Origin of the sequence: Gordonia effusa NBRC 100432 (assembly GCF_000241305.1) — a bacterium.
Classification (GTDB): Bacteria; Actinomycetota; Actinomycetes; order Mycobacteriales; family Mycobacteriaceae; genus Gordonia; species Gordonia effusa.
This window is the reverse complement of record NZ_BAEH01000120.1, coordinates 1-57,671: the sequence shown is the minus strand read 5'-3', so window position 1 is coordinate 57,671 and position 57,671 is coordinate 1. Positions and strand designations below refer to the sequence as shown.

The 57,671-nt window shown below is 62.5% G+C and carries 53 protein-coding genes and 1 tRNA gene (1 of these 54 running past the window's edge); 31 read left to right on the top strand and 23 right to left on the bottom strand.

Annotated features, from left to right (window positions below; genetic code table 11):
• The 4 genes from GOEFS_RS20775 to GOEFS_RS20760 all read left to right on the top strand — a co-directional run.
• Nucleotides 1-761, top strand: partial view of a tryptophan 7-halogenase gene (locus GOEFS_RS20775; RefSeq protein ID WP_007319928.1) — the 3' portion only. 751 nt of this gene lie to the left of the window's left edge; the window shows 761 of its 1,512 coding nt (coding positions 752-1,512); its start codon lies off the left edge, out of view; the stop codon is at nt 759-761.
• 34 nt (nt 762-795) lie between these two features.
• The gene (locus tag GOEFS_RS20770) at nt 796-2,025 is read left to right on the top strand and encodes a cation:proton antiporter (RefSeq protein WP_007319927.1); all 1,230 of its coding nucleotides are present in this window, start codon (nt 796-798) and stop codon (nt 2,023-2,025) included.
• 110 nt (nt 2,026-2,135) lie between these two features.
• Nucleotides 2,136-3,419: a lysine N(6)-hydroxylase/L-ornithine N(5)-oxygenase family protein gene (locus GOEFS_RS20765; protein ID WP_007319926.1), complete on the top strand. Its 1,284-nt coding sequence runs from the start codon at nt 2,136-2,138 to the stop codon at nt 3,417-3,419.
• The gene (locus tag GOEFS_RS20760) at nt 3,416-4,258 is read left to right on the top strand and encodes a siderophore-interacting protein (RefSeq protein WP_007319925.1); all 843 of its coding nucleotides are present in this window, start codon (nt 3,416-3,418) and stop codon (nt 4,256-4,258) included. Before GOEFS_RS20765 ends, GOEFS_RS20760 begins: the two co-directional genes overlap by 4 nt.
• Nucleotides 4,259-4,328: 70 nt before the next feature.
• Here the strand turns inward: GOEFS_RS20760 and GOEFS_RS20755 are convergent, their stop codons facing one another.
• From GOEFS_RS20755 to GOEFS_RS20745, 3 genes are all read right to left on the bottom strand, one after another.
• A complete protein-coding gene (locus GOEFS_RS20755; protein ID WP_007319924.1) occupies nt 4,329-5,279 on the bottom strand; it encodes an LLM class F420-dependent oxidoreductase in 951 nt (316 codons plus the stop codon).
• Between the two features lie 20 nt (nt 5,280-5,299).
• Nucleotides 5,300-6,325 (bottom strand): nucleoside hydrolase, encoded by a 1,026-nt coding sequence (locus GOEFS_RS20750; protein WP_007319923.1) that lies wholly within the window; start codon nt 6,323-6,325, stop codon nt 5,300-5,302.
• A gap of 64 nt (nt 6,326-6,389) precedes the next feature.
• Nucleotides 6,390-6,475: transfer RNA gene (locus GOEFS_RS20745), tRNA-Leu, on the bottom strand.
• A 123-nt stretch (nt 6,476-6,598) separates the two neighbouring features.
• Here GOEFS_RS20745 and GOEFS_RS20740 point away from each other — a divergent pair.
• Both GOEFS_RS20740 and GOEFS_RS20735 read left to right on the top strand, forming a co-directional pair.
• A complete protein-coding gene (locus GOEFS_RS20740) occupies nt 6,599-7,933 on the top strand; it encodes a M20/M25/M40 family metallo-hydrolase (protein WP_007319922.1) in 1,335 nt (444 codons plus the stop codon).
• Nucleotides 7,934-7,951: 18 nt separating this feature from the next.
• Complete coding sequence (locus GOEFS_RS20735; protein WP_007319921.1) at nt 7,952-8,503, top strand: YbhB/YbcL family Raf kinase inhibitor-like protein; 552 nt, start codon at nt 7,952-7,954, stop codon at nt 8,501-8,503.
• A gap of 113 nt (nt 8,504-8,616) precedes the next feature.
• On the opposite strand, the gene GOEFS_RS20730 is transcribed toward GOEFS_RS20735, so the two are convergent.
• The 3 genes from GOEFS_RS20730 to GOEFS_RS20720 all read right to left on the bottom strand — a co-directional run bounded on the left by GOEFS_RS20730 (nt 8,617) and on the right by GOEFS_RS20720 (nt 11,426).
• Entirely contained in the window at nt 8,617-9,186 is a 570-nt protein-coding gene (locus tag GOEFS_RS20730) for a dihydrofolate reductase family protein (RefSeq protein ID WP_040525831.1), read from the bottom strand.
• Between the two features lie 90 nt (nt 9,187-9,276).
• Nucleotides 9,277-10,419 (bottom strand): quinone-dependent dihydroorotate dehydrogenase, encoded by a 1,143-nt coding sequence (locus tag GOEFS_RS20725; RefSeq protein WP_007319919.1) that lies wholly within the window; start codon nt 10,417-10,419, stop codon nt 9,277-9,279.
• Entirely contained in the window at nt 10,416-11,426 is a 1,011-nt protein-coding gene (locus GOEFS_RS20720; protein ID WP_007319918.1) for a hypothetical protein, read from the bottom strand. The genes GOEFS_RS20725 and GOEFS_RS20720 overlap by 4 nt, the downstream gene beginning before the upstream one ends.
• A 56-nt stretch (nt 11,427-11,482) precedes the next feature.
• On the opposite strand from GOEFS_RS20720, the gene GOEFS_RS20715 reads away from it, so the two are divergent.
• The 6 genes from GOEFS_RS20715 (at nt 11,483) to GOEFS_RS20690 (ending at nt 16,341) form a co-directional block, all read left to right on the top strand.
• On the top strand, nt 11,483-12,325 hold the full coding sequence (locus GOEFS_RS20715; RefSeq protein WP_040525810.1) for an undecaprenyl-diphosphate phosphatase: 843 nt from the start codon (nt 11,483-11,485) through the stop codon (nt 12,323-12,325).
• A gap of 138 nt (nt 12,326-12,463) precedes the next feature.
• Nucleotides 12,464-13,198 (top strand): MSMEG_4193 family putative phosphomutase, encoded by a 735-nt coding sequence (locus GOEFS_RS20710; RefSeq protein ID WP_007319916.1) that lies wholly within the window; start codon nt 12,464-12,466, stop codon nt 13,196-13,198.
• Nucleotides 13,198-13,905: a DUF3090 domain-containing protein gene (locus tag GOEFS_RS20705; RefSeq protein ID WP_007319915.1), complete on the top strand. Its 708-nt coding sequence runs from the start codon at nt 13,198-13,200 to the stop codon at nt 13,903-13,905. Before GOEFS_RS20710 ends, GOEFS_RS20705 begins: the two co-directional genes overlap by 1 nt.
• Nucleotides 13,868-14,701: an SCO1664 family protein gene (locus GOEFS_RS20700; protein WP_050949989.1), complete on the top strand. Its 834-nt coding sequence runs from the start codon at nt 13,868-13,870 to the stop codon at nt 14,699-14,701. The genes GOEFS_RS20705 and GOEFS_RS20700 overlap by 38 nt, the downstream gene beginning before the upstream one ends.
• 30 nt (nt 14,702-14,731) lie before the next feature.
• Nucleotides 14,732-15,970: a cysteine--1-D-myo-inosityl 2-amino-2-deoxy-alpha-D-glucopyranoside ligase gene (mshC, locus tag GOEFS_RS20695; protein WP_007319913.1), complete on the top strand. Its 1,239-nt coding sequence runs from the start codon at nt 14,732-14,734 to the stop codon at nt 15,968-15,970.
• Between the two features lie 62 nt (nt 15,971-16,032).
• Nucleotides 16,033-16,341: a hypothetical protein gene (locus GOEFS_RS20690; protein ID WP_007319912.1), complete on the top strand. Its 309-nt coding sequence runs from the start codon at nt 16,033-16,035 to the stop codon at nt 16,339-16,341.
• Nucleotides 16,342-16,516: 175 nt separating this feature from the next.
• Here the strand turns inward: GOEFS_RS20690 and GOEFS_RS20685 are convergent, their stop codons facing one another.
• A complete protein-coding gene (locus tag GOEFS_RS20685) occupies nt 16,517-17,395 on the bottom strand; it encodes a PAC2 family protein (RefSeq protein WP_007319911.1) in 879 nt (292 codons plus the stop codon).
• Between the two features lie 51 nt (nt 17,396-17,446).
• Between GOEFS_RS20685 and metH the strand changes: the two genes are divergently transcribed.
• Nucleotides 17,447-21,058, top strand: a complete 3,612-nt coding sequence (gene metH / locus GOEFS_RS20680; RefSeq protein WP_007319910.1) for a methionine synthase — start codon at nt 17,447-17,449, stop codon at nt 21,056-21,058.
• Between the two features lie 20 nt (nt 21,059-21,078).
• On the opposite strand, the gene GOEFS_RS20675 is transcribed toward metH, so the two are convergent.
• Nucleotides 21,079-21,585 carry a GNAT family N-acetyltransferase gene (locus tag GOEFS_RS20675; RefSeq protein WP_007319909.1) on the bottom strand — a complete coding sequence of 169 codons (507 nt, stop codon included), beginning with the start codon at nt 21,583-21,585 and terminating at the stop codon, nt 21,079-21,081.
• A gap of 188 nt (nt 21,586-21,773) precedes the next feature.
• A complete protein-coding gene (locus tag GOEFS_RS20670) occupies nt 21,774-22,259 on the bottom strand; it encodes a hypothetical protein (RefSeq protein WP_007319908.1) in 486 nt (161 codons plus the stop codon).
• Between the two features lie 56 nt (nt 22,260-22,315).
• Between GOEFS_RS20670 and GOEFS_RS20665 the strand changes: the two genes are divergently transcribed.
• From GOEFS_RS20665 to GOEFS_RS20650, 4 genes are all read left to right on the top strand, one after another.
• Nucleotides 22,316-23,002 (top strand): HAD family hydrolase, encoded by a 687-nt coding sequence (locus GOEFS_RS20665; protein WP_040525824.1) that lies wholly within the window; start codon nt 22,316-22,318, stop codon nt 23,000-23,002.
• A 291-nt stretch (nt 23,003-23,293) separates the two neighbouring features.
• Nucleotides 23,294-23,557 (top strand): phosphoribosyl-ATP diphosphatase, encoded by a 264-nt coding sequence (locus GOEFS_RS20660; protein ID WP_040525822.1) that lies wholly within the window; start codon nt 23,294-23,296, stop codon nt 23,555-23,557.
• Nucleotides 23,558-23,605: 48 nt separating this feature from the next.
• Nucleotides 23,606-24,451 (top strand): ATP phosphoribosyltransferase, encoded by an 846-nt coding sequence (gene hisG, locus GOEFS_RS20655; RefSeq protein WP_007319905.1) that lies wholly within the window; start codon nt 23,606-23,608, stop codon nt 24,449-24,451.
• Nucleotides 24,452-24,657: 206 nt separating this feature from the next.
• A complete protein-coding gene (locus tag GOEFS_RS20650) occupies nt 24,658-25,116 on the top strand; it encodes a winged helix-turn-helix transcriptional regulator (RefSeq protein WP_040525808.1) in 459 nt (152 codons plus the stop codon).
• A gap of 14 nt (nt 25,117-25,130) precedes the next feature.
• Here GOEFS_RS20650 and GOEFS_RS20645 read toward each other — a convergent pair whose 3' ends face one another.
• The 10 genes from GOEFS_RS20645 to GOEFS_RS20600 are packed head-to-tail and all read right to left on the bottom strand — an operon-like array spanning nt 25,131 to nt 35,568.
• Nucleotides 25,131-26,378 carry an MCE family protein gene (locus GOEFS_RS20645; RefSeq protein ID WP_007319903.1) on the bottom strand — a complete coding sequence of 416 codons (1,248 nt, stop codon included), beginning with the start codon at nt 26,376-26,378 and terminating at the stop codon, nt 25,131-25,133.
• A gap of 44 nt (nt 26,379-26,422) precedes the next feature.
• Entirely contained in the window at nt 26,423-27,205 is a 783-nt protein-coding gene (locus GOEFS_RS20640; protein WP_007319902.1) for a hypothetical protein, read from the bottom strand.
• Between the two features lie 23 nt (nt 27,206-27,228).
• Complete coding sequence (locus GOEFS_RS20635) at nt 27,229-28,377, bottom strand: MlaD family protein (protein ID WP_007319901.1); 1,149 nt, start codon at nt 28,375-28,377, stop codon at nt 27,229-27,231.
• On the bottom strand, nt 28,374-29,480 hold the full coding sequence (locus GOEFS_RS22685; RefSeq protein WP_050949988.1) for an MCE family protein: 1,107 nt from the start codon (nt 29,478-29,480) through the stop codon (nt 28,374-28,376). Before GOEFS_RS22685 ends, GOEFS_RS20635 begins: the two co-directional genes overlap by 4 nt.
• Nucleotides 29,477-30,577 (bottom strand): MCE family protein, encoded by a 1,101-nt coding sequence (locus GOEFS_RS20625; protein ID WP_007319899.1) that lies wholly within the window; start codon nt 30,575-30,577, stop codon nt 29,477-29,479. The genes GOEFS_RS22685 and GOEFS_RS20625 overlap by 4 nt, the downstream gene beginning before the upstream one ends.
• Nucleotides 30,574-31,581 (bottom strand): MCE family protein, encoded by a 1,008-nt coding sequence (locus GOEFS_RS20620; protein ID WP_007319898.1) that lies wholly within the window; start codon nt 31,579-31,581, stop codon nt 30,574-30,576. Before GOEFS_RS20620 ends, GOEFS_RS20625 begins: the two co-directional genes overlap by 4 nt.
• Nucleotides 31,578-32,624 carry an MCE family protein gene (locus GOEFS_RS20615; protein WP_007319897.1) on the bottom strand — a complete coding sequence of 349 codons (1,047 nt, stop codon included), beginning with the start codon at nt 32,622-32,624 and terminating at the stop codon, nt 31,578-31,580. The genes GOEFS_RS20620 and GOEFS_RS20615 overlap by 4 nt, the downstream gene beginning before the upstream one ends.
• Nucleotides 32,621-33,859 carry an MlaD family protein gene (locus GOEFS_RS20610; RefSeq protein WP_007319896.1) on the bottom strand — a complete coding sequence of 413 codons (1,239 nt, stop codon included), beginning with the start codon at nt 33,857-33,859 and terminating at the stop codon, nt 32,621-32,623. The genes GOEFS_RS20615 and GOEFS_RS20610 overlap by 4 nt, the downstream gene beginning before the upstream one ends.
• Before the next feature lie 12 nt (nt 33,860-33,871).
• On the bottom strand, nt 33,872-34,741 hold the full coding sequence (locus GOEFS_RS20605; protein ID WP_007319895.1) for an ABC transporter permease: 870 nt from the start codon (nt 34,739-34,741) through the stop codon (nt 33,872-33,874).
• Nucleotides 34,738-35,568: an MlaE family ABC transporter permease gene (locus GOEFS_RS20600; RefSeq protein ID WP_040525817.1), complete on the bottom strand. Its 831-nt coding sequence runs from the start codon at nt 35,566-35,568 to the stop codon at nt 34,738-34,740. Before GOEFS_RS20600 ends, GOEFS_RS20605 begins: the two co-directional genes overlap by 4 nt.
• 308 nt (nt 35,569-35,876) lie before the next feature.
• On the opposite strand from GOEFS_RS20600, the gene GOEFS_RS20595 reads away from it, so the two are divergent.
• Both GOEFS_RS20595 and GOEFS_RS20590 read left to right on the top strand, forming a co-directional pair.
• Nucleotides 35,877-36,389, top strand: coding sequence for an MmpS family transport accessory protein (locus tag GOEFS_RS20595; RefSeq protein ID WP_245549924.1), 513 nt, complete (start codon nt 35,877-35,879; stop codon nt 36,387-36,389).
• A 7-nt stretch (nt 36,390-36,396) separates the two neighbouring features.
• Entirely contained in the window at nt 36,397-39,348 is a 2,952-nt protein-coding gene (locus GOEFS_RS20590; RefSeq protein WP_007319892.1) for an MMPL/RND family transporter, read from the top strand.
• Here the strand turns inward: GOEFS_RS20590 and GOEFS_RS20585 are convergent.
• The 3 genes from GOEFS_RS20585 to GOEFS_RS20575 all read right to left on the bottom strand — a co-directional run bounded on the left by GOEFS_RS20585 (nt 39,329) and on the right by GOEFS_RS20575 (nt 41,806).
• On the bottom strand, nt 39,329-39,952 hold the full coding sequence (locus GOEFS_RS20585; RefSeq protein WP_007319891.1) for a TetR/AcrR family transcriptional regulator: 624 nt from the start codon (nt 39,950-39,952) through the stop codon (nt 39,329-39,331). The two genes, GOEFS_RS20590 and GOEFS_RS20585, sit on opposite strands and share 20 nt — an antisense overlap.
• A 131-nt stretch (nt 39,953-40,083) precedes the next feature.
• Entirely contained in the window at nt 40,084-40,914 is an 831-nt protein-coding gene (locus GOEFS_RS20580) for a thioesterase family protein (protein WP_007319890.1), read from the bottom strand.
• 10 nt (nt 40,915-40,924) lie between these two features.
• Complete coding sequence (locus GOEFS_RS20575; RefSeq protein ID WP_245549926.1) at nt 40,925-41,806, bottom strand: RecB family exonuclease; 882 nt, start codon at nt 41,804-41,806, stop codon at nt 40,925-40,927.
• An 80-nt stretch (nt 41,807-41,886) separates the two neighbouring features.
• On the opposite strand from GOEFS_RS20575, the gene GOEFS_RS20570 reads away from it, so the two are divergent.
• The 3 genes from GOEFS_RS20570 to GOEFS_RS20560 all read left to right on the top strand — a co-directional run bounded on the left by GOEFS_RS20570 (nt 41,887) and on the right by GOEFS_RS20560 (nt 47,303).
• Nucleotides 41,887-42,714, top strand: a complete 828-nt coding sequence (locus GOEFS_RS20570; RefSeq protein WP_007319888.1) for a tRNA (adenine-N1)-methyltransferase — start codon at nt 41,887-41,889, stop codon at nt 42,712-42,714.
• Nucleotides 42,715-42,856: 142 nt separating this feature from the next.
• Nucleotides 42,857-44,560, top strand: a complete 1,704-nt coding sequence (gene arc / locus GOEFS_RS20565) for a proteasome ATPase (RefSeq protein ID WP_007319887.1) — start codon at nt 42,857-42,859, stop codon at nt 44,558-44,560.
• A 52-nt stretch (nt 44,561-44,612) separates the two neighbouring features.
• Nucleotides 44,613-47,303 (top strand): FHA domain-containing protein, encoded by a 2,691-nt coding sequence (locus GOEFS_RS20560; protein WP_040525802.1) that lies wholly within the window; start codon nt 44,613-44,615, stop codon nt 47,301-47,303.
• A gap of 25 nt (nt 47,304-47,328) precedes the next feature.
• Here the strand turns inward: GOEFS_RS20560 and glgP are convergent, their stop codons facing one another.
• Nucleotides 47,329-49,878 carry an alpha-glucan family phosphorylase gene (glgP, locus tag GOEFS_RS20555; RefSeq protein ID WP_007319885.1) on the bottom strand — a complete coding sequence of 850 codons (2,550 nt, stop codon included), beginning with the start codon at nt 49,876-49,878 and terminating at the stop codon, nt 47,329-47,331.
• A 72-nt stretch (nt 49,879-49,950) separates the two neighbouring features.
• Between glgP and dop the strand changes: the two genes are divergently transcribed.
• The 9 genes from dop to tatC form a co-directional block, all read left to right on the top strand.
• A complete protein-coding gene (gene dop, locus GOEFS_RS20550; RefSeq protein ID WP_040525800.1) occupies nt 49,951-51,453 on the top strand; it encodes a depupylase/deamidase Dop in 1,503 nt (500 codons plus the stop codon).
• 247 nt (nt 51,454-51,700) lie between these two features.
• Nucleotides 51,701-51,892, top strand: coding sequence for a ubiquitin-like protein Pup (locus GOEFS_RS20545; RefSeq protein ID WP_007319883.1), 192 nt, complete (start codon nt 51,701-51,703; stop codon nt 51,890-51,892).
• Nucleotides 51,889-52,746, top strand: coding sequence for a proteasome subunit beta (prcB, locus tag GOEFS_RS20540; protein WP_007319882.1), 858 nt, complete (start codon nt 51,889-51,891; stop codon nt 52,744-52,746). Before GOEFS_RS20545 ends, prcB begins: the two co-directional genes overlap by 4 nt.
• The gene (gene prcA / locus GOEFS_RS20535) at nt 52,743-53,492 is read left to right on the top strand and encodes a proteasome subunit alpha (protein WP_007319881.1); all 750 of its coding nucleotides are present in this window, start codon (nt 52,743-52,745) and stop codon (nt 53,490-53,492) included. The genes prcB and prcA overlap by 4 nt, the downstream gene beginning before the upstream one ends.
• A gap of 8 nt (nt 53,493-53,500) precedes the next feature.
• A complete protein-coding gene (gene pafA / locus GOEFS_RS20530; RefSeq protein WP_007319880.1) occupies nt 53,501-54,859 on the top strand; it encodes a Pup--protein ligase in 1,359 nt (452 codons plus the stop codon).
• 16 nt (nt 54,860-54,875) lie between these two features.
• Nucleotides 54,876-55,859, top strand: coding sequence for a helix-turn-helix transcriptional regulator (locus GOEFS_RS20525; protein WP_007319879.1), 984 nt, complete (start codon nt 54,876-54,878; stop codon nt 55,857-55,859).
• Between the two features lies 1 nt (nt 55,860).
• Nucleotides 55,861-56,823 (top strand): helix-turn-helix transcriptional regulator, encoded by a 963-nt coding sequence (locus GOEFS_RS20520; protein WP_007319878.1) that lies wholly within the window; start codon nt 55,861-55,863, stop codon nt 56,821-56,823.
• Between the two features lie 63 nt (nt 56,824-56,886).
• On the top strand, nt 56,887-57,147 hold the full coding sequence (tatA, locus tag GOEFS_RS20515) for a Sec-independent protein translocase subunit TatA (protein ID WP_007319877.1): 261 nt from the start codon (nt 56,887-56,889) through the stop codon (nt 57,145-57,147).
• Nucleotides 57,148-57,165: 18 nt separating this feature from the next.
• On the top strand, nt 57,166-57,671 hold a 506-nt coding region (tatC, locus tag GOEFS_RS20510), incomplete at its 3' end, for a twin-arginine translocase subunit TatC (RefSeq protein ID WP_040525813.1).

Genomic DNA, 57,671 nt, shown 5'->3' with positions numbered 1-57,671 from the left:
AGGAAGAGACCTACCGCGGCTTCATCGACCGCTGCGAGATCGTCAAAGACATGTTGACCGATGCGACCCGGGTGACGGAGGGAACATACGGCGAGATCCGGCTGCGCAAGGACTATTCCTATGCCAACACCGAATTTTGGGGTAATGGCATGGTCCTAGTAGGAGACGCCGCCTGTTTCATCGATCCGGTGTTCTCGACGGGTGTGCACCTGGCCACCTACTCGGGCGTGCTCGCGGCTCGCTCGATCAATAGCGTGCTGTCCGGCGCGTTGACCGAGGAGCGGGCGTTCACTGAGTTCGCGGGGCGTTACCGGCGCGAGTACGCGGTTTTCTACGAATTCTTGTCGGCGTTCTACGACATGGAGCAGTCGGAGGATTCGTATTTCTGGAAGGCGCGCAAGGTAACCAATTTGCAGCAAGCAGATATCACGGCATTCGTTTCCCTGGTGGCGGGTGCCTATTCGGGCGAGAACGCGTTGACCGATCCAGCGGCATTGGTGCAGAAGTTCGAAGAGTCGACGGCGGAACTGACCGAGGCGACCCAGCGTACCGGCGGAATGGACACCGACTCTGGCCAGCGGATGGGGCATATGTTCGGTGCGCCGGTGGTACGCGAGGTGATGGAGGAGATGAATGCGCTGCAAGCGCGCGGCGCGGCCGGAAGTGCTCGTTTGGAGCCGCCGATCCTCGAAGGTGGTTTGGTGCCGTCGGCCGACGGTCTGCATTGGGTAGAACCCGAGCAAGTATCGGCATCGGTGTGAGCGCGGCCCGCTCGGGCTCGGGCGGGCCACTGTCGTGCTGAGCCTGCTCGCGGTCGTCCTGATCGCCGCCGTCGGACTGGGGTTGCTCGCTCGACGGTTCGGCCTGCCGGCATTGGTGGGTGAGCTGTTGGCTGGGGTGGTGCTCGGACCCTCGGTATTTGGATACGTGTGGCCCGATGCGTCGGAGAGGCTGCTGGGGTCTGACCCGGCGAACTCGCCCGCGTTGTCCGCGGTCAGCACGTTGGGCGTGCTGCTGCTCGTCGGTCTTGCGGCAACCGAACTCGACGAGGAATTTCTCAAGCGCCGGGCAGCGGCTGTGGGCTCGATCAGTGCGTTCGGGTTCGCCATTCCACTTTTGGCCGGCATCGGAGTGGGTTTGCTTGTCCCGCAACAGTTTCACGGTCTCGACTCGGCGAATGTCGAATTCGTATTGCTTCTCGGCGTGGCGCTGTCGGTCAGTGCCATTCCGGTGATCACCCGAATACTCGTCGACCTCGATTTGCTCAAGCGCGACATCGGGCAATTGACACTCGCGTCATGTGCGGTGACGGATATGGGTGCCTGGGTGGTGCTGGCGGCGGTATCGGCGCTGGCGACCGTAGGTATTAGCGGTGGTCAGTTTCCATTGACGATCGCGGCCATGATCGGCGTGCTGGTCTTCACCTGGCTCGTCCGGCCATGGGTCCGGCGCGGACTAGATCGGCTCGAAGCCTCGTCGCACGGCGGCTACACCAGCGCGGCGGTAGTAGTTCTCATCATTGCCGGCGGGGCAGCGACCGACGCAATGCATCTTGAGGCCGCGCTGGGTGCCTTCCTCGCCGGCATTTTGGTCGGTAAACGAGGAGGCGGTGTCCTAGCACCGCTGCAGTCGGTAACCACGACCGTCCTGGCCCCGGTATTCCTGGCGGGCGCTGGATTGCATTTGGACGTAACCGATTTGGGCGACCCGCAGACCTTGATGTGGGGAGCGGTCGTGCTGCTGGTGGCGATCGTAGCGAAGTTCGCCGCTGCCTATCTGGGTGCGCGTATCGGCGGCCTAGCGCATTGGGAAGCGGCGTCCCTCGGCGCTGGTCTCAACGCCAGGGGAGCGGTGGAAATCATCATCGCCACCGTCGGATTGAACTTGGGGATATTCAGTCCTCAGGTGTACATGGTCGTGGTGCTACTGGCTCTCGCGACGTCGATCATGGCCGGGCCGATGTTGATATACACCACCCGGCGCACTGAGCAGGTTGAGGCGATTGAATCAAACCAACATATTTAGGCTAGTCTTACCTATGTCCGATTTGGAGTTAGCGGACCCCATGCCGCGGATGACCGACGGCCGCGGTGCCTGGATCATTCGCGCAATTCGTAGAAATGGAGGCGCAACGCGTGCGCGCAGATAATGAAGCGTTGCTCGATGTGGCTGGCATCGGATTCGGCCCGTCGAATCTGGCGGTGGCGATCGCCATCGAAGAGCACAACTGGGCGTCAGCTCCGAACGCGCAGATCACCGCGCGATTCTTCGAAAAGAAGGACAAGTTCGGTTGGCACCCCGGAATGTTGCTGCCAGGGACCACGATGCAGGTATCTTTCCTCAAAGACCTTGTGACGCAACGCGATGCGACCAGTAGTTACACATTCTTGAACTATCTCGCCCAGCGAGGTCGACTTACGCATTTCATCAACCGGCAGGACTTCTTCCCGCTGCGCGACGAATTCCATGACTACCTCGAATGGGCTGCCGACCGGGTGGCCATACCAGTGGACTACTCGGCGGAAATCGTCGATATCGACTGGGACGGTGAGGCTTTCGTACTGAAGGTGCCAGGCGGCGAGCGAGTGCGTGCACGTAGTTTGATTCTGGGCGGTGGCTTGCGGGAGAAGCTGCCGCCGGGTGTCGTCAGCGGACCCCGGGTCTTCCACAATCATCAAATGTTGATTCGCTACCGAGCTCTGCCGTCTGTGAAGCAGGGGAGATTCGCGGTAATCGGGGCCGGTCAGAGCGCCGCCGAGGTGGCAGCTTTCCTACACGACACCACCGATGCCGAAATCCATTCCGTGTTTGCGAAATACGGCTACACCCCCGCCGATGATTCGCCTTACGCGAACCGAATCTTCGACCCGGACGCGGTCGACGAGTACTTCGGTGCCGACGAAAAATGGCGTCAGCGGTTGATGTCGTATCACCGGGGGACCAACTATTCGGCGGTCGATCCAGAGTTGATCGAGGACCTGTATCGCCGGGAGTACTCCGAGCATGTCAGCGGTAAGCGCCGATTGTTTGTGCACGGCGCGTCCGAGGTAGTCGACGTCCGGGAGGATGCTGACCGCGCCCATCTGACCGTCGTCCAGCGACTAACCGGAGCGGTGACCGAAATCGATTGTGACGCCGTCATTTTCGCCACCGGGTTCGATACCGTTCCGACGTCGGAGATGTTGGGATCGATGTCTGAACATTGCCGAGAAGATCAGCACGGTCGGCCAGTACTCGACCGGCAGTATCGGTTGGCAACCAGTGACGAGGTGACCGGACAGATCTTCGTCCAGGGGAACACCGAGCACACCCACGGACTGACTTCGACATTGCTGTCGAACCTGGCGGTGCGGTCCGGTGAGATCGTCCGCGCTGTTGCCGACGATCGGGCGAAGGTGCCGGACGGAGTCGTCTCATGAGTCTCGAGGTGACGCCACACGCAACCCAACCGCAACTGGCGATGTATCCGTTGCACCCGAGGACGATTGACGTGGTTCGCTCAGCTGATTTGTCGGCACAGCTTCGTCGGATCACCTTCCGGATTACTTCGCCGGAGGATTTTCGGTTCACCCATATGGCGCCCGACGATCACGTGAAACTGTTTTTCGCCGACGCGGAAACCGGCGAGATCATCATGCCGGGAGTCGGCGCGGACGGGATGCGGTTGCCGACGGAGGGAAAGCGTCCCACCTACCGCGACTACACCATTCGCGCTTTCGACCGCGAAAGTGGTTTGCTCGACATCGATTTCGTCCTGCATGACCACGGTGTCGGCGGGTCGTGGGCGATCGGTGCGAGCGCTGGCGATTCACTCGGCATGCTCGGTCCTCGTGGCTCGGTAATCTATCCGACCGGCTACGACTGGTATCTGCTCGGCGCCGACGACACCGCGATACCGGCGCTCGCACGTTGGCTTGAGGAGTTGCCGGCCGGTATTCCGGTGGTCGCATTCGTCGAAGTAAGTGACGGCGACGATGAACCGGAATTGCCCGCTCGAGAGGGTGCGTCAATTCGTTTCCTGCATCGCAGCGCCAGTGCGACCGATGCGAACCCGCTCTTCGACGCGATTCGCGAGCACGAGTTCGCCGCCGGGGCCTTTTATAGCTGGGTTGCCGGAGAAGCCAACTCGGTCAAGCCGATTAGACGATACTTGCGCCGCAATCTGGGGCTTCCCAAGGAGCGCGTGAAGGTCGACGGCTACTGGCGGCAGGGTACGGTGAATCTCGATCATCACGAGGCGGACGGCTTGGACGACTGAAACCTGCGAGCTGATCGTCGTCGAGGGGTATGCCCTTCGACGGCGTTGCATCCGCAGGTTTGGGCCGGGGTCAGTTCACCAACGGTGACAGTGTCTCGCCGAGCAGTTGAACGCGCCCTGGGATATGCCCGTTGGGCATCAGATTTACCGTGAAACCGTCGATGCCGGTCGCCAGCAATGCCTCGAATCGTTCGCGCACTTCGTCGGGCGACCCGACGACAATCGCATCACGTCGCGCTGCCGCCGCCGGGTTGCGGTCGATATACGCGTCGAGGTCGGCCACGGCCTCCTCATGCGTCGGCGCGATACAAGCGTAAGTCTGTAGGCTCACTGTGATTTCCGATCGGTCGCGGTCGAGTCGTTCGCAATGCTCGGACAATGCGGCCAATTTGCGCGGGATCTCGTCGACGCCGCAGATCAGATTCGACTCATTCGCGTATTGCGCGACGAGCCGCAATGTCTTTCGCTCGCCACCGCCGCCGATCATCACCGGGATGGACGACAGTGGTGCGGGCACGTTGATCGCGTCGTGTACCTGATACCACTTGCCGCTCAGGCTGGGACGCTCTCCGCGCAACATCCCCAGGATGATCTGCAAGGATTCTTCGAGTCGTTCGAAACGGTCGGTAAACGTGCCGAACTCGAATCCGAGGGACTCGTGTTCCAATTCGAACCAGCCGGCACCGATCCCCAGCTGGGCGCGTCCGCCCGACACCAGGTCGAGTGCGGTGACAGTCTTCGCGAGTAAAGCGGGTGCCCGGTAAGTGTTACCGGTTACCAACGCGGACAGTCGAACTCGCGACGTATGCTGCGCGAGCGCCGATAGCAATGTATACGCCTCAATCATCTCTTGATCAGGTGTACCGAGCATCGCGAGTTGGTAGAAGTGATCCATCACAAAGACGGTGTCGAAGCCGGAGTCGTCAGCTTCTTTGGCCTGAGCAACGACGGTGTCGAATAGTTGGTCCGCCGGGATGTCAGGATAGGTGAAATTGGGTATTTGATAGCCGAGTCGCGTCACACCGACACAGTACGCCGACGTTAGGGGAGGCGGCGGGCAAAGCCGCTGAGCGTCTCAATCAGCTTGTCCAGCAGTACATCTGAATCCGCAGACGAGACTATTGCGGCATTCGGGGCGCCGGTCATACCGCGTTCGTCGGCAACCGTCATGCCGCGGGTATGTGTGCCGGTCAATTCGACGCAAACGCGTGCCGGCGTGGTGGACACGAGAGACGGATCGATGGCCACCATCGCGGCGAGTGGGTCATGTGCGTGGGCGAGGTAACCCTCGTTCATATCCGAATGAAACTCGAAGTAGAAGCGTAACGCGTCAACGAGGTGACGCACCAACGGATTTGACGCGACCGATCGCACACCTCGATCGTCGTCGACATCGGGCAGTTCGAGCGGAGTCGATTCAGCGGCCGCCGCGAGCTGCACCAGGTGGTCGGGGGTGAACACCATCGACTCGGTGATGTCGAGTGCGCAGATGATCGGATTCGGGCTGTCGTCGTCGCCGAAGGCCGCGAACACCTCGGCGGCGGCCTCTGGATCGACGACAATATTCCACTCGCCGACCGGTGTCGTGTTGCCGTGTACATGGAATGCGCCGCCCATGATGACGATTCGTCGAAGCTTGGTCGGCAGCGATGGGTCGCGTCGGATCGCCTCGGCGAGTGAGGTCAGCGGCCCGGTGACTAATCCGATTAACTCGCCGGGATGAGCGTCGGCAGCGGCGAGCCACGCGTCGGCAGCATCGACGTGGGAGGAAATCGTTGTGGGGCTGGGTAATTCGGCATAGCCAAGGCCGAGCGGACCGTGCGTGTCCTCGCAGGTGCGCAACGGCACCGACAACGGGTTCGCCGCACCAACATGGACCGGAATATCGTCGCGGCCGGTGAACTCCAGCCAGGCGAGATTATTCGCGGCGACCACATCGGTCGGCACGTTGCCGCCCGTCGACGCGACACCGACGATGGTTAGCTCAGATTGCGCGAGGAGATACAGCAGAGCCAGTGAATCGTCGATGCCGGTATCGCAGTCATAGAAGATGGTCGCGGCAGACATGAGAAGGAGTCTAAGGGGAAAAAAGCGAAATCCCCGTGACCTGACGATCACGGGGATTCTTCGGTGTCCGAGGGGGGACTTGAACCCCCACGTCCGTTAATAGGACACTAGCACCTCAAGCTAGCGCGTCTGCCATTCCGCCACTCGGACGAGCGCTGGACAACAGTAACCGAGGTTGTGTTCAATACTCAAATCTGCTGGTCGGGAGACTGTAGCCGGTGCATCGCCAATGCCGCCGGCAGCTCCGTCGATCGATGGGGTATGAATTGAAACGTGAGCACCCCAGCGGCAGTCGACGAAGTGGTGGACCTGGTTAGCCGACTCATTCGGTTCGACACCTCGAATACCGGCGAATTGGACACCACTCGCGGCGAGGAAGAGTGCGCGAAATGGGTGGCTCAGTTACTCGAAGAAGTCGGCTATACGACCATCTATGTGGAGTCTGGCCAACCTGGCCGTGGCAACGTGTTTGCCCGCCTTGCCGGTGATCCACAGTCGACCAAGGGCGCATTACTTATCCATACTCACCTCGACGTGGTGCCGGCCGAACCGGCCGACTGGAGCGTGCATCCGTTCTCGGGTGCGGTGAAGGACGGATATATCTGGGGCCGCGGTGCCGTCGATATGAAAGACATGGTTGGGATGGCGCTCGCCTTGGCGCGTCAATTCAAGCGCGACGGAACGGTCCCGCCCCGCGACTTGGTTTTCGCGTTTCTCGCCGATGAAGAAGCCGGCGGCAAGTGGGGTTCCCAATGGCTGGTGGCCAATCGGCCGGATCTGTTCGACGGCATCACCGAAGCGGTCGGCGAAGTCGGCGGGTTCTCGTTGACCGTTGACCGGCCCGATGGTGGCCAGCGGCGACTCTATCTTGTAGAGACAGCGGAGAAGGGGTTGTCGTGGATGCGGCTGACCGCCAACGCGACCGCCGGTCACGGCTCCTTCCTGCATGCCGACAATGCGGTCACCGAAGTCGCAGCAGCGGTGGCCCGCATCGGTCAACACACCTTCCCCATGGTGATCTCCGATTCGGTGGCCGAATTCCTCGCGGTGGTGTCCACGGAATCGGGGCTCGACTTATCGCCCGACGCCCCGGATCTAGAGACCAGTCTTTTCAAACTGGGAAACTTGGCTCGGATTATCGGTGCGACACTGCGCGATACGGCCAATCCCACAATGCTTTCGGCCGGCTACAAGGCCAACGTGATCCCACAGACCGCGACCGCGGTGGTTGATTGCCGGATCTTGCCCGGTCGACAGAAAGCCTTCGAGGCTGAGATAGATGCCCTGTTGGGGCCCAACGTCACTCGAGAATGGATTACCCACCTCGACTCGTATGAGACGACCTTTGACGGCCACCTCGTCGATGCGATGAATGATGCGATCCTGGCCCACGATCCGGACGGCAAGACGGTGCCCTACATGCTGTCCGGCGGTACCGACGCCAAGGCTTTCGCCAAACTGGGGATTCGCTGCTTCGGCTTCGCGCCGTTGCAGTTGCCTCCCGAATTAGACTTCGCGGCGCTGTTCCACGGCGTCGACGAACGCGTGCCGGTGGACGCAGTTCTATTCGGTACCAAGGTGTTTGAACATTTCCTCCTTCACAGCTGAAAGTTCAGGTGACCCGCTATGACATCTAGTAACTTCGACCCCTACTCGGCGCTACCCGAGCTGCCGAGTTTTACTCTCACGTCGGAGAATCTCGCCGATGGCCAGCCGCTGGCGACTCCTCAAGTCTCCGGCCTGATGGGAGCTGGCGGGAACGATGATTCACCGCAGTTGTCGTGGTCCGGATTCCCCTCGGAGACAAAGAGTTTCGCGGTGACCGTGTACGATCCAGACGCTCCGACGGCGTCGGGGTTCTGGCATTGGGCGGTTGCCGACATTCCGGTGTCGGTTACGTCGTTGCCCCAGGGGGCGGGTGATGAGAACGGTTCGGGCTTGCCCGACGGCGCGGTCACGCTCGCGGGGGACGCTGCGCTCAAGCGCTACGTCGGCGCGGCGCCGCCGCCCGGACACGGCCCGCACCGCTATTTTATCGCGGTTCACGCCGTCGACGTCGAATCTCTTGGATTACCCGAGGCTGCGACACCTGCGTACCTCGGCTTCAATCTGTTCTCGCATGCGATCGCACGTGCGGTCATCGTCGGGACCTTTGAGCAGGCGTCCGAGGACGTCTGACCGACCCTCACCGACTCGGGAAAATCGTCCGAATAGCTCGCCGCCGGGGGCATATTGCCCTAGGTCACCAACTATTCGGACGATTTTCTCGGCGGGGTAGGTGCGCTCGGCGCCTACTGTGCCGTCGGGTCGTACACGGTTGGCCGGTACACCGACCAGATGATGCCGTCGTCGAAGGTGCGTGATTCGAGGAGTTCGAGGTCGAAATCTCTTGTGGCGCCCCCGAAGACCGGCGAGATCCCGGTCTTCGCGGTGATCGCCGGGAAGACGGTGACCTCGAGACGGTCGACCAAACCGGCGTCGAGTAGCGCCCGGTTCAGCGTGAGTGAGCCATGTGAACGCAGTGGAACGTCCGAGGTCTGCTTCAGTTCGCGAACACCTTCGACCGCATCGCGCTGACTCAGCGTTGAATTCAGGGCGAGCGGTTCGGCGAGAGTATTCGAGTAGACAACCTTCTCCATCGCGCAGAACCGCTGAATCCACGCGACGTCGAGGCCAGGTCCGAACTTGGCCATCACCTGGTAGGTATTCGCACCGAGCACGATCAATTGCTCTGGCGTGTACAGCTGTTCGCGGAGGTCCCACAAATCGGCCTGACCTTTACCCCAGTTGCCGCCCCAGGTATGGGTTGCGCCGTAGCCGTCGAGTGTCATGAATACATCGGCGGTAAAGGTGGCGGTCATCATTTGCTCCGATCATTAGAAGACGTGGTGCAAGTGAGACTGTCGAGACCGCCCGAACTCATCGCCATTGCCAATATCGCTTCGCGAAAGTCAGTGCGCGCCACTCCCGACCGCGTCGGCGATCGAACTGAAGCCCGCGGCCTTGACGCGACTGGCGAGACCGGCATGGATTTGATGCGCCCAGAGTGGGCCGCCGTAGATAAAGGCTGTATACCCCTGCAGTAGAGAGGCGCCCGCGCGAATGCGTTCCCATGCATCGTCGGCTGTTTCGATTCCGCCGACGCTGATCAGGACGAGTTCGCCGCCGACCCGCGCGTATAGCCGGCGCAGAACTTCAAGCGAGCGGGCCTTCACCGGCGGTCCGGATAGCCCGCCCGCACCGGCAAGTTCGACGTCGGCCGGTGGTGTTGCCAGCCCGGTGCGCGCAATCGTGGTGTTAGTGGCGACGATGCCGGCGAGCCCCAGTTCGACGGCGAGGTCGGCGACCTCGTCGATGTCGTCGTCGGCGAGGTCGGGAGCGATTTTCACCAGCACCGGCCGGTCGGTCTCGGCGAGGACCGCGGCGAGGATTGGCCGCAACGAATCGACGGCCTGTAGATCGCGTAGCCCAGGGGTATTGGGTGAACTGACGTTGACCACGACGAAGTCGGCCAGCGGGCCGAGCAGGCGAGCGCTGTACCGGTAGTCGTCCGCCGCGTCGGCCGGTTCAACGATCTTCGTCTTGCCGATGTTGGCGCCGATCGGAACTCGGACCGGACCGCGTCGCGGTGCGGCCAGGTTGATCGCCGCCTGGTCGGCACCGGGGTTGTTGAAGCCCATTCGGTTAATCAGCGCCTTATCGGCGGGCAAGCGAAACAGCCGAGGCTGTGGATTACCCGGCTGCGCACGACCGGTGATCGTGCCGACCTCGGCGTACCCGAAACCGAGCTGGCCCCACGAGTTGACCGACGCCGCGGTCTTGTCGAAGCCAGCGGCCAATCCGAGCGGAGCAGGGAAGTCGACACCGAAAACGCGTTGTGCGAGAACAGGATCGGTTCGTGAGAGCAGTGCGGCGCTGAGTTGGCGAAGACCCCATGCGGTTCCGGCGATCCGAATGGCGCGCGCGGCGACGCCGTGAATGGTCTCCGGCGATGCCAGAAACATCAACTTGAGTAGTGGCGGATAGCAGATTGCGTTGGCTACCTTGAGGATCCGGTCGACGACGTCGCCGGGGGTCGTGGCCCGGGCGCTCATCGGCCTACCACCGCGAGGCCACCTCCGGTAGCCGAGACCACGTACAGAGTGCCGGTGGTCTGGTCGAATGCGATTGAATCCGGCTGTGCCACAGTGGAAATCCGTTTCTTCTCGATGGTTTCACCGCTGCCGAGGTCGTAGGCGACCACCTCGTTGCGGCCGGTTACGCTGACCCACAACAGGTTTGACTTGTCGTCGTAGGCTAACGCGTACGGACCGTCGGAAACCGCGCCGCGGAATCGCATGACCAGTGGATCGCCGAAGAACCCGACCACCTCGTTGTCACGAGTATTGGCCGAGATGAAGCGACCGTAATGGTCGCTGATCAGGGTCGTCGCGCCGTTTCCCACGCGAAGCGACAGCCCCAGCTCGTTCTCGGCCAGCTTGAGTTGGGTCACCGACGATTGGGCGCGGTCGAGCACGACGATCTGGTCGCCGTGTACTGCGATGTCGTCGGCACGGACCAGCCCGTCGATATCTCGGATCTGTTTACCGTCCGCGTCGAATTCGACGACATGGCCACTGGCAGAGCCGACGAGCAGATGCCCGCTCTCCAATGACGCGACGGACCGCGGCTCGGTGACGCCGATTGCGTGTTTGGTTACCGCGCCGTCGGCGCCGATGAGGACGAGCGTTCGTGGACCCACACCGACGAACCCTTCGCCGGGTCGGGCGATGATTCGGGTGAGCGTGCCGGCGTCGACCGCGCGTGGCGGCGCTGTGATTTCGCTCACGGTCTTCAACCAGACCTGCCTACCGTCGGCGCTCAGTACCGCGAGGGTGCGGCCACTGCCGTCGACGGCGACATCACGTCCACCCGCCGGGAGTGGAATGACCTGTCCAGCAGGGGGTTTCACGCCGGTCACCGGTGCGGGGGCCGCGGTTGCCGGAGTGACTGTCGCGACGTCGGGGGTATCGGAGTCGTTGCTGCCGCATCCGGCAATCAACCCGACGGTCGTTATCGCGACAACCGTCGCATATCCCACGCGCACCGCTGAAAGTCCCATCCCTCTATCTTGCGGCACAGCTAAACCAAAGGTGATTGCAGGTAGCATCTGCGGCCGTGAGTGACACCATGAACTGGGCGCAGTCGATCTTCCTCGGAGCGCTGCAGGGACTGACCGAATTCCTGCCCATATCGTCGTCGGGCCACCTGCGCATCGCATCGGAAGTCCTCTTCGGACAAGACGCCGGCGCGTCGTTCACCGCGGTCACCCAGCTGGGTACCGAAGCTGCGGTGCTGATCTACTTCGCCAAAGACATCGGTCGAATCATCGCCGCCTGGTTCCGGGGTCTGTTCAACGCCGACGACCGTGGCCTCGACTACCGGATCGGCTGGTACGTGATCCTGGCCACCATCCCGATCGGACTGCTCGGTTTTGTCTTCAAAGACGAGATCCGTACCGCTGGTCGCAATCTCTGGATCACCGCGACTGTCCTGATCGTCTTCTCGGGGGTCTTCTGGCTGGCCGAGCGCTACGCGACCCAGCGTCGGAACTTGGAGCAGCTCACGTTGCGTGACGGGATGCTGATGGGCCTGGCGCAATGCCTCGCGCTGGTGCCGGGTGTGTCACGGTCGGGTGCGACCGCCAGTGCCGGTCTGTTCTTGGGCCTGGAACGTGAAGCCGCCTTCCGCTTCTCCTTCCTGATCGCCATCCCCGCGGTCCTGGCGTCGGGGCTGTTCAGCCTGCCGGACGCGTTTCACCCCAGCGGCGAGGGGATGAGTGCGAGCGGACCGCAGATCCTGGTCGCGACGCTGGTGGCGTTCGTGTTGGGCTACATCTCCATTGCCTGGTTGCTGAAATTCGTTTCGCATCACTCGATGAACTGGTTCGGCGGCTACCGGGTAATCCTCGGTGTGACAGTGCTGATCCTGCTGGGAACGGGTGTTATCAGCGCGACCTAGCCCTAGAGCGCGACTAGTTTCGGCCTCCTGACGTCGGCGCGAGGAAATACCCTTCGCTGTCGCCGCACGCCGCAGGTTCCAGTCCGCCGCTTGCGGCCGCAGCACGTCAACCGTCACCACCCACTAGGCTGGAAAGCTATGACCGTCATTCTGCTGCGGCACGGACGCTCGGTGGCCAATGCGCGCTCTCAACTGGCTGGGCGCACCCCCGGAATCGGCCTCGACGACACCGGGCGCGCTCAGGCAGAGGCCGTCGTCGACCGACTGGCAGCGTGCCGCGAGCACATCGTCGCCGTCGCGCGCTCGCCGCTGCAGCGGTGCGCCGAGACCGTCGCACCACTGCTGAGCTCGATCGATGTGCCCGAAATCGTTGTCGACGACCTGATCGAAGTCGACTACGGCGACTGGACCAATCAGCCGATCAAAGAACTCCTCGCGCAGCCGTTGTGGAAGACGGTGCAGCGCCATCCGTCGGCAGCGGTGTTTCCCGGTGGGGAAGGGCTGGCCGATGTGCAAACCCGTGCGGTCGCAGCGATCCGACGACTCGACCGCGAGCTGGGCGGTCCCAACGGCGATCAGGTGTGGGTTGCCTGCTCGCACGGTGACGTGATCAAGAGCGTCATAGCCGATGCGATGGGCATGCACCTCGACAGTTTTCAGCGGATCATCGTCGAGCCGGCGTCGATGAGTGTCGTCAGCTATCACCCATCGCGCCCGTCGGTCCACACCGTGAACTCGACAGCGGTGGTCGCCGTGCCAGTGCCCAAGCCGGAGCATTCGGCGCACGACACCGACCGCGACGGCCATCATGCGGCGACGATTGGCGGCAGTACCGGTCGTAGCGAGATAATGACAGGAGCAACGGAGGTCTGATGTCACGCGCCATACACGTATTCCGAAGCCCCGACCGATTTATCGCGGGCACCGTCGGCGAGCCGGGCGATCGAACATTCTTCCTGCAGGCGATACACGAATCCCGCGTGATCAGCGTCGCGTTGGAGAAGCAGCAGGTAGCGATTCTTACCGATCGGATCGACAGCCTGCTCGACGAAATAGCCCGCCGGTTCAATGCCGAGGTGCCGCCGCGGACCCGCAAAGTCAGTGATCTGTCGCCGCTGATAACGCCGATCGACGCCGAATTCCACGTTGGCACAATGGGTCTGGGCTGGGATGCCGAAGCACAGTCGGTCGTCGTGGAACTACTCGCGGTGACCGAAGGCGAATTCGACGAGAGCATCGTCCTCGACGACGCCGACGAAGGTCCCGATGCGGTACGAGTCTTTTTGACAACAGACGCGGCGCGCGCATTCGCCGCCCGCTCGCTGCGCGTGTTGTCGGCGGGCCGGCCGCCGTGCCCGCTATGCGGCGATCCGCTCGACCCGGCCGGACACCTGTGTGTACGGACCAACGGATACAAGCGGGATGTCCAGTTCACCGCGGGCGGCGAGTTCATCGATCCTGAAGTGTTGAATAACCTTGCGCAGCAGGCAGATACCGGATTATTCGACGCGGATGACCTTCCCGACGACATCGATCCGGAGGATGGATCCGACGACCCGGACACACCGCCGCGTGGCTGACGTCGAAACGATTCTGCGCGAGGGGGACATTGAGATCCTGGGCAGGGTAGTCCATGCAAGTAACGCAACACTCGTCTGTGAGGCGCGGATCGGCGACGGTGATCCGCTGCGGTGTGTCTACAAACCGATCCGCGGTGAAGCGCCGCTGTGGGACTTTCCGGACGGCACGCTCGCTGACCGTGAAGTGGCGTCGTACGAGATTTCCCGGGCGTTGGGGTGGGGACTGATTCCCGAGACTGTGCGCAGAGCCGATGGACCGCTGGGACCGGGAATGGTGCAGCGCTGGATCGATCTGCCCGAACAGGAATCAGAAGTCGACGTCGTCGACTTGGTTCCGGCCGATGCTGTGCCGGGTGACGTCAAGGCGATCTTGCGCGCCGTTGACGCCGCTGACCGCGAGGTCGTGCTGGTTCACGCCATCAATGACCGGCTGCGCCAGCTCGCGGTACTCGACGTCATCATCAACAATGCCGACCGCAAGGGCGGTCATATCCTCGTCACCGCCGATGGTGAGACCTTTGGCATCGACCACGGCATATGTCTGCATACCGATGACAAGCTGCGTACCGTCCTGTGGGGGTGGGCCGGCGAGTCGATTCCGGCTGACCTGCTGCGCGACGTCGAACGCCTCACACAGGAGTTGACCGATCCCACGGATCCACTGCGCGAGCGCCTGGCTACGCACTTGACCGCTGACGAACTTGAGGCGCTGGTGTTGCGCTGTGCGATCTTGGTCGAAACGGGCACCATGCCCGAACCTCCATTGCATCGGCCGATCCCGTGGCCGCCGTTCTGAGGATTCTTCGCAAGCCATACAGTGGAGTTCATGCAGTCGTGGTCTTCTCCAGCGATTCCCGAAGCCGCGGGTAACTCACCGGCCCTCCGTCTCTACGACACCGCCGCACGGCAAGTTCAGCCGGTCACACCGGGAGCCGAGGCGACGATGTACGTCTGCGGCATCACCCCCTATGACGCGACCCACATGGGCCACGCCGCCACCTACGTCACCTTCGACACAATCAATCGACTGTTCCGCGACAACGGCCACGACGTGCACTATGTGCAGAACGTCACCGATGTCGACGATCCGCTCTTCGAACGCGCCGAGCGTGACGGCGTCGACTGGCGAGACTTGGGTACCCGCGAGATTCAACTATTCCGCGACGACATGGAGGCCCTGCGGGTGGTTCCACCCCGGGAGTACGTCGGCGCGATCGAATCGGTTGACGAGGTGATCGACATGGTCGGCAAACTGCTGGCCAGCGGGGCGGCCTACGTCGTCGACGACGCCGAGTTTCCCGACGTCTACCACCGGATCGACGCGACCGAGACCTTCGGATACGAGTCCGGCTACGACCAGCCGACGATGGAAAAGTTCTTCGCCGAGCGGGGCGGCGACCCGGACCGCGCTGGCAAGCGAAACAAACTCGACGCTCTGTTGTGGCGCGCTGCCCGTCCGGGCGAGCCGTCGTGGCCGTCGCCGCACGGCCCGGGACGTCCCGGCTGGCATATCGAATGTTCGGCGATCGCGCTCAACCGGCTGGGCATTGAATTCGACATCCAGGGGGGCGGCAACGATCTGATCTTCCCGCATCACGAGTTCTCGGCCGCACATGGCGAAGCACTCAACCAGGGACGACGGTTCGCGCGGCATTACGTCCACACCGGGATGATGGGCCTTGACGGCGAGAAAATGTCGAAGAGCCGGGGCAACCTGGTGTTCGTCCACAAACTGCGCGAGGCGGGTATCGACTCCTCCGCCGTGCGGTTGGCGCTGCTGGCCGATCACTACCGCTCCGATCGCATGTGGTCCGACGACCTGCTCGCCGACGCCCAAACGCGGCTGCAACGCTGGCGCGCGGCGGTTTCGGCGTCGAGCGCACCGGACCCGACCGACGTTCTCGCGCGGGTTCGCCAGCATCTGGCCGACGATCTTGATACCCCCAAAGCGCTTGCTGCCGTTGATGGTTGGGCCGCCGACGTCGCGTTGGGAATCGGTTCGGATACTGATGCGGGCGCACGCGTCGCCCAGATCGTCGACGCATTGCTCGGGGTTGCGCTGTAGGAGCGCTGACCCTGCAGCGAGTCCGGTGGCATAGCGCACCTCGCGATGGATAGAGTCTTCCCGTGGCCCAAGTGACCGAAATCGATCCCGACACCATGGCCGGCGTATGGACCGTGGTGACCCGCACGTCGACTTACCTGCTCGACTTCACCGAGATGACGCTGTTGCGCGCACCGGGCGTCGGGAGCTCAGACGACGAAAGCTGGTCGGTGTCGAAACTACGTCGGGATTCCGAAGACATTCCGCTGTTGGGCGTCAAGTCCTGCCGGGTGGGTGAGTCCGCTCAATTCTGGGTCCGCGCCGCCGACGACCCCGACGTCCGGACCTGGCGTATTACGACGCCGGTGGTGTCAATCGAGCAGATTGGGTGACTTGGCGCGGCTTAAACCTGCGCGGTGAGGGTACGTGAGGGGAAGTTCCCCTCGGCGAGGCTTAGGTCGCAGATTTCATTCGGTTAGACGCAGACTGAAGTCTGCGAGCTTATTGTCAGCGGGGAAGTATCTCCCTCATGCGGGTTCGGAGCGCAGATTTCAGCCGGCCGTGTGGTCACAGCCCGAAATTCGGTGGATTCGGCCGACGGCGCTTCAGGTAACGTTCGAAATCTGCCGCTAGCGATTCGCCGTCGATCTCCGACATCGCGTCGTCGACGCTGGTCTGCGCATCGCCGCGTTCTTCGAGGCCACGCACGTAGTTGCGCACTTCGTCGTCGTCTTCGGTCATCTCGTTGACCGCCTGTTCCCACTCCTCGGCCTCGGCGGGCAGCGAGCCGAGCGGAACCTCGATGTCGATGACCTCTTCGATGCGGGTAAGCAGGGCCGCGGTCGCCTTGGGGTTGGGCGGAGCCGACATATAGTGCGGAACCGCGGCCCAGAGCGAGATCGCCGGAATACCCGCGCGAACGAAAGCGTCCTGCAATACGCCGGCGATGCCGGTCGGCCCTTCGTAACGACTTTCGGCCAGACCGTATTTGGCCGCTGTGTCGCTGCTGTAAGCGGCGCCCGTCACCGGAACCGGGCGGGTGTGCGGCGTATCGGCGAGCAGCGCGCCGACGACAACGGTAGTTACCGCATTGAGCTCTGATGCGATCGCGACGATCTCATCGCAGAAGGTCCGCCAACGCATATTCGGCTCGATGCCGCGGAGCAGTACAATATCGTGGTCGGATCCGGGTGGATTGCAATAGGAGAACGAGGTCACCGGCCAGTCGATACGACGGGTCACCCCGTCGACGAGATTCACGGTCGGGCGGTTCACCTGAAAGTCGTAATAATCCTCGGACTCGATATCGGTGAGATGGGTTGCCCCCCAACTCAGGGCGAGGTGATCGATGGCCGCACTCGCGGCGTCGGCGGCGTCGTTCCAGCCTTCAAAGGCGGCTAACAGGATCGGGGCACGCAGGCGAATATCGAAGTCCTTATTACTCACCGAACTAGCCTACGACCATGTCGCTTTCGGGCGCGAACTACTCTGGAGACCATGTCTGACCGTAGCAATGCCGCAACTACCATAGGCGGCCAACAGGGGGCTGGCGCATACGACACGACTCTGCTTGAGGCGATGTCGCGTCGGGTGCTGATCGGCGACGGTGCAATGGGGACGATGTTGCAGGCCGCCGATTTGACGCTGGACGATTTTTTGGGTCTCGAAGGATGTAACGAGATCCTGAACGAAACACGTCCAGACGTTCTGGCCGATATTCACCGCGCGTATTACGAAGCTGGCGCCGACATCGTCGAAACCAACACCTTCGGCTGTAATCTGTCGAATCTGGGTGACTACGATATCGCCGACCGCATCCGAGAACTGGCCCGCAAAGGCACCGCCATCGCACGTGGGGTCGCCGACGAAATGGGGCCCGGCCCGCATGGCGACCCGCGGTATGTACTGGGCTCGGTTGGGCCCGGCACCAAACTACCGAGCCTGGGCCACACCACCTTCGAACTCATCCGCGACGCCTACACCGAATGCGCCGCCGGAATGCTCGAGGGCGGCGCCGACGGTATCCTCATCGAAACCTGCCAGGATCTCCTGCAGGTGAAGGCCGCCGTGATCGGATCGCGCCGCGCGATGGACCTCGTCGGCCGTGCGATTCCAATCTTCGTGCATGTCACCGTCGAAACCACCGGAACGATGCTGCTCGGTTCCGAAATCGGTGCCGCGCTAACGGCATTGGAGCCCCTCGGCATCGACGTCATCGGCCTCAACTGCGCGACCGGCCCGGCCGAGATGAGTGAGCACCTGCGCTACCTGTCGCGTCACGCTCGCATCCCGGTGTCGGTGATGCCCAACGCCGGACTACCGGTCCTCGGCGCCAATGGGGCCGAATATCCGCTTACCGCACCGGAATTGGCGACCGCGCTGAGCGGATTCGTCAGCGAATTCGGATTGTCGATGGTCGGCGGCTGCTGCGGCACCACGCCCGAGCACATCAGTCGCGTGGCCGAAGCCGTCGCTCAGGCACAGCAGGCAGCCCGTGAGCCGGCACACGAATCCTCGACGTCATCGTTGTATACGCCGGTGCCGTTCGCTCAGGACGCTAGCTTCTTGGTCATTGGAGAACGCACAAACTCTAACGGCTCCAAGGCTTTTCGCGAGTCAATGATCAGTGGCGATTATCAGAGCTGCCTCGATATCGCGAAAGACCAAACCCGCGACGGCGCACATATGCTCGACTTGAACGTCGACTACGTGGGTCGAGACGGCGCGTTGGACATGACAGCGCTGGCCAGTCGGTTCGCCACCGCATCAACTCTGCCCATCATGATCGATTCCACTGAGCCGCAAGTCATTCAAGCGGGCCTCGAAGCGCTCGGCGGACGTTGCGCGGTGAACTCGGTGAACTACGAGGACGGCGACGCGCCCGATTCACGGTTCGCGCGCATCATGAAACTGGTGGTCGAACATGGCGCCGCTGTCGTCGCGTTGACCATCGACGAAGAAGGGCAGGCACGGACCGCCGATCACAAGGTGTCGATCGCCGAACGCCTCATCGCCGATATCACCGGCAACTGGGGACTGCTCGAAGAAGACATCATCATCGACGCGTTGACCTTCCCGATCTCCACGGGACAGGAAGAGGTTCGTCGCGACGGTATCGAAACGATCGAAGCAATCCGACGCCTCAAGGCCGCTCATCCCGAAATCCACTTCACCCTAGGTATTTCGAATATCTCGTTCGGGCTGAATCCCGCTGCGCGGCAGGTACTTAACTCGGTCTTCCTCCACGAGTGCGTGCAGGCGGGCCTGGATACCGCGATCGTGCACGCGTCGAAGATTCTGCCGATGGCGCGGATTCCGGAGGAACATCGCGATGTAGCGCTTGACCTTATCTATGATCGTCGCCGCGAGGGTTACGACCCGCTTTCGAAATTGATGGAACTGTTCGAAGGCGTGTCCGCGGCGTCGGCACGGGAAAGCCGCGCCGCTGAACTGGCCGCGCTGCCACTATTCGAGCGACTCGAGCGACGCATCGTCGACGGCGAACGCAATGGGCTTGAAGACGACCTCGACGAGGCGATGACCCAGGTACCGCCACTAAAGATCATCAACGAGACCTTGTTGTCGGGGATGAAGACCGTCGGCGAGCTATTCGGATCCGGACAAATGCAGTTGCCGTTCGTGTTGCAGTCGGCTGAAGTGATGAAAACCGCTGTGGCACATTTGGAACCGCATATGGAGTCGACCGGCGAAGACGGCAAGGGACGTATCGTGCTTGCCACGGTGAAGGGCGACGTCCACGACATCGGCAAGAATCTCGTGGACATCATTTTGAGCAACAACGGCTACGAAGTGGTGAATATCGGTATCAAACAACCGATTTCGACAATTCTGGAAGTCGCCGAAGACAAGAAGGTCGACGTCATCGGAATGTCCGGCCTGCTCGTGAAGTCGACGGTGGTGATGAAGGACAACCTCGAGGAGATCAATCACCGCGGGTTGGCGGAGAACTATCCGGTGCTCCTGGGTGGCGCCGCGCTCACCCGCTCCTATGTCGAGACCGACCTCGCCGAAACCTACGGGGGCGACGTGCATTACGCACGTGATGCCTTCGAGGGTTTGCGTCTGATGGACGACATCATGGCTGTCAAGCGTGGTGGTGGACCTGACCCCGATAGCCCAGTGGCGTTGGCGGCCAAGGCGAAAGCTGAGGAACGCAAGGCCCGCCACGCGCGGTCCAAACGAATTGCCGAGAAGCGTCGGGCCGAGCAGGAACCAATCGAGGTCCCCGCGCGCTCGGATGTCGCGGCCGACAACGAAGTCCCGACGCCACCGTTCTGGGGTAGCCGGGTGGTACGAGGCATTCCGGTCGCAGAGTACCGCCAATTGCTCGACGAGCGAGCATTGTTCTTGGGGCAGTGGGGATTACGTGGCACTCGTGGCGGCGAGGGTCCCGACTATGACGAACTGGTCGAAACCGAGGGCCGCCCCCGATTGCGGTACTGGATTGACCGGCTGTCTACCGAGGGAATCCTCGCGCATGCCGCTGTGGTCTACGGCTACTTCCCGGTGGTCTCCGACGGCGACACCCTGCACGTGCTCACCGAGCCGAAACCTGATGCGCCCGTCCGCTTCAGCTTCGAATTCCCGCGTCAGCAACGGTCGCGGTTCCTGTGTATCGCGGACTTTGTGCGGTCGCGCGATGACGCTATCGCTCAGGGCGTGGTCGACGTGCTGCCGATGCAGTTGGTCACGATGGGGCAGCCGATTGCCGATTTCGCGAATAAGTTGTTCGCGGAGAACGCATATCGTGACTACCTCGAGGTGCACGGCATCAGCGTTCAGCTGACCGAGGCGCTGGCGGAGTTCTGGCATCAGCGAGTCCGTTCGGAGCTGCAGTTCTCCGGTCACGCTATGGCGAGCGAAGACCCGGACAACCCACAGGGGTTCTTCGATCTCGAATACCGTGGCGCGCGTTACTCGTTCGGATACGGCGCGTGCCCGGACCTGGAGGACCGGGGCAAGTTGGTCGAGATGCTCGAGGCCGAGCGGATCGGTGTGACGCTGTCGGAGGAATTACAGTTGCATCCCGAACAGTCGACGGATGCCTTTGTACTGCATCATCCCGAAGCCAAGTACTTCAACACCTAGTTGATTAGACAGAGGTCGATTCAGACGAGGGCCCGCGACCATTCCCACAGCGGGCCCTCGTCTGGATCATGTTGTTCGGCGACAAACTCGAATCCGAGAGCATTGAGAACGCCGGTCGACGGATTTGGACCGGCGAGCGTATGTGCTTTGATCTGGGTCACGCCGGCGTCGGCGGCTTTCTGGATGAGGGCGGCTGCGGCGTGGGTTGCCAGTCCGCGACCTCGAAACTCTGGGGCTATCTCGTAGCCGATTTCGACTACACCGTCGACAGGTGGGCCGTAGTAACCGCCCGATCCGATCAATGCTCCGGTCGCGGTCTCGGTGAAGAGATGCATCGTCCACTCGGACGTCGCCGACGTCGGTGCCGAGCGCAACGAGGTCAGCGTGTGCTCGACCGATTCGGGAAACTCCGGCCATCCCGCGGGGATAGGAGAGCCGACCAGTCGTTCGAACGAGCGCGGATCGCTGATCAACGCTTCCAGTAGGTCGCGTCGTGCGGGGATCAAAGTCACCGTCGAGCTATTCATGTGGCGCCGTCCGTTCCATTCGGTCGGCTTCGAGGATGCGCGCAGTCGGGCTGCTGAGCAACTAGTTTTCGCGGGTGCCGCAGGCCGACGAATAGGCTTCGCGCGCCTGCAAATGTCCCCGTGGCGGGAGCAGGCGGCGATATAGCACCTGCTCGTGTCGCGGGGACATTTCCTGTCGAGTAGTCGATTTAGTTCGAGTTGATCGCCCAATTCCCACGCAGGTCAGTGAGTTCGGCTGTGGATGTGAAGTTATTCGCGACGAATGGTGCCGCCCGGATGACCTTGTTGGCCGGCTGAAGTTCGACGGTCAGGGCGCCAACCTGTTTACCCAGCGAGGTGGTTCCGGCGACTGCTATACCGAGCGTCGATGCGACGTCTTTGAGCTCTGCGTCATCGAGTCCAGTGCCGCAGACCGTGATGGCGACTCGTAGTGGCGCTGCCGCTCCTTCCACCGAGATCACGGTGCCTTCGCCGGTCGCGACTCGATCTGGCAATGCTGCCAATTTCGGTGCCGCGGCATTGATCGCGTTGCCCAGACCGTACTCAGAAGTGGCGGAGCCGGGGCAGGTTGGCAGCGCCGCGGCGGACTGTTCACTGTCCTGGCAGCCAGAAGACACGAGGGTGAACACCGTAGCGATACAGGTGACGACGCTCCACTTCAGAACAGTTCGCATGCGGAGTATTGAATCACGGTTTGTGGGTTGGTCTCTCCATCGCTACCGTGCTGGTCGTGAGTATCGCAAAAGAGTCTTCGCCGGCCGCCGTCCTCTGGGATATGGACGGCACACTCCTCGATACCGAACCGCTGTGGGACATCGCGATGGCCGATTTGGCGCGCCGTCACGGCATCGAGATGACCGAAGAGTTGCGTGCGGCGACGCTCGGTAATGCCGCGCGAGATGCGATCGGCAAGGTGCTACTCGCCGCCGGCGTTCCGGAAACGCAGTGGGATTTCGCCGCGGATGAGTCGTGGATCAACGCCCGAGTCCAGGTACTTTTCGCCGACGGCCTGCCCTGGCGACCGGGAGCGATGGCGGCACTCGACATGTTGGGTGATATCGGGCTACCGCTGGCGCTGGTGACGAATACAGTTCGCGAACTCACCGATGTGGCGTTGAAAACCCTTGGCGCACACCGCTTCACTGTCACGGTGTGCGGCGACGAAGTTCGTAATGCGAAGCCAGCACCAGATCCGTATCTACGGGCAGCACAGTTGCTTAAGGTTGACGCGCGAGACTGCGTCGTCATCGAGGATTCACCGACCGGTGCGCGGTCGGGTCACGACGCTGGGGCCGCGACGCTGGTCGTCGGCGAAGAGGCATCTGGCGATCGAATCCCCGTGTTGGCACGGCAAACGCGACGGGCCGACCTCGTTGGGTTGACCATCGCCGACCTGAACGCTGCGCTGCGCGCTTAGCCGATCGTGAACGACCAGCGCGCACGATTCTCGGGGCCATCGTCGACAGAAGTGCTGGCAATAGTGCTGCGTGGATAGCCAAAGGTGCCGTCATTCGTTACCACTACACGGCGACATCGAAGTCGCCCAAGTGCTGCGCCCTTCTGTCGCACAACCTATCCGCAGATCGACCGACCCGGATGCCGCAATCGAGTGCAGATAACGGTGTTCGTCTTTCGGTCGCTCGGCGCCGATCTCGTCGGCATGACCTGTTCGCGCGGGCGCGCACCTAACATGCGAAAATGGGGACTCGTGAAGACCTTCGATGAATTGTTCGCCGAGCTGACCGAGAAGGCGGCCACCCGCCCCGAGGGCAGCGGCACCGTCGCCGCGCTCGACTCCGGCATCCATACGTTGGGCAAGAAGATCATCGAAGAGGCGGGCGAAGTGTGGCTGGCGGCCGAGCATGAGTCCGACGAGGCGCTCGGCGAAGAGATTTCTCAGCTCCTGTACTGGCTACAGGTGATGCTCATCAAACGCGGAATGACGACCGCGGATGTCTATCGACATCTGTGAGTGATCGCCCCTACCTGTCGTCCGTGTAACGAGATAAAGGATCCTTATATGCTGCGCGTAGCAGTTCCCAACAAAGGCTCGCTGTCCGAAGCGGCCGTGGCCGTACTGTCCGAAGCCGGTTACCGACGCCGCACCGACGCCAAAGACCTGACTGTGCTGGACAACGGTAACGGCGTCGAGTTCTTCTTTCTGCGTCCCAAAGACATCGCGATCTACGTAGGCGCGGGCACGCTTGATCTTGGCATCACCGGACGCGATCTCGCGCTCGATTCGGAGGCGGCCGTAGCCGAAGAGCTGTCGATGGGGTTCGGTGGCTCGACGTTCCGGTACGCCGCGCCCGCCGACGAGACGTGGACCGTCGAGAATCTTGCCGGCAAGCGGATCGCGACGTCGTATCCGAATCTGGTTCGTCGCGACTTGACCGAGCGCAATATCTCCGCCGAGATCATCCGGCTAGATGGTGCCGTAGAAATCTCCATCCAACTCGGCGTCGCCGACGCCATCGCCGATGTGGTGGGATCCGGACGGACCCTGCGTCAACACAATCTCGCGGCATTTGGCGATGTCCTCTGTGACTCGGAGGCTGTCCTCGTTCGTCAGGCCGACACGCAATTATCCAAGGCCGCAAGACAATTTGTCGCTCGTATCCAAGGTGTCGTCTTTGGTCAGCAATACGTGATGATCGACTACGATTGCCCGCGCGAACTACTGGATCGCGCGGTCGCCGTTACCCCGGGGATTGAGTCTCCGACGGTATCGCCAATGGCCGATGATCGGTGGGTCGCGGTCCGGGCGCTAGTGCCGCGTAAGCAGCACCAAAACCTGATGGACGAGCTCTCCGAGATGGGCGCGAAAGCGATTTTGGCGTCCGACATCCGGTCCTGCCGGTTCTAGTCAGAACCGGTACGGCGCGGTTGGCAGCTCGCGGTAGTGGTGGTTGGCCCTCGCGGCCGGAGTGCGAAAATCCCGTCCCCGTGAGTGGGGTCCGAGGGCAATATGCCCTTGCGCTGCGCTGAGGGGGACGAGAATTCGGAGAAGACGAAAAGTGTTTCATAAGGTTGCGGCCAGATGAGGCGCGTCACAGGCGTACCCTCGCACACGTGCCACGGACCCCATTCACCGAGATGAACTGCTCGGTCGCGCAGTGTGCTCACATCATCGGTGAGCGGTGGAGCGTCCTTCTGATACGTGACGCGATGATGGGCATCACTCGCTTCGAGGACTTCCGAGCCAGGACAGGGATCGCCCGCAATATCCTCAGCAGCCGGCTCGATGACCTGGTCTCCAATGGAATTCTCACTCGTGTGCAGTACGCCGACAAGCCTGTCCGGCATGAATATGTGCTGACCGAAAAGGGTATGGACCTGTGGCATGTGCTGGGCGCGATGGCGCAGTGGGGCGACAAATGGTCCGCGCCCAATGGCCCGCCGGTCGTGCTGGAGCACAGCGCTTGTGACCATCAAGCGACGATCACACCGACGTGCAGTCACTGTGGCGAGACTCTCGATCTTGGCACCCTCTCGTTACGCCCGGGGCCGGGCGCTGCGCGTTCGGCCTAGAAGTAAGTGACGTTCTACTTGGCGTGGACGCCCATCAGCGCAGCGATCTGCTCTGCCAGCGGATTGAGGTTGAGGCGGTCAGGATCCTTCTTGGGTTTGTTGTCCCAGGGTTGCGGGTAGGCGGGATTGGCTAACGAAGCACGGTTCGCACCGCGCACACTCGTCGGACTACCTTGCGGCACACTACATCTGGCATCTGTATTGAATGGGAAGTCGTCGTTGTTGATGTCGAAGTGTGGGTTGGCGCGCTTGATTTTGGCGATGATCTCGTTAGAGCCCTCATAGCCTTGGGTACATGCCGCCGGGTTGTTGGTCTCCAAAACAATCCCGAAGTGGATCTGACCGTCACCTCGGGGTGGGCCGTGGCTGCTCGCCGACAACGACGACAGCATGGCCAACGCCGCGTTGGTCGCCCAACCAGCAGGTTCGATGGTCTTCGCGGTGCTACCCAAGTCGTGGACGACTTTGGTGATGTCGGCGCCCTGTTGCTGTAACAAGGTCGACAACTGCGTCGCGGTCGCGGTACCCGTGGTGAGTAGGCGGCGCACATCGGGATCGGCCGACGCCAGCGTGGCCGTGATGAGGTCGAGATTGCGGGCCCAGTCCACGATGGCGTCGGATTGGTCGGCCTGCGTCGCAAGGGCGATATTCGAATTACGTAGCAGCGCAATGGTATCCGGAAGGCTCTCGACTCCGGCCTTGGACAGATTGCCCAATGAGGTGACCAGCCGGGTCAGGTTCTCGCCCTGCCCGTTGAACGCCTTGCCCAATTCGACGATGACGGTATGCAGATCATCTACCGGTATCGACTCCGCGAATTCGATCGCACTGTTGACAACTTCGTCCAGTGGCGGAGGCACCGAACTCTCGGTTATCCGCGACCCCTCAACGAGATACGGCCCGCCGGGTGACGTCGGCTGCAGGTCCATGTACTGCTCACCGATAGCTGATCGATTGGCAACTACCGCAACAGCATTCGCTGGAATTCGCCCTTCGTCCCCGTCAAGTGTCAGCGCGACGTCGACGCCGTCGGGAACCAAGCGCACGGCTTTGACCCGGCCGGCGGGTACGCCCTGATAGGTCACTTCGGCGTTGGTGAAGATGCCGCCCGAGTCGGGCAGGTGAACGGTCACAGTGTAGGAATTGGCGCCGAGCATTCGGTCCACGTGTACGTACCGCACGCCCGCGAATACCGTCGCGGCAATACCGAGGAGGATCAGCATGACTATCTGCACACGCTTTAGAGCACCAAGTGGTGGCATCGGTTGCCGTTCCCTTCTTCGATGACTTCGCTTGTCTCAGAGGCTCAGCGAGGTGCCGAGGAGGTACTGGGCACCGGATTCGCCGACGAGGCCGAACAACCGGAGTTGGTGGTTCCGGGAACACTGGTGCCGAGTCCGGGCGCGAGGGGTGAGGCGATGTCGGCGACCTTCCAGCTATCGCCGACCTTGCGCATCGACAAGGTCAGCACGTTGGCCGCGTTATTCTCGGTTCCGCTTCCGCCCGGCGCTGCCGCGTCAGTCCACCGGGATGTCTGCTCGATTACGACGAGCACTTTGGCGGCATCGCCGGAGTTCTCGATAACGCCGCTGCTGACGACTTTGCCGCGCGATGAGAGTTGCAGCGTTGTGATCGCTTGTTTCATCGTGGCGACTGAGCAACCTATTTGACGCTCCGCGTTGCCGGTAGCGGCCCGACGCATGTCGTCGAGATAGTTGTCGACATTATTCGCGTCGTAATTCGCGACCATCGCGCCGTAAGCTCCGGCGGCTTCGATGATCGGTGCGGTGTCGGCACGCGATTGCGGGGCGGTTGATCGACCTACGGCAAACATCGCGGCGCCCAGAGCGACGACGAAGATGGCGGCCCCGGCGGCCAACACAACCGGACGTTGCCGCAACGACGAGCGGGTGCGCTCCGACGACTCCTCGTCTTCGGCGTTATCCGCGGTGGCCGCGTCTGTCGCGGTCGAGGCTGCGGCGGGGGACTCGGTCGCGGCGACTTCGTCAGTGACATCGGAGGTCAGGTCGCTCACCGGGTCGTCGGTGTCGGTGGCTTTGTCGGATGGGGAAGGTCGAGAATCGGACATCGTTATTCCTTTCGCGCGGCGAGTTAACCGCTGACTCGTTCACGTAGGTTTGCCCCGGGCGGTGGGCCAGCCGTGTCGTCGCCGGGAGGGCGAGGTGCGTTTTGGGCGCCGCGCTGACTGACGAGCGGGTTGCGGGAAGTGCAGTACATGTATTTGAGGGGCAGCGGGTTGGTCGATGTCGCGGGTGCGGTCGCCGGATTGTCGTATTCGCAGGTCGGCCGCGGCAGAAGATCAGCGGCGACGTTGAACGCTCCGTGGTGAGAGACCAATGCCCACGCCCCGAGCCCGCGCACCAGATTGGGGGCGAGGAGCCGCAGCGCCGGGGTACGCAATTGGGCTTGAATCGCGATGATGTCGAGGGTCTTGAGCAGATCCCCGAGTTCATCGCGATTCTCACCGATGACTTGTCGGGTCTCGGACAGGCCGGTCGGGGTGATTGCGAACAGCTTTTTTAATTCGGCGTTGGATCGCGCGAGGCGGCTGAACAGCGCCGTGGCGGCGTCGCTGAAGCGGGTGGTCGCCGGTTCGATAGACGAGATGAGCGCCAGGGTCTGACGTCCGGACGTGACGAGTGCCCGGGTTTCGGGCAGGACGTCGTAGAGCGCGCCGACCAGGCTGTCGATCGAGTCGATGATGGTGGATATTTCGCGAGCACCGCCGGCGAACGCACGGTCCAGTTCGGCGAGGACATGGTTGAGTTTGGCGGGGTCGAGTTGTTCCATCGTCTGTGATACCCGCGACAAAACGTCGGCGAAGTTTCGCGGCGTGACCGTTCGTTCCGCGCCGATGGTGGCACCGTCGGGCAGTAGGTCCGACGAACTGTCCGTGGGGATGAGATTCAGGTACTGCTCACCCGCCGCGGATAGGTTCGCCACCTGCGCACGGACCGACGCGGGCGGGCGGTTGCCCGCATCAATCGTTGCTTCGGCGACGACGCCGTCGGCGGAGAGTCGAATCGCGTCCACAGTGCCGATGCGCGCTCCCCGGTAGGTCACATCGCTGGACTCGTGCAAACCACCGGTCAGCGGCAATTCGATGGTGACCCGGAAGGTCCGCTGCATCGGGTTGAGTCCGAGGGACCCGAAAGCCAGATTCGCGATACCGAGGCAGAGCAACGCCAGTAGCGCCGTCGTGGACACGGCGTTTCGATGGGTTCGGAGAAAGTCGCTCATCGCGTACCCCGCTGCGGGGTGGCCGCGTTTGGACCGCGCAACCGGGTCCAGACCCGATTCAAGGTATCGACCAGTGAGGCGCCGATGAGCCCGAGATCGGATAACTGCCACCAGTGGCTGTTCGGATCGTAGGTGGCCGGAATCGCGAGCGAGCTGACGCGGATATGGGAGGCGACGTAGTCGCCCCGAATACTGGGCGCGAGCAAACTGCCGAACCGGGATAGCGCACTCAGAGCGGGTTCGAGTCGAGTGTCGAGTGCACCGATGCGCTTGGTCAGCAGATTCACCCCGGCCAATAGTTGGGTCAGTTCGGTGCGCGAGCCGTTGACCAGTTTGCTGATCTGGTCGGAGGTTCGGCGGGCACTGTCGAGGGTCGTGACGAGTTGATCGGTTGTGTCGGTTAGGACAGTCAATGCCGGTGTCGCCGAAGCGATTACGTCGTTGATGGCATTCGCGCGGACCGCGGAACGCCGCGAGAGTGCATTGAGCGAACCCAGCACCGAGGTGATCTCGTCGGAGTTCGCGGCCAGGCGGCTCGTGACGGCGGTCAGCTGGCTCAGCATCGAGGCCACATCGGAGGGTTGGCCGTCGAGCATGGTGTTGAGTTCGCTGAGAATCGAGCCGACCCGGGCCAGGCCGCCGCCGTTGATGACCGTCGATGCCGCCGCCATGATCTGCTCGACGCTGGGTGCCGCTGCGGTGTCGTTGATCTCGATGACCGAGCCGTCGACCAACCGGTGTGGTGACGGATTGTTCACCGGTCGCGCGAGAGCGACGAATACGTCGCCCAGGGGAGTCGCCTGCCGCAGCTCCGCGGTGCTGTTGGCTGGAACGTCTACCGTGTCGCTGAGTTCGAATGTCACCCGCGCGCGGTAGTTGACGGTGGCAATATCGGTGACTTCGCCGACTTTGACCCCATTGAGTTTGACGGGCGCTTTGATCGGCAAGTTCAGTGCGTCGGCGAATTCGGCCCGCACGCTGATGTGGTCACCGGCGACGCCCTTGCGCGGGAGCGGCAATTCTTCGACGGTCACCGCGCAACCTGCTACGACGCTGGTGCAGAGCAGCGCGGCCAGTCCGGCTATGAATCGACGGCCCCTCATAGGTTGCCCAACCCGAGCAGCAGGGTCGCTAAGCCCAAGTCGGGGCCCATATCCGAGACTTTGCCGGTCCGGCAGCCCTGACTACGCATTTGCAGACGCTGGCAGACGGTATTGAGCAGATCGGTATCCACTAGCGATTTATCGGTGAGGAAGTGCACCCGAAGGCGTCGGGTTTTCCTATCGACCGAGCGATCCAAATTGTCGAACAGGAGTGGCGCGATATCGACGAACTCCGTGATGTCGCGGCTATGCGACTTGAGCGTCGACAGTGTCTTGTTGAGCTGTGTCGCGTTGTGGCTCAACGGTTTCCGATTGCTCTTCAATAGCTTGCTCAACTCGTTGACCGTGCTGTTGATGCCCGCGAGGGATTCGGTGATCGCCGGACCGTTTGCGGCCAAGATCTGTGACGCTTCGGCTAGTTGATCGCTGAAGGTGGTGATCGCGCTCGAGTTTTTCGCGGCAGCACCCGACAGTGAGTTGAGGCTACTGATCAGCGACTTGAGGTCGGCGGCACTGGTCGATCCGGTTTTCAGTGCATTGGACAAGGCATGCAGCGTCGCACTTATCCGGGTGCCGTTCCCAGCGAGATTGCGTTCAGCGGTAGTCAGATAGTCGTTGATGGGGGTGTCGCCCGGCGCTGTCGCGAACGCGGCGGCCAAGTCGTCGATCGAGTTGACGAGACTGTCGATGGAAACCGGTGTGCGCGTTCGGGTAATCGGAATGGTGCTGTCATCTTCCAGTTGTGGCCCCGACGTGTAGGCGGGCGTCAGCTCGATATGGCGGTCGGCGATCACCGATGGTGCAAGCGCGACAGCGGAGACTTCGGCGGGCAGAACAGTGCCAGCCGGCAGTGACACGGTCACGGTCACCGTGTCGGAGCCAGGGGAGATGCTGTCGATACGGCCAACGGGCGCGCCGAGGATGGTGACTTCGTTGCCGACGTACAGTCCTGCGGCGTCGGTGAACTGCGCGTGGATGGTGAGCCGATTGTCGGTCCTGGCAGTGACCATCGCAACGACGGCGATCGCGGTGGCGACCAGCACAAGAGCTACAACCAACCAGCGCAAGGGAATTCGCGGGATCCGCTGGGTAGTCATCGGCATCCCCCGACGAGTCCGAGCAAGCAGAGGAGATTGTCGCTGACGATGGAGGCGCCCAGGAAGCCATCCATATAAGGTCCGTTGCCGGTCGCCGTGCCCAGATGCCGTGCGAACACCGGTATCGCCTCAAGCGTGTTGCCGATATCGCGATCGGAGCGGTTCAGTCCGGCCGAGAGTCGGTCGAGCTGCTTCAGCAGCCGCCCGATGTCGTCGGCGTTGTCGGTGACCACTCCGGTCATTTGCCGGGTGACCGCACGTATGTCGGCCAGTACCGAGGTGATGAGTTGACGCTGACGTATCACGGTGTTCGCGACATCAGTTCCGGTCGTCACCAGCTGCTGTAGTGAGTGGGTGTTGCGTTGAAATAGTGCCGCGACATTTGCTGACCGCTTCACCAACTCGGTGACCTGGTTATTGCGCGAGTTGACGACGTCGGACAGCCGCCCGATCTGGTCGAGAGCCTGCGGCAGCAGTGCGGGTGTCCGCTCGAATTGGCTGTCCAACGTATCTAACGACTGCCGCAACTTGTCCTCGTCGATCGCGGCGAGTTTCGGCGTGCCGGTATCGATCAACGCGGCCAGATCGAAGGGCACCGACGTGTGCTTCTGTTCGATGACATTGTCGCGGAGTTCGCCGGTTCCCCGCGGCTCCAGGGAGATGTATCGAGTACCCAGAATGGTGGCCAGCCGGATCGATGCCGTTGTGGTCGCTCCGAGTGGAACGGGATTATCGATCCGCAGCATGACGTCGACGTGATCGCCTCGCAGTTTCACCCCATCGACGGAGCCGACTGGAACGCCGGCCACTCGCACCGCGTCGCCGGAACGAACTCCGGCGGCTTGGGCGAATTCGGCCCGAATTGTTTCGGTACCGATCCCTGCCCGGGGAATCAGCAGCGCGGCGCTTACCAGCACCGCAAGGCAGATCGTGGCAATCAGGCCGATCTTGAAATGCCGATACGATTGGGAAACTCGCGCTCGGAAATTTGTGGTTCGAGTCATCGTCGGCATGTCTCCGAATGTTGGCTGCCGCCAATGCTGGATATCACATTGGGCGGAAAAAGAACTCCGTAGAGGCTGATATCAAGGTTGCAAGAATAGATATTCCAATAGCTGCCATTACCCGTCGATTTGCTCCAGATATTCGCCATCCGCCCGATTCCCGGGATCGCCAGCGAGAGCTTCGCGCCGTCGCGATTGAGGAAGCTCGTAATCGCGACGGTATTGTCGGCGGTACCCGCGATGTCGGAACGCAGTTGAGCCAGCGTGGCACTGAGATCGCCGGCCATCGTCGATACCGAACGCACCGAGGTGCCGATCTCGCTGCGGTGCCGATTCACCGCGTCGAGGAAGCTGGGCATTTCGTCGACGAGCCGGTCGGTGTTCTTAAGTTGTCGATCGACTGTCGCCACCACGGCGTTGAGATTGGTGACGATCGAACCGACAACGGCATCGTCGTCGGCGACGGATCGCGCGAGGGCAGTGGTCTGGGCGAGGAGTGTGGAGATCGACACGTCGTTTCCTTGCAGCGCCTCGACGATATTGGCGCTGAGTGCGTTGACCGCCGCCGGGTCCAGTTCGCCGAATAGCGGCGCGAAACCGTTGAGTAAGCTGGTGACGTCAAAGCTGGGAATGGTGTGTTCGACGCCTATTGTGTTCTGGGACAACGTCTTTTGACCGGCTGGAGTTGGCTGACCGGCACGTGGGAGGGACAGGCCGAGATACCGGCGGCCGGTGAGATCTTGATATCGGACGCTGGCCGTGGTTTCGGGATACACCGATTGTTCGGACGAGAGGTCGAACTCGACCAATGCCAGTCCGTTGTCCACCGCCAGCCGTGATACCCGGCCAACGCGCACACCGGCGATTCGTACATCGTCGCCCGCGCGTAGCCCGGTGGCATCGACGAAATAGGCGCGCATCGAGATCGTGCCGCCGTTGACGGGCTTCGCCAGCGTCGACCAGATCGACATCGTCGCGAGAAGTGAGATGACCACGAATACGCCGAACCCCAGCAGTGGGCGGACAAGACTGCCGCCCCTCATCGGCCGGTCTCCGCGACCGTGAAGGTGTGGCCGCGCAGCGCCGGGCCGAGCTGCAGACGTTCGATCGGTGTCAGTGGTCGGCCGAAAAGTGCCTGCAATATGTCGGCTTCTCGGCGGCTCCCCACTCCGCCGAGATTGCCGCCTTGGCCACTGCTCATGGCCGGTGCGACGCCGGCGGGACAGTTCGGCCCCGCCATCGCGCCATACCGAGGGCAGTCGGCGGCGGTGTAGGGCGTGTACGGCGTTGCGTTGATGGCGGCGTCGAGCACGACTTTCCCGTCCGGTGAGGTGAAAATTCCCGACGTCGCAACGGCGAATCGACGGATGGTGTCGACCGCGGGACCGATCGACGAGCCCGTCGATTCCAGTGCTCCAACGGTGGCGTTGAGGTTGGTGATGAGGCGAATCGCGCCGGTCACATTGGGGCGTAACGTCCCGGTGGTGGCGTCGAGGGCACCACCGGCAGTCGTATACAGACTGACTAGGCCAGTGCGGTTCGCGCTGATCGTGCGCAACGTCGGGAGTGCCGCGGCGACGGCATCGACCAGGCGCGGCGCACTCACCGCGAGGCTCTTGGTCGAACGATCGAGTTGGGACAGGTCCGACCGAAGGTCCGGCACCGCTTCGCGTAGCTGCGACAGCATCGTCGTCAGCCGCTCGATGGTGGTCGCGGTTTTTGCGGACCGCCCGGAGACGCCGTCATCGACCGTGGCGAGCACGCGACTGAGCGCGCCGATGTCGACTCTGGCCAGCACCCGATGCAGAGCAGACATCGCCTCTTGGAGCTGACGGGTCTGCGGCGACGTGTCGGGGCGGATCTGGTCGCCGTCCGAAAGCCCCACTCCCGCAGTCGTTGAGCCCCCACGCAATTCGATTGCGGTCACGCCGAACAGGTTTGTCGGTACCACGCGGGCGACGACGTCGCGGGGTATCCGGGTAGCGACGCTCGGGTCGAGTTTCAGAGTCAAGGTCGTTGTTGCGCCCGACTGTTGCAGCTTGGCCGAGGCGGCATCGGCAGTCCCGATCAACATTCCGCGATACTTGACGTCAGCGTCGGGACCGAGACCGTCGCCGAGACTGGTCACCGTCGCGCCGACCTCGGTAGTCGCGGTGTAGTCGCCGGTATAGCGGCCCCAGAGCAGCGTCGCGACTACCGCGACCAAGAGGACACTGATGCAGCCGCGCACCAACAGGGCAGTCGGGCTCGCGCTGCGTCCAGATAGATCGTGAACCATGTCTGTCCCGCCCTATCCCGATATCCGTACACCGGGGTCGGTGCCCCACATCGCCATGGTCAGCAAGGTATTGACGATGACCACGACGACGATCGATGCGCGGATCGCACGGCCGGCGGCTACGCCCACACCCTGAGGTCCGCCGCTGGCATAGAAGCCGTAATAGCACTGGAGCAGTGTGGCGATGACGACGAATACCAGTGCTTTGACAACGCTGAATACCACATCCATCGGCGAGAGGAACATGGTGAAGTAATGATCGAAAGTTCCAACGGATACGCCGCCGCCTTGCAATAAATACACGGCGCGGGAGCTGAGATAACACAATCCCAGACCGACGCAATAGAGCGGAATGATGGCCACTATGGCGGCGAATAGTCGCGTCGACACCAGATAGGGAATAGGCGGTACTGCCTGGACTTCCAGGGCATCGATTTCTTCCGAGACACGCATGGCGCCAAGCTGTGCGGTGAATCGGCAGCCCGCTTGCGCGGCGAAGGCGATCGCGGCTATCAGCGGCGCCAGTTCCCGGGTCGAGCCGAATGCGGAAACGATGCCGGTAAGGGGGCTCATCCCGAGTAACCGCAGGGCCGAGAGTCCTTCAATACCCAGGGTGACGCCGGCGAACGCACTGAGAAGCAAAACCACCCCGACGGTGCCGCCGCCGGTCACCAGTGACCCGTTTCCCCACGTTACGTCGCGGACGAGGCGGGCAGTCTCAGCCGGATACCGCCGCACCGCACGAGGCATCCAGCGGAGTGCGTTGATGACGAAAGTGGCTTGGTGGCCCAGGCTCTGGCCGAGTGCACTACTCGCCGACAGGCCGAGTCGCAGGCGGTAGAGCGCCGTCGAGTACGACGGCTGGCTGGTTTTCAACGTCATAACGGCTGAGCCGGAATCAGTACCTGGGCGAGCTGAGTAAACAGCACGTTCACACCGAAAAGGAGAATGACCGAACTCACGACCGCCGAGTTCACTGAGTTAGCTACCCCTGCGGGACCGCCGCGGGTATTGAGCCCCTTATCGCATGCGACGATCGCGACAATGGCGCCGTAGGTCACTGCCTTGATCAAAGCCAGCACCAGATCGCTGACCGAGGTGAAGGCCGCGAATGACGCCAAATAGCTTCCGGCAGTACCGTTTTGGACGTAGACATTGAAGATATAGCCGGTCAGAAATCCCACGAAGCAGACGAATCCACATAACAATCCGCTCACCACTAGCGCGGCGATGAATCGGGGGACAACCAGTCGGTCGACCGGCGAGAGGCCGAGCACTTTGAGTGCGTCGATTTCCTCGCGAACCGTACGAGTGCCGAGGTCGGCGCAGACCGCCGACCCGACGGCACCGGCGATCAGCATCGCGGTTACCAGGGGCGCGCCCTGGCGGACGATGCCGAGCCCGTTTGCCGCGCCGGTAAAGGCATTGGCGCCAACCTGATTGGCGATTGTGCCGACCTGAATCGACACGATGACGCCGATCGGGATCGCAACGAGAACGGTAGGTATCGCGACCGCACTCGCCATAAACGCGCATTGCCGGATGAACTCCGACGCAGAGAAATCACGGCGGATGACACTTCGAACGAGTGCGCGCAGGGTTCGGGTCAGCAGCACCAGTTGTCTGCCGAAAGTGTTGATCGATACGACCGGATGGTTGAGGGCGTATTCCTCGACGCGACTGGGACCGATAGGAGGAGCCGATGTCATCGCGAGCACCGCCGCGCCGAGTTCCTGGTTCCTGATCGAATCACTCGCTGCGCCTGTCTGTTACGCGCACGCCAAGCGTGCTGTCCGGTCGAGGTCGGGATGCGCGTGCTGCCGGGCGGCGGCGGGCACAACAATGCCATTGTCCAGTGTCACAATGACTATTGTCGTATGCGCGGTAGATATGTTGACATACATAGCGCCGTGAGGTCAAGAGTTGCGTTTCGCAACCCCATTCCCGTAGACCTTGTCAATGACTGATGTCACGTATAGCCTACCTGCCACTGGCAGTTTAGGGAAGTGTTGCTTCGATGGGAAGAGTCGACTTGATGGTTGGTGGTAGCGAAGGCGGCGACGCTGGGCGTGCGGTTTCGCGGAACTCGACCTCGCGATCCGGTCGGGGGAACTCCTGGTGGATCGCGGGAGTGGTCATCGTGGTCATGGTTGTGTCGGCGGTCTATGTCGGTCGACTGCGCCTCAGTGAAATACCCGATCGCGCCATCGGCCAAGCACCCGCCGCTCCCGCGGTGGGTGTTCCCAGCGAGAAGTCGATCGAGTATTCCGTCACCGGCCCATCCGGATCGACGGCACGGGTGTCGTATCTCGTGCCCGGTGGCCGCGTCATCGATGAGACGGTGCGAATTCCCTGGCGGATGGTTCTCCGGTCACGGGAATTGACGACGGCTGCTGGCGTACTGACACAGACGCGAGGCGAGCGTTCGGTGTCATGTCTGGTGCGGGTCAACGGATTTGAGCGTGCCCGTCAGGTGGGGTCCGGCGCCGATGGTAGTTCGGTAGCCAATTGTTTGGTTCCGGTGGCGTAGGAAAGCGATGGCGATGAAGAAGAAATTCGTGGAAGACGCACGGGCACAGTCGGTTCGGCTGATGAGGGGGATGGCGGACGAGATCCGGCGACCGGTGCGTATCGGGATCCTGCGCGATCGTAGCGCTGGCCGTCCTCGCCTGGCTCGGTTCCTGTACGCGTGCTCGTTGCCGGTCATCGGGCTGTGGTTGCTTATCGCGGGGGGGATGAATCTTGTTGTCCCGCAATTGGAGTCGACGGTCACCTCGCACGCTCAGTCATTCCTGCCGGACGAGGCCTCCTCGGTGCAGGCGCTGGTGAAGATGGGTAAGTACTTCGGCGGTGGTGGTAGTAACAATTTCGTCTACGTGCTGTTGGAAGGCGATAAGCCGTTGGGGGCCGAGGCGCACGCGTACTACAAAGAGTTGCTTGGCACGTTGACCGCCGACACCACGCACGTCCATTCGGCGATGGATCTGTGGTCGAATCCGGATCTGGCGTCGGCGGCGCAAAGTCACGACGGAAACGTCGCCTACGTACTGGTGAACCTCGCGGGCAATATGGGTACCGCATTGGCGATGGACTCGACCCAGTCCGCTCGCGACACCATCGCCGCGTCGAAGCCCCCCGCCGGTGTCACCGTGCATCTGACCGGGCCGTCTGCGGTAGTCAACGACGAGATGGTCGCGATCAACGATTCGATCGTCCTACTTGTGATAATCAGCGCGTTACTGGTCTCGGTCGTCTTGCTACTGGTCTACCGATCGCTGATCACCGCGTTGGTTCCGCTGCTCGGCGTCGGCCTCGCGTTGGCGGTGGCTCGTGCCACGATCTCCCTCCTCGCCGACAACGGCGTCATCAAGGTGTCGATCTTCGCTGCGGCGCTATCGGCAGTGGTCGTACTCGGTGCCGGCACCAATTACGGGATATTTTTGCTCGGGCGATATCAAGAATCACGGCGCGCAGGTCTGACTCGCGAAGACGCGTATTACGCCGCGCTGGCCGGGGTGCAACACATCGTGGTCGCGTCCGCACTCACCGTCGCGGGGGCGATGGCGTGTTTGGCGGCAACCCGACTGGCGATGTTCAGCACATCAGGTTTGCCCTGCACGATCGCCATTTTGATCACTCTCGCCTCTGCCTTGACTCTCGGGCCGGCGGTGCTCGCGATCATCACCCGAATGGGGTTCGCCGAACCCCGCGAGTCATCGTCGCCGCGCCGCTGGCGCAGGATCGGAACCACCGTGGCTCGCTGGCCAGTCCCAGTTCTGGCAGGCTCGCTGGCCGTATTGGCCGTGATGATCGCGCCGCTCGCGTTCTACGCGCCCAGCTTCAACGAACGCAAAGCGCAGCCCTCGGATTCGCCGGCGAATATCGGTTTCGCCGCGGCCGACCGACATTTACCGCCGAACATCATGGCGCCCAGCGTGCTGATCGTCGAGTCCGACCACGATATGCGCAACTCGGCGGATTTGATCGCGTTGGCAAAACTCACGGACTCGGTCGCCGCGATAGACGGTGTCAGCGCGGTGCAGGGGACTACCCGACCACTTGGACAGACGCTGAATCAGGGCACGCTCAGTAGTCAAGCCGGGTACGTCGGCAATCGATTCACCCAGATGACGACTTTGCTGCAGGACCGCATCGACGACATCGATTCAGTCTCGACGACCATCAATGCCCTCGACACTGCCATAAACGGCGTCGACACCGCCCTCAAACAGGGCGCCTCGGGAGCGACGTCGCTGGCCGAGGCGACATCAACCCTCGAATCCACCAGTGATTCGACACTGAAGAAGGTCCAAGAGCTGTCGACGGCGATGGCACCGGTACGCGGACTCGTCAGTTCGATACCGCGCTGCGGATCGGTCACCGCCTGCAAGACCGCACTTACCGGATTGTCGGTACTCGACGATCTGCCCGGCCTTCAACAGTCGATCCGCGGGCTCGGCTCCGGAACCAGAGCGCTCGGCGCGGCTCTGCCGAACGCGGCGAATCAGATTCCGACGTTGCGCGCGGCGGTCGTACAAATACGCCAACTCATCGGCCCGCTACGAACAACACTCGGCGCACTCATACCGCAAACCGGTGAGATCACCGACTTCCTCGACGAGGTCAGCAAGGCATACGCGGCAGGCAATCCCGCGGCCGGCGCGTTCTTCTTACCGAGTCAGGCGTTAGAGAGCCCACTGTTTCAGAGCGGGATACCCTACTTCTTCTCTCCTGATGGCAAAGCGACCCGCATGGTGGTGACACCGCAGCGCGAGGGATTCAGCCGCGACGCGATGGACGTCAGCGCCCACATCATTCCGACCGCGATGGGGGCAATGAAGAACACCTCGCTGGCCGGGTCGACCGTGAGCATCGGCGGACCGGGCGGAACACTGTTGAATATCGAATCCTTCGCACATGAAGACTTCATCGCGATCATCGTCGCGGCATTCGCATTCGTATTCTGCGTCGTTCTGGTGTTGCTGCGCAGCCTCGTCGCGGCGATAGCCGTCATCGGAACAGTCGGATTGTCGTATCTATCCGCGATGGGAGTGGCGGTATTCCTCTGGCAAGACGTTATCGGCAACCCGCTGCACTGGTCGGTCGCCCCGATCGCGTTTACCTTCCTCGTCGCAGTCGGCGCTGACTACAACATGCTGCTGGTCAGCAGATTCCGGGAGGAATATGGCGCGGGACCCGGAGTCGGCCTCATCCGTGCGATGGTCGGCACCGGCAGTGTCGTGACCCAGGCCGGACTCACCTTCGGCATAACGATGTTCGCCATGCTCGCCAGTTATGCGCACAACGTCGCGCAGATCGGTACGACGGTGGCGCTCGGGCTCGTCATCGACACCCTCATCGTTCGGACCCTCGTCATGCCCGCTATCGCCCGGCTATCCGGACGGTGGTTCTGGTGGCCGACAGCATTCGTGCGAATGCCGGCCAAGCGCGTCGCAGTGGACGGTGCTCCTACTCCTTCGGCGGAGTGACGATCGCGGCATTGACCACATGGATCAACTCTTCGAACTGCATGTCGGCGGAGAAGACATCGGGGAGGTCTGCATCGAGGGTCGCCATGCCGTGGGCCATGGCAAAGGTCGCGACGGCGATCGATTCGGCGGGTACCGTTCCGCCCCAACCGTTCTCGACATCGGCTGCCACGGTACCCGCGTGCTGATTCCAGCTCCGGGCACGCGCTTCGGCCAGATCCGGATCGTCATTGTCGACGAGACGGGATCCGAACATCAATGCGATCTTGGAGCGGTTGGCCCGCGCGAAGCGCACGAAAACTTGACCGAGGGTCGCCACGGATTCGCCGAGGGCCACCGCGTCGGGCAGTTCGTCGAGGGCAGCGACGGACTCGGCGTAGAGATCATCGAATCCGCGGACCGCGACCGCGGTGAATAGCGCGCGGCGATCGGCGAAATGATGGGCGACCGATTGGTGAGTGATGCCCACTCGACGGGCGATCGACCGTAGGCTCGCTCCTTCCGGGCCGGCAGCGTCGAGCTCGGCGACGGCCGCGGCGATGAGTTCTTCGCGGACCGTCTGCGCGGACCGGCGAGGCGAGCGGGGTGTCGTCGACTTAGCCATTCGGGTGATTATCGCCTATGGCGAGTGTTGCCGATGGAGGTATGGTCCCGGCGGCACTCAGCCAGCCAGACATACCGAGCGTCGTTTTGTTGTTGACCGACCTGAATTCCATTGCCACGCAGGTGGATTCGCTATTGATTCGCCAATAGCACCGTCTGCGCGGAACGCCCGAAGAAACCGTCGGCGTCGTAGAGATCTCCGTACGTCGCGCCATATCCGTACGGCCCGACGGCCAGGTCGGTATCCAACCCGATCCATTCGCCGCGCGGGGGCCGGGTCAGGTGAACTGTGGTATCGGTGTTCATCCACGACCATTCGCGCGGATCGAGATTCGTGCCGACGCCGTTCGCCACGTCGATGACGATAAACGCCGATGCCAAATCCGCGGTCTGCTCACCATCTACGAGGGGGAGTATCGGCCGGATCCAGGTCGCCGGATTGGCTCCATTGCGGCCGGGCACCCGGCCGGTCTCAGTGGCGCCGATAAAGCCGACCGTGCCCCATTTCACGCCGACAGCCGGATCGTCGGGGAAGCCGACCTGCGTGGGGATATCAGCGGGCAGCGGGGTGAGCGATGGCAAGGGGCTATGTTCGATCGATGCTGTCGCCGGCCCGTCGAGGAACCACGCGCTAGCCCGCGCGGCGGTGCGGAAACTTCCGTCGGGCTGCCGGACATCGAGCTCGGCGCCCACGACACAGATCTTCCTTCCAGGCCGAATTACCTGTGCGCGAACACGATTGACGTCGAGGCCGACCGCACCGAGGATGTCGGTGGTGATCCGACTGAAACCTCCGGAGCGTCCAGCGACCAAAGCCGAAAGCGAGCGCACCAGCAGGGCGGTCGGCGGGCCGCCATGTTGCAGATGCGACGCCCATACGCTCAGCGTCGATGGTGTCGGTTGGAAGTACTCGTATCCATCATCGCTGGGAGCGGGCAACGGCAGATAATAAGCGGCGTCCATATCTCTCAGCCTAGAGTCGGGGCGGAGACGAGAATCCCTCGGGCGGACCGGGATAGGGCGGAATGGTGCCGCCGAATTCCGGGCAGCGTGCCTTGTGCTCGCAAAACTTGCACATACGAGACTTATGCGGACGGAAATCGCCGGTTGCTACCGCGGCGGTGATGGCTGTCCAGATGGCTTTGAGTGTGCGCCCGAATCTTTCCAATTCGGCCCGATCGGGACGGTAATGCAGTTGGGTGCCATCGGAGAGATACATGAGTTGCAGGCGGTCGGGCACCACGCCATGGCGACGGAGTATCGCGAGTGCGTAAAACTTCATCTGGAACAGGGCCTTGGCCTCGTACGCCTCGCTGGGACTGCGGCCGGTCTTGTAGTCAACGACGCGCATCTCGCCGGTCGGCGCTACGTCGATCCGGTCGATATAGCCACGCAGCAGAACATCGTCGTCTTCGATTTCGATATGTGCCTCAACGGCTTTCGCGTCGAAGGCGGTTGGATTCTCCATCGTGTAGTAGGTGGTGATGAGCCGCTGAGTCTGTGCGATGAACGCCGGGATGTCTTCGGCGGCAATGACGTCGAGCAGCGCCGGGTCGGCCTCGCACATCGCCGCCCACGCGCCTTCGACCAACAGATGCGCCGACTCGGGGGTACGCAGCGCCGCGGGCATATCGAAGAGGTTCTCCAGCGCCGCATGGACAACGTGGCCTCGGGTTTGCGCGGCCGTCGGCTGTTCTGGAAAGCGGTCGATGGCGCGGTATCGATACAGCAGGGGACACTGCCGGAAGTCGGCGGCGCGCGACGGTGACAGCGCGAGCCGACGCCCGGCCAGACCGCGGCCATCGGCTACCGCCGACTCGGCGGGCTCGGCAGCGGTAGCCGGTCCCGGATGGATGTTCACATATGGCAGGGTATTCGGGGGTACCGACACCGCGCACCCACATCCATTCGACTTGTGAAGAAATGAGCTACTCCATGCCGACGACCGGCCCGTTCGCCGCTGGCGACCGCGTGCAATTGACCGATTCGAAGGCGCGCAAGTTCACCGTGGTCCTCGAAGACGGCAAGCAATTCCACACCCACCGAGGCGCTATCAATCACGACGATTTGATCGGCGCGCCGGAAGGAAGCATCGTCTCTGCCACCAGCGGAACCCAGTATCTCGCCCTTCGACCGCTGCTCACCGACTATGTGTTGTCTATGCCGCGTGGCGCGCAGGTCATTTATCCGAAGGACGCCGCGCAGATCGTGGCCGAGGGTGACATCCATCCGGGCTGTCGCGTGATCGAAGCCGGCGCTGGGTCGGGTGCCCTGACATGTTCGCTGCTGCGCGCGGTCGGGACAGGTTCAGTACTGTCCTACGAGATCCGCGACGATCACGCCGAATACGCGGCCCGCAACGTCGAGACCTTCTTCGGCACCAAGCCAGAAAACTGGGACCTGGTGGTCGGCGATCTGGCCGATCACGACCCCGCCGACCAGGCCGATCGACTGATCTTAGACATGGTCACCCCGTGGGAACCGCTGGATACGGTAGCCAAGACGCTGAAACCCGGTGGCGTGCTCATTACTTACGTCGCGACCGTGACTCAACTCTCGAGAATGGTCGAGGCGCTGCGCGAGCAGGAATGCTGGACTGAACCGCGGGCCTGGGAGTCGTTGGTCCGGGAGTGGAGCGCGGTCGGGTTGGCGGTGCGTCCGGAACATCGGATGCAAGGTCACACCGCATTTTTGATCACCGCCCGCCGGCTCGCCGACGACACCACGCCACTACGTCCGCACCGCCGTCCTACCAAGGGGTGAGCTAGCGCGGTAGCGCAATCGTTTCACGCAACATGGTGCGCCTGTCGGCGCGATTGGTCACCCGCCGGTAGCGTGGAGTTCTACCAACGGTTGCCGAGATCGTTGGCGCGAGCGCGTAATGCGACGCCGAGAGGAGTCAGTCATGACCGAATCAGATCGCACCCCCGAGTCACGACCCGGAGTGCCCCGACAGTCCGGCGATGCCAAGGAACTTCAGGAACGAGTCGATGCGCTGACCGTCCGCAACGCCAAACTCCTGGACACTCTCAAAGACGCGCGTCAGCAGCTCATCGTGCTCCGCGAAGAGGTTGACCGTCTCGGGCAGCCGCCAAGCGGTTACGGCGTCCTACTCGCGACCTACCCCGACGACACCGTCGACGTTTTCACCTCCGGTCGCAAGATGCGGCTCACCGTCTCACCGAATATCGATGTCGAGACGTTGCACCACGGTCAGACGCTCAGGCTCAATGAGGCGTTGACCGTTGTGGAGGCAACCGATTTCGACACCGTCGGTGAGATCGGGACACTGCGCGAGGTGCTGAATGACGGGCGCCGCGCACTCATCGTCGGACATGCCGACGAAGAGCGGGTGGTGCGCCTGGCCGAACCTCTGCTGGCGGCGACTGACCCGGACCGTGAGTCGACCAATCGCAAACTGCGGCCCGGCGATTCGCTGTTGATCGACAACAAGGCCGGCTTTGCTTTCGAGCGGATTCCTAAGGCCGAGGTCGAAGATTTGGTGCTTGAGGAAGTGCCCGATGTCGGCTACGAGGATATCGGCGGCCTTGGCCGGCAGATTGAACAGATCCGCGACGCGGTGGAGCTACCATTCCTGCACAAGGATCTGTTTCGCGAATATTCGTTGCGACCACCTAAGGGAGTGCTGCTCTACGGTCCGCCCGGGTGCGGAAAGACGCTCATCGCCAAAGCGGTGGCCAATTCACTTGCCAAGAAGATCGCTCAGGCTCGTGGTGACGATGCCAAGGAAGCCAAGTCGTATTTCTTGAACATCAAGGGCCCGGAATTGTTGAACAAGTTCGTCGGTGAAACTGAACGGCATATCCGGTTGATCTTCCAGCGCGCACGCGAAAAGGCATCCGAAGGTACGCCGGTCATCGTGTTCTTCGACGAGATGGATTCGATTTTCCGTACCCGCGGTTCCGGTGTGTCGTCGGATGTGGAGACGACCGTGGTGCCGCAGCTGCTCAGCGAGATCGACGGCGTCGAAGGACTCGAGAATGTCATCGTCATCGGTGCCTCCAATCGCGAGGACATGATCGACCCGGCCATTCTGCGGCCCGGTCGCCTCGACGTGAAGATCAAGATCGAGCGGCCTGATGCCGAAGCGGCGATGGACATCTTCTCCAAGTATCTGGTCACCGAACTGCCGGTACATGCCGACGACCTCGCCGAGTTCGGCGATGATCGGGCGCTCTGCGTCAAGACGATGATCGAGCGGGTGGTCGACCGGATGTACGCCGAGAGCGACGACAACCGCTTCCTCGAGGTCACCTACGCCAACGGTGACAAAGAAATCATGTATTTCAAGGATTTCAACTCGGGTGCGATGATCCAGAATGTCGTCGACCGGTCGAAGAAGTACGCGATCAAGTCACAGTTGGAGTCGGGCCAGCCAGGTCTTCGTATCAGTCATTTGTTCGACTCAATTCTCGATGAGTTCGCGGAAAATGAAGATCTGCCGAACACCACCAATCCGGACGATTGGGCACGGATCTCAGGTAAGAAAGGCGAGCGTATCGTCTATATCCGGACACTGGTGACGGGCAAGAGCAGCGGAGCGAGCCGCGCGATTGATACCGAGACGAACACCGGGCAGTATCTGTAATTTGGTGCGCATCCGCCCGTTTTGAACCGGCACCGATTATTGTTTGTCGGTGATGAGCAGCGTAGAGATCGCGCCGATTCGCGTCACGGTGGACGGCACCGTGCGCCTGGTCGGCGCCAAGGCACGATTGACGATAGGGCGAACACCGGAGAACGACATCGTCGTCAATCACCACTTGGTGTCGAGGCAGCATCTGAGTATCGAGTGGCGCAACGGCCAGTGGTATGTCTGCGACCTCGGTTCAACGAATGGATCGTATGTCGGTCCGACGCGGATAACAGAGGTGCTGGCCGGGAGCGGCACGCAGAACGTACGTCTCGGGGACCCGCAGACCGGCCCGCTCGTGGAGATGTCGCCGGCGGCGCAGTCATCGGCCCAAGCGATGCCGGGGCCGCCGCCGGGCGCGGTGACACTGGTACCTCCAGCGCCGAGTTCGGCTGTACCTCCTGCGCCGAGTTCGGCTGTGCCGCAAGCGCCCTCGCAAATGCCTCCTGCGCAACAACCGCCGCAACAGCAGGCGCCGTACCAACCGCCACCCGCACAACAGCCAGCCGTCAAGCCCTTTGGAAGCCCGGCGCCTCAGCAACCGTTCGCGCCGGCTCAGCGACGGCAGCCCCCCGCGCCACATGCACCACCGGGACACCCGCAACAGCCACGGCAGTTCGTGCCCGGACAGGGATCCTCAGCGGGCGGGCCCGGTGCGAGCGGCTTCGGTGAGCCGACGATTCATCCACCGAACCTGCCCGACGCCGATGCCGCGCCGCATCTCCAATCGCTGCTGCACAACGTCGCCAATGCTCTGACCGCACCGGAACAGGCTGGGCGACAAGCGATTACGTTAACCGGCACCCAGACCATCGGTCGTACCCCGGACAACGACATCGTCGTTTCGGACGTGTTGGCCTCGCGTCATCACGCCAAACTCACGAATACCACCGCGGGCATGTTCATCGACGACCTGCGCAGTGTCAACGGCACGTACGTCAACGGTCAGCGTGTGGTCCACCATCCGCTAACCGACGGCGACGTCGTCACCATCGGTAACAGCGACTTCGTGGTGTCGGCGGGCAATCTCATGCGCGGACAGGCCAAGTCCGTGGTTGCCGGCGGTCTCGAGGTGCATGGCGTCGGACTGACGATCGACGGCAAGGAACTGTTGCGGAATGTGAGTGTCTCCGCGGCTCCCGGAACATTGACCGCGATCATCGGCCCGTCCGGTGCCGGCAAGTCGACCGCGGCGAAGATTATCGCCGGACTGTCCCGGCCCACCGCCGGCGTCGTGCAGTTCGAGGGTCGCGACGTACACGCCGAATACGACGCACTCCGGTCCCGTATCGGGATGGTGCCGCAGGATGACGTGCTGCATCGCAAACTGACTCTGCGTCAGGCACTGGGCTACGCGGCACAACTTCGGTTGCCGCCGGATATGAACAAGGCCGATCGGGCGCAGGTGGTCGCCGGTGTACTCACCGAATTGCAGCTCATCGAGCATCTGGACACGCGCGTCGACAAACTGTCGGGTGGCCAGCGGAAGCGCGCATCGGTCGCGATGGAGTTGCTGACCGGTCCATCGCTGCTGATTCTCGACGAGCCGACGTCGGGGCTCGATCCGGCATTGGACCGCCAGGTGATGAACACGTTACGCCGCCTCGCCGACGCGGGCCGCGTGATCGTCGTGGTCACCCACTCACTGAGTTACCTGTCGCTGTGCGATGAAGTACTGCTGCTGGCGCCGGGCGGTAAGACGGCGTTCTGCGGTCCGCCGAGCCAGGTGGGTTCGGCGATGGGAACCACTGACTGGGCCGAGATATTCGGCTACGTCGCGGACCAGCCCGATGCCGCCCACGCTCGCTACACCTCCCGATTCGCATCACAGCCCGCGCCGCCGACACCGACGTCCACCGGACCGGTGGTACGCGCGCCGCAGAGCGGATTCTTCCGGCAACTTTCTACGGTCGCGCGTCGGCAGACGCGGCTGATCTTCGCCGACGTCGGGTATCTGATCTTCCTCGTGTTGCTGCCCCTCGTGCTGGGTGCTCTCTCGCTGGTGATTCCCGGATCGTCCGGGTATCTGTCGAATAACGTCGACGAGCCGGCCGAGACCGTACAGATGTTGGTGGTACTCGTCGTCGGTGCGGCCTTCATGGGTACCGCACTCTCGGTACGAGATCTGGTGGGGGAGCGGCCGATCTTTGAGCGCGAACGCGCGGTTGGCTTGCGTCCCGGGGCATATCTGTGGGCAAAGGTGGTTGTCTTCTTCGTCGCGGTATCCCTGCAGACCGCGGTGATGCTGGCGATCAACTACGCCCGCAAAGGTGTTCCCGAGGCGAGTTTCTTTCTACCGGGCTGGCTCGAGCTGTTCTTCATCGTGGCATTCCTCGGCTGCGTCAGTACCCTTGTGGGCCTGGCCATTTCGGCTGCGGTCCGATCGACCGAGCAGACGATGCCCCCGCTCGTCATCGTCGTGATGGTGCAGTTCGTCTTCTGTGGCGGCCTTTTCGCGCTTGCCGGGCGGCCAGGTTTGGAGCAACTCTCCTGGATATTCCCAGCCCGATGGGGGTACTCGGGCGCGGCGTCGGTGGTGGATCTACGCGAGGTGTCACCCGATGCCCAGTCGGCCGAAATCGAGAAACTGTGGAGCCACGAATTGATGTATCTGGGGCTGTCGTACGGAATTCTGGCCGCTATGGCATTGCTCTTGTTCGTTTTCACCTGGCGCAGGTTGGTGCTGAAGAAGAAATAGGGCTTGTGGTGGCGGCTTCCGCGCCTTACGGGTACCGCACCAGACCAGCCTCGCTGGTAACCGCCAATCCGCGATGATTGGGGAGCACTCGCACGGTGTAGCCGATGCGCCCGGACCGCGCGACGTCGAGCCCACCGGTGAATAGCGCACGGCCAGACGAATCGGTCGCGCCGGTCGCCGACAAGGTCGTAACGATCGGGTCGACGATCTCGCCGGCGGCGTCGACCGTTCCGCCGACGGCTTGTACGGCAACTTCGCCGGCGTCCAGGCCGCCGAGCGCCACATGCGCTGTCAGCCCAACCCGTGAACCCGGTGCGACCACGCCCGACGAGTGCGGCGGCAAATCCTCGTCGATGCCGGTGACCGCTACCGATGGCCACGCCAGCGCGAGCCGGTCGCGGTAGTCAGCCAGATCACGTGCCAATGCGTAGTCGTTGACACACGCGTCGCGGAAAGATTGCGCCGCAGGCGAATACAACTCCGTGGTGTACTCGCGGACCATCCGTTCGGCCAACACCTGGGGAGCCAGTTCGTCGATGGTGTGACGCACCATATCGACCCAACCGGCCGGAATCGCATCGTCGTCGAGAGTCCGGAGCTGTCCGGACGCAGACGAATAGTAGAGCGGCACAACGGTATTCTCGAGGAGTTCGTAAAGTGCCGTCGCCTCGATATCGTCGCGTCGATGCTCGTCGCCGATCTCGTCCGCGGACGGGATCGCCCAGCCATTGTGGCCGTCGGCCATCTCATCCCACCAGCCATCGAGAATGGACAGGTTCAACCCGCCGTTGAGCGCCGATTTCATCCCCGACGTTCCGCACGCCTCCATCGGGCGCACCGGATTGTTAAGCCACACATCGCATCCAGCGTAGATATGACGCGCCATGCCGATGTCGTAGTCGGGGAGGAAGACGATTCGTCCGCGCAACGCCGGGTCGTCGGTGAACCGAACGATCTGCTGGATCAGAGATTTCCCGCCGTCGTCAGCGGGATGTGCTTTGCCAGCGACGACGAGTTGAATCGGTCGATGCGGATCGGTGAGTAGGCGGCGCAGCCGCTCGGGGTCGCGCAGCATCAGCGTCAACCGCTTGTAGGTAGCGGCACGTCGGGCGAATCCGATTGTCAGCACGCGGGAATCGAAAACCTCACGCGTCCAGGCCAACTCGGCATCGCTGTGGCCACGAGCGCGGCCGCTCGCATAGGTCCGCCGGCGGACCTCGGCCACTAACGAATCGCGGAGTTCGCTGCGAATCGCCCAAATCTCGGCGTCGGATAATGTGCCGTCTTGCGGCCAGTGCGGCGACCGCCAGGTGTCGCCGTGCACCCCGTTGGTAATCGATCCAATAGGCACCTCGGTGGTATCGAACCCAGGCCATAGGTCGCCGAACATCTCCCGCGATACCTCGCCGTGCAACTTCGACACACCGTTGGCGCGTTGCCCCAACCGCAGCCCGAGATGCGCCATGTTGAAAATATCCGGTGCGGCTTCGTCACCCAGCTCGCAGATCACATCTACCGGCAGGTCGGGGAGCAGCCGCGATGACCCGCTCTCGTCCGCATCGAAATAATGGCGGACCATCGTCATCGGGAATCGATCGATTCCGGCAGGTACCGGGGTGTGCGTGGTGAACACCGTCGACGCGCGCACGGCGGCTTCGGCCTGCGTGAAGCTGAGCTGAGCGTCGGTGACCAACTCCCGGATGCGTTCTAGCCCAAGGAAACCCGCGTGTCCCTCGTTCATGTGGAACACCTCCGGCGCCGGGGTGCCGGTGATGCGAGTGTATTCGCGGACCGCCCGGACACCCCCGACGCCGAGCAGGATTTCCTGTTTGATGCGGTGGTCCTGATCGCCGCCGTAGAGGCGATCGGTGACACCGCGTAGTTCGGCATCGTTCTCAGGCAGGTCAGAGTCCAAGAGCAGCAAGCTGATTCGACCCACTCTGGCTACCAAGACCCGAGCGGTGAGACGTCGACCACCGGGCATCGAGACAGTGATCAACACCGGGTCGTCGCCGTCGCACAGTGGTGTCAACGGCAGGGCCCGCGGATCGTTGATCGGATAGTTCTCTATCTGCCAGCCATCGGCGGTCAACGATTGGCGGAAGTAGCCGGACCGATAGAACAGGCCGATACCGATAAGCGGCAAGCCGAGGTCGGAGGCCGCCTTGAGATGATCGCCGGCGAGAATACCGAGGCCACCGGAGTAGATCGGGAGTACTTCGGTGATACCGAATTCCATCGAGAAATACGCGATGGACGCCGGTACGGGTTGGCGTGCCGCCAATTCGCCGTACCAAGCAGTGGCTGAGCGGTACTCCGCGAGATCGTTGGCGGCCGCCGCCACTCGCGTGGAGAAGTCGGCGTCGTCGCTCAGCTCGGTGAGACGTTCGGGCGTCGTCTCGTCGAGGACGCGTTGCGGATCGCCGTGTGCCGCCCAGACTTCCGGATCAATCTCGGCGAAGAGGTCCTGTGTTGGCCGATGCCACGACCACCTCAAGTTGGCGGCGAGTTCGGTGAGGGGTTGCAAGTTGGCGGGAAGTTGGACCCGAACGGTGAACCGGCGGAAGGCTTTCACAGCGGTAGACGCTACCGGAGCGGGGGAGTCCCGGCGCGGCGGTTAGTGGTGGCGGGCACTACCCTCGACCTCATGCAGCGAATAATCGGCACCGAGGTCGAATACGGCATATCCGCTCCTTCGGATCCGACCGCCAACCCGATAATGACGTCGACACAGGCGGTACTCGCATATGCCGCAGCCGCGGGCGTCCCGCGGGCTAAGCGGACCCGGTGGGATTACGAAGTCGAATCGCCGTTGCGCGACGCCCGCGGATTTGACCTCGGCCGATCTTCAGGACCCGCTCCCATCATTGACGCCGACGAGATCGGCGCCGCGAATATGATCCTCACCAACGGTGCGCGGCTTTACGTCGATCATGCGCACCCGGAATATTCGGCACCCGAGGTTACCGACCCACTCGACGCGGTGATCTGGGACAAAGCCGGGGAGCGCGTAATGGAGGCGGCGGCGCGCCACGTCGCGAGTGTGCCGGGGGCGCCGGCTCTGCAGTTGTACAAGAACAACATTGACGGTAAGGGCGCCTCCTACGGCACTCATGAGAACTACTTGATGAGCCGGGAGACGCCGTTTCCGGCGATCATCGCCGGACTCATCCCGTTCTTCGCCTCGCGACAGGTCGTCGTCGGTTCGGGACGAGTCGGCATCGGCCAATCCGGCGACGAGTCGGGCTTCCAGCTCAGTCAGCGCGCCGACTATATCGAGGTCGAAGTCGGGCTGGAGACGACGCTCAAACGCGGCATCATCAACACCCGCGACGAACCGCACGCCGATCCTGACCGCTATCGCCGACTGCACGTTATCGTCGGCGATGCCAATCTGTCCGAGACCTCGACCTACCTCAAAGTCGGTACCGCCGCGCTCGTCCTCGATCTCATCGAGGCTGGCTACGACTTCTCCGATCTCGAATTGGCCCGGCCGGTCACCGCCGTGCACACCATCAGCCATGACCCGACGTTGACCGCGACCGTCGCACTCACCGACGGTCGTGAACTCACCGGCCTGGCACTGCAACGTGAGTATCTGGCGCGCTGTCAGAGCTTCCACGATCGGGAACACCCCGATGACGAGCGAGCCGCCCACGTCCTCGCGACCTGGGCCGACGTACTCGACAAACTCGAACGCGATCCGATGGAATGCGCCGACCTGCTCGATTGGCCGGCAAAGCTACGGCTACTCGAGGGATTCCGGCAGCGTGAAGGGCTGAGCTGGTCGGCACCGCGCCTTCACCTGATCGACCTGCAATACTCCGACGTGCGCCTCGACAAAGGACTCTACAACCGGCTCGTCGCCCGCGGATCCATGAAGAGGCTGGTCACCGAAGCGCAAGTCCTCGACGCCATCAGCAACCCGCCCGAGCAGACTCGAGCGTATTTCCGTGGCGAATGCCTGCGCCGATTCGGCGCCGACATCGCAGCGGCGAGCTGGGATTCGGTGATCTTCGACCTCGGCGGCGACTCACTCGTCCGCATTCCGACGCTGGAACCATTGCGCGGCAGTCGCGCGCATGTCGGTGAGCTACTCGATTCGGTCAACAGTGCGGCCGAACTCGTCGATCAACTGACGGTCAAATAGAGCCAGCTTCGCCGTGACTTTACGGCTGGCTTCGCCGTGACTTTACGGCTGGCTTCGCCGTGACTTTACGGCTGGCTTCGCCGTGACTTTACGGCTGGCTTCGCCAGGGGCCCAGGGCCGCTCGGCTCGATCGGGCTTGTGCACGAGGTAGCTGCGAGCCTCACACATCTGCGCGCGGACCCCGGTAGGGTAGTGCTACCCAGTCATCTGAGGTATTTCATGGCTGGCCCGACCGATAGGAGGCGGCATGGCGCAGGAACAGACTCACCGCGGTGGTGGCAGCGATGACGACGATCTCACCCCCGATGGTGGTGCGGGTCAGGAACGTCGCGAGAAGCTCGCGGAAGAGACCGACGATCTGCTCGACGAGATCGACGATGTGCTGGAGGAGAACGCCGAAGACTTCGTGCGGGCCTATGTCCAGAAGGGCGGCCAGTGAGTCCCGGCGTACCCTCGGACGGACCTGACATCTCGTCTTTCACCGAATATCTTCGCGTACACGCACCCGATCAACTGCCCGCCGCCCGACTCGCGTCTATCACCGGTGCCGGCGCCGCGACAACTGAAATACCGCATGGCACAACGATTGTGGCGGTCTCGTATGCCGGTGGCGTAGTGCTTGCCGGTGACCGCCGGGCCACTGCGGGCAATCTGATCGCCACTCGCGACGTGCGCAAGGTGTACATCACCGACGACTACTCGGCGGCGGGTATCGCGGGTACGGCGGGCATCGCCATCGAGATGGTACGGCTATTCGCCGTCGAGCTTGAGCACTACGAGAAGCTCGAAGGTGTTCCGCTGACCCTCGACGGCAAAGTCAGCCGGCTCGCCGCGATGGTGCGCGGCAACCTCGCCGCGGCAATGCAAGGGCTTGCCGCTGTTCCGCTGCTCGTCGGGTTCGACACCGATGCCGAGGCCGGCGCGCCCGGCCGGATCTTTTCCTTCGACGTCGCGGGGGATCGGCATGAGGAATTCGGCGGTTACGCAGCTATTGGTTCTGGTTCGGTCTTCGCGAAATCGTCGCTGAAGAAGCGCTACCGGGCCGACCTCGACGCGGCCGGTGCGCTATCGATCGCGATCGAAGCACTGTATGACGCGGCGGACGATGATTCGGCCACCGGCGGTCCCGACATTGTGCGCCAGATCTTCCCGACGGCGGTCACCGTGAGCGCCGATGGCGCCACCGAAGTGCCCGAATCGGATATCTCGGCGGCTGCTACCGAAATCACCAGGGTGCGAACCGAACAGCACGCGCCGCGCGGCAGCCACCGCGGGGAGGGAGACCTGCGATGACATTTCCGTACTACGCGAGTGCCGAGCAGATCATGCGGGATCGTTCGGAGTTGGCGCGCAAGGGGATTGCCCGCGGACGCAGCGTCGTGGCGTTGACCTATGCCGACGGTGTGCTGTTCGTGGCGGAGAATCCGTCGAACACGCTGCGCAAGATCAGTGAGATCTACGACCGCATCGGCTTTGCCGCAGTAGGCAAATACAACGAGTTCGAGAGCCTGCGTAAGGCCGGTATCCAACTCGCGGATCTGCGCGGCTATAGCTACGACCGCGCCGATGTGAGTGGACTCTCGCTGGCGAACGCCTATGCCAATACGTTGGGATCGGTATTCACCGAGCAAGCCAAGCCATACGAGGTGGAGTTGTGCGTCGCCGAAGTGGCCAAGCCGGGGCGGACCACTCCGTCGCAGCTCTATCGGATCAGCTACGACGGTTCGATTGCCGATGAGACCCGATTTCTGGTGATGGGTGGCGTGACCGAGGCGATCAACAAATCCCTGACGGAGCATTACAGCGCCGATCTGCCACTGGCTCAAGCGGTTTCGGTTGCCGCGGTTGCACTCGGCGCCGTCGGCGAACAGCCAAGAGTCCTCACCGCCGACGATGTGGAGGTCGCGATCCTCGACCGCAATCGGCCGCGACGCGCCTTCAGACGTTTACGCAACGAGCAAGTTGCCGACCTGCTGGCCCAGGTACCGGCGCCCGAGCCGGAAGCGGCGCCCGAAGCCGACCCCGACAAGAAGGACTGAGGTCTTCCGTGCAGCGTCGAATCATGGGCATCGAGACCGAATTCGGTGTGACATGCACTTTTCACGGCCACCGTCGGCTTAGCCCGGACGAGGTGGCGCGGTATCTGTTCCGCCGCGTCGTGTCGTGGGGGCGGTCGTCGAATGTGTTCTTGCGCAACGGCGCTCGACTCTACCTCGATGTCGGATCGCATCCGGAGTATGCCACCGCCGAATGCGACAGCCTGGTCCAGTTGATCAATCACGATCGCGCGGGAGAGCTGGTCTTGGAGGATCTGCTCATCGATGCGGAGGCTCGGTTGGCCGACGAGGGTATCGGCGGCGACATTTATCTGTTCAAGAACAACACCGACTCTGCCGGGAATTCCTACGGGTGCCACGAGAACTTCCTGGTGGTCCGTGCCGGCGAGTTCTCACGGATCTCCGACGTTCTGCTGCCCTTCCTGGTGACCAGGCAATTGATCTGCGGCGCCGGCAAGGTGCTGCAGACTCCCAAATCGGCTGATTTCTGCTTATCCCAACGGGCGGAACATATTTGGGAAGGCGTGTCGTCGGCGACGACACGATCGCGACCGATCATCAACACCCGCGACGAACCCCACGCCGACGCCGAGAAATATCGTCGCCTGCATGTCATCGTCGGTGACTCCAACATGGCGGAAATGACGACGCTACTCAAGGTCGGCTCCGCGACGCTGGTCCTGGAGATGATCGAAGCGGGGTTGAGTTTCCGAGACTTCGCCCTGGACAACCCAATTCGGGCGATCCGGGAAATCTCGCATGATCCGACCGGCCGCCGACAGGTGCGGTTAGCCGGCGGCAAAACGGCCAGCGCGCTCGACATTCAGCGTGAGTATCACGCCCGCGCCGTTGACCACATCGCCGGCGGACATCCCGACCCGTCGATGGCCGTCGTGGTGGACTTGTGGGGACGCATCCTCGACGCCGTGGAGTCCGACGATTTCTCCAAGGTGGACACCGAGATCGACTGGGTCATCAAGCGAAAGCTATTTCAGCGCTACCAAGACAAATTCGGGATGGAGTTGACCGACCCGAAGATCGCCCAACTCGACCTGGCGTATCACGACATCAAGCGCGGCCGTGGGGTGTTCGACGTGTTGACGCGTAAGGGCTTGGTCGCCCGCGCCACCACCGACGAGGCGATCGCGAACGCGGTGGAAGAGCCGCCGCAGACCACTCGGGCAAAATTGCGCGGCGACTTCATTTCGGCCGCACAGAAGACCGGCCGCGATTTCACGGTCGACTGGGTGCATTTGAAACTCAACGATCAAGCCCAGCGGACAGTGCTGTGCAAGGATCCGTTCCGCAGCGTCGATGAGCGCGTCGATCGGCTCATCGCATCGATGTGAGTCATAAGATATCGCGGTGGCACGAAATAGAACTGAACGGCTGCTGAACCTGGTCATCTGCCTGCGCGAAGCCAGACAGTTCGTGACCGCCGAGTTCATCCGGGAGAACGTCGTCGGCTATGCCGACGAACCGCAGAGCGACGAGGCGTTCAACCGGATGTTCGAGCGGGACAAGGCCGAACTGCGCGATATGGGTGTTCCACTGTTGACCGGGACGGCGCCGCGAGCAGCAGGTGTCGAAGGCTATCGAATCGATCGCGAAAGCTACGAGCTGCCGGAGATCGTGCTCGCCGAAGATGAGGCCGCCGCGGTCGCGATGGCCGCTGTCGTGTGGGACAGTCCAGATATCGCGCGGCTGACGCAGTCGGCGGTACTCAAACTCAAAGGCGCGGGCATCGACGTACGCGTTACGGAGGATATTGAGATCTCGCCGCGTCGGGTCAGCTCAGAACCGGTGACCCGAACCTTGATCGATGCCAGCACGAGCCGCCGGGCGGTGACGTTTTCTCATCGACCATCGGGCGCGGGCGAGGCATCGAGGCGGACGCTTGAACCGTGGGGAGTGCTGACCCACCGTGGCCGGTGGTATGTGATCGGCCACGACCGCGACCGGAATGATCAGCGAGTCTTTCGGCTGTCGCGAGTGACCGATGTGCGCACCGTGGGTAAGGCAGGCGCATTCGAGATTCCCGCCGGCCTGGATCTGACTGCCGCCGTTGCCGCCACGGTTGATTCGGCATCGGGTGCCGACGGCGGCGCGACCGCGCGGCTGTGGGTCGCCGACGACCGGGCGGCCGGCTTGCGACGGATCGCGACTACGGTCACGCCGGCCCAGCGCGACGGTGCCGCGGGTGACGAAATCGAAGTTCCGATCGGCACCGAATCAGGTCTGGTCCGAATGGTCTTGTCCGCGGGCAGCGATGTGGTGGTTCTCGAACCGAAATCGTTGCGTGACAAGGTAATTGGTGCGCTCGACGCGATCATCGCGGCGGGAGCGTGAGATGCCGGCCCAATCCGAACAACTGACACGCCTGCTGACTCTGATCCCGTATTTCCTTGCGCGCCAGGGGATTACCTTGGAACAGGCGGCCGAGGACCTCAACGTTGACGAGGATAAACTGGTCAAAGACCTCGATCAGCTCTTCGTGTGTGGCTTGCCGGGCAAGTACCAGTACCCCGACGACCTGATCGACATTTCCTATTCCGAGGGACATGTTCAGGTCAACTTCAGCGCCGGAATCGACCGCCCACTTCAATTGACCTCAACCGAGGCGACGGTGCTACTTACCGCGCTGCGCGCGCTGACTCAGACCCACGCGACCGCACCAGACGCGGTCGAACGCGCGATCGCGAAGATCGCTGCCGCAGTGGGGGCCGAGTCAGCGCCAGCGGTGGCGGCCGACGACGCGGACCCGGTGCGCAAGGAGATCTACGAAACGATCCGTCGAGCGGTACACGAGGCCCGCGCGCTTTCGATCCGGTATTACACCGCCAGCCGTGATTCAATCAGCGATCGGGTGGTCGACCCGGTCACGGTCCAGGTGACCGACGGGAGCACGTATTTGTCGGCGTGGTGCCGGAGCAGCGCTGGAATGAGATTGTTCCGCTTCGATCGGATCGATGCGGCGCACATCCTCGACGAACCGGCCCAATCACCTCCCGACGCGGCGATAGAACGTCCATCGCCCATCATGTCCGAGAACGCCGACTTGCCGAGCGTCGAACTCGATGTCGACGCATCCGCGCGCTGGGCCTTTGAGTACTACCTCCTCGAACAGCAGGGCCCGGCACGCGATGACGGCGTACAACCCGCGACGCTGCGTTACGGTTCGGATGAGTGGCTGACCAGGTTCATTCTGGGATTCGGTGGTCAGATTCGGATCACCGGTTCGGGCGGAGCGTCAGATCAGGTAATCGACCAGGTCACGCGAGAGGCAACGGCGGCGCGGGCACGTTACAACTGACCACATGAACTACCGCGATGTCCGGTAGCATAGGCAACAGTCTCATTCGAAAGGGTTGTACTCATGGGCGCCATTCAGCCGTGGCACATCATCCTGGTCGTGCTGGCCTTCGTTATCCTCTTTGGCTCGAAGAAACTGCCGGATGCCGCGCGCGGCCTGGGACGATCACTGCGCATCTTTAAATCCGAAGTCAAGGAAATGGCCAACGACGGCAAGCCCGATGCTCCGGTTACCGAAGCACCGCGCGAACTTTCCGCTTCCGAGGTTGCGGCTCCGGCGCCAGTGCCCACCAGTAAACCTGAAGACGTGCAGAAGTCGGCTTAACGCCGGGCTTCTCCGCCAGTGCGCATACCTCTCGATCCCCGTCGGCGTCGCAGTAGGATCAACCCCGACGGGACGATGTCGCTCGTCGACCATCTCTACGAGCTACGGCACCGAATCGTCGTCTCGCTGATCGCGATCCTGCTGACAACGATTTTCGGCTTCTTCTGGTACTCCCATACTATTTTTGGGCTTGAATCGCTTGGCGAAATTCTGCGCGAACCCTACTGTTCGTTGCCAGCTTCGGCTCGCGCCAGTATCACCGCCGACGGTAGCTGTAAACTTCTCGCCACCGGTCCGTTCGATCAGTTCATGTTGCGACTCAAGGTCGGACTGACCGCGGGCGTCGTCATCGCTACCCCCATCTGGTTCTACCAACTCTGGCAATTCATCACACCCGGACTTCATCGCAACGAACGCCGATACGGGTTCACATTCGTGAGCGCCGCGACAGTTCTGTTTGTAGCCGGTGCGGTGCTCGCCTACCTAGTGGTCAACAAAGCATTCGAGTTCCTGTTCACGGTCGG

Bases quoted from the DNA above. Each gene is read 5' to 3' on its own strand.
- metH (WP_007319910.1), top strand. From the start codon at position 17,447: ATGTCTGACCGTAGCAATGCCGCAACTACCATAGGCGGCCAACAGGGG.
- GOEFS_RS20615 (WP_007319897.1), bottom strand. From the start codon at position 32,624: ATGAGGGGCGGCAGTCTTGTCCGCCCACTGCTGGGGTTCGGCGTATTC.
- GOEFS_RS20760 (WP_007319925.1), top strand. From the start codon at position 3,416: ATGAGTCTCGAGGTGACGCCACACGCAACCCAACCGCAACTGGCGATG.
- arc (WP_007319887.1), top strand. From the start codon at position 42,857: ATGACCGAATCAGATCGCACCCCCGAGTCACGACCCGGAGTGCCCCGA.
- GOEFS_RS20635 (WP_007319901.1), bottom strand. From the start codon at position 28,377: ATGAGCGACTTTCTCCGAACCCATCGAAACGCCGTGTCCACGACGGCG.
- GOEFS_RS20585 (WP_007319891.1), bottom strand. From the start codon at position 39,952: ATGGCTAAGTCGACGACACCCCGCTCGCCTCGCCGGTCCGCGCAGACG.
- GOEFS_RS20710 (WP_007319916.1), top strand. From the start codon at position 12,464: ATGACCGTCATTCTGCTGCGGCACGGACGCTCGGTGGCCAATGCGCGC.
- GOEFS_RS20675 (WP_007319909.1), bottom strand. From the start codon at position 21,585: ATGAATAGCTCGACGGTGACTTTGATCCCCGCACGACGCGACCTACTG.
- GOEFS_RS20705 (WP_007319915.1), top strand. From the start codon at position 13,198: ATGTCACGCGCCATACACGTATTCCGAAGCCCCGACCGATTTATCGCG.
- GOEFS_RS20750 (WP_007319923.1), bottom strand. From the start codon at position 6,325: ATGTCTGCCGCGACCATCTTCTATGACTGCGATACCGGCATCGACGAT.
- GOEFS_RS20720 (WP_007319918.1), bottom strand. From the start codon at position 11,426: ATGGGACTTTCAGCGGTGCGCGTGGGATATGCGACGGTTGTCGCGATA.
- GOEFS_RS20570 (WP_007319888.1), top strand. From the start codon at position 41,887: ATGCCGACGACCGGCCCGTTCGCCGCTGGCGACCGCGTGCAATTGACC.
- GOEFS_RS20605 (WP_007319895.1), bottom strand. From the start codon at position 34,741: ATGACGTTGAAAACCAGCCAGCCGTCGTACTCGACGGCGCTCTACCGC.
- GOEFS_RS20735 (WP_007319921.1), top strand. From the start codon at position 7,952: ATGACATCTAGTAACTTCGACCCCTACTCGGCGCTACCCGAGCTGCCG.
- tatA (WP_007319877.1), top strand. From the start codon at position 56,887: ATGGGCGCCATTCAGCCGTGGCACATCATCCTGGTCGTGCTGGCCTTC.
- GOEFS_RS20640 (WP_007319902.1), bottom strand. From the start codon at position 27,205: ATGTCCGATTCTCGACCTTCCCCATCCGACAAAGCCACCGACACCGAC.
- GOEFS_RS20590 (WP_007319892.1), top strand. From the start codon at position 36,397: ATGGCGATGAAGAAGAAATTCGTGGAAGACGCACGGGCACAGTCGGTT.
- hisG (WP_007319905.1), top strand. From the start codon at position 23,606: ATGCTGCGCGTAGCAGTTCCCAACAAAGGCTCGCTGTCCGAAGCGGCC.
- GOEFS_RS20645 (WP_007319903.1), bottom strand. From the start codon at position 26,378: ATGCCACCACTTGGTGCTCTAAAGCGTGTGCAGATAGTCATGCTGATC.
- dop (WP_040525800.1), top strand. From the start codon at position 49,951: ATGCAGCGAATAATCGGCACCGAGGTCGAATACGGCATATCCGCTCCT.
- GOEFS_RS20560 (WP_040525802.1), top strand. From the start codon at position 44,613: ATGAGCAGCGTAGAGATCGCGCCGATTCGCGTCACGGTGGACGGCACC.
- GOEFS_RS22685 (WP_050949988.1), bottom strand. From the start codon at position 29,480: ATGAGGGGCCGTCGATTCATAGCCGGACTGGCCGCGCTGCTCTGCACC.
- GOEFS_RS20620 (WP_007319898.1), bottom strand. From the start codon at position 31,581: ATGACTCGAACCACAAATTTCCGAGCGCGAGTTTCCCAATCGTATCGG.
- GOEFS_RS20545 (WP_007319883.1), top strand. From the start codon at position 51,701: ATGGCGCAGGAACAGACTCACCGCGGTGGTGGCAGCGATGACGACGAT.
- GOEFS_RS20730 (WP_040525831.1), bottom strand. From the start codon at position 9,186: ATGACCGCCACCTTTACCGCCGATGTATTCATGACACTCGACGGCTAC.
- GOEFS_RS20520 (WP_007319878.1), top strand. From the start codon at position 55,861: ATGCCGGCCCAATCCGAACAACTGACACGCCTGCTGACTCTGATCCCG.
- GOEFS_RS20625 (WP_007319899.1), bottom strand. From the start codon at position 30,577: ATGACTACCCAGCGGATCCCGCGAATTCCCTTGCGCTGGTTGGTTGTA.
- GOEFS_RS20600 (WP_040525817.1), bottom strand. From the start codon at position 35,568: ATGACATCGGCTCCTCCTATCGGTCCCAGTCGCGTCGAGGAATACGCC.
- mshC (WP_007319913.1), top strand. From the start codon at position 14,732: ATGCAGTCGTGGTCTTCTCCAGCGATTCCCGAAGCCGCGGGTAACTCA.
- GOEFS_RS20580 (WP_007319890.1), bottom strand. From the start codon at position 40,914: ATGGACGCCGCTTATTATCTGCCGTTGCCCGCTCCCAGCGATGATGGA.
- GOEFS_RS20610 (WP_007319896.1), bottom strand. From the start codon at position 33,859: ATGGTTCACGATCTATCTGGACGCAGCGCGAGCCCGACTGCCCTGTTG.
- GOEFS_RS20725 (WP_007319919.1), bottom strand. From the start codon at position 10,419: ATGAGCGCCCGGGCCACGACCCCCGGCGACGTCGTCGACCGGATCCTC.
- GOEFS_RS20670 (WP_007319908.1), bottom strand. From the start codon at position 22,259: ATGCGAACTGTTCTGAAGTGGAGCGTCGTCACCTGTATCGCTACGGTG.
- GOEFS_RS20595 (WP_245549924.1), top strand. From the start codon at position 35,877: ATGGGAAGAGTCGACTTGATGGTTGGTGGTAGCGAAGGCGGCGACGCT.
- GOEFS_RS20700 (WP_050949989.1), top strand. From the start codon at position 13,868: ATGGATCCGACGACCCGGACACACCGCCGCGTGGCTGACGTCGAAACG.
- prcA (WP_007319881.1), top strand. From the start codon at position 52,743: ATGACATTTCCGTACTACGCGAGTGCCGAGCAGATCATGCGGGATCGT.